The following is a 57671-nucleotide window of genomic DNA, read 5'->3' on the forward strand; positions in this document are numbered from 1 at the left end:
AATCACTCATGATAAGGGTAGCAATATGAAGAAACTGATCAAAGTTTTGCCGTTGGCACTCATTCTGGTTGCGGGCAGCGCGATGGCGGAGATTCCTAAGAACATTAAAATCGGCACCGATCCTACCTATGCGCCTTTTGAATCCAAAAATGCCAGCGGTGAACTGGTTGGGTTTGATATCGATCTGGCGAAAGAGCTGTGCAAACGTATTCAGGCTAACTGTACCTTTGTGGAAAGTGACTTTGACGCGCTAATTCCTTCCCTTAAAGCTAAAAAAATTGATGCCATCATCTCTTCTCTGTCCATCACCGAAAAACGCCAGCAGGAAATTGCCTTCACTGAGAAGCTGTATGCCGCCAACGCACGTCTGATTGCGAAGAAGGGCGCGAGCATCGAGCCAACGTTGGCGTCTCTGGGCGGCAAGCGTGTCGGCGTTTTGCAGGCATCAACGCAGGAGGCATTTGCTAACGCGAACTGGCAGCCAAAAGGCGTTGAGGTTGTGGCTTACCAAAACCAGGATCTGATTTATGCAGACCTGACCGCAGGCCGTATCGATGCCGCCTTTCAGGATGAAGTCGCCGGAAGCGAAGGTTTCCTGAAGCTTGATATGGGCAAAGACTACGCGTTTGCTGGCCCAGCGGTGAAAGATGACAAATTCTTCGGTGTGGGGACGGGGATGGGTCTGCGTAAAGCGGATACCGAGCTGAAAGCTGCGCTGGATAAAGCCTTTGAAGAGATACGTAAAGACGGTACCTACGATACCTTCGCGAAAAAATACTTCGATTTTGACGTCTACGGCGGCTAATTTCTCCTAACGATTCACACTCTGTAGCGGAATCGCAGGGCCATACGACATGGGACCGTTCCTCCCGTGTCGTATTCCTGCCGATGACGCACTGTGCCATTAACCGCTATTTCAACGGATATCATTGATGCTTTATGGCTATTCCCAGCTAATTCTGGATGGTGCCATCATGACGCTGGAGCTGGCAGCGAGTTCGCTCGTGCTGGCGCTGGCTATCGGCCTGATTGGTGCATCGGCGAAGCTGTCTTCCAACCGGCTGCTGGCAGGGTGTTTTTCCTGCTATACCACGCTGATTCGTGGCATTCCTGACCTGGTGCTGATGCTGCTGATTTTCTATGGCCTGCAAATCGTCTTAAACGGCGTGACGGAGTCGATGGGGATGGCGCAGATTGACATCGACCCTTTGACCGCCGGGATTATCACGCTGGGCTTTATTTACGGCGCCTATTTCACGGAAACCTTTCGAGGTGCCTATCTTGCTGTACCGCGTGGGCAAATCGAAGCGGCTGTGGCATTCGGTTTTTCTCCTATGAAGGTGTTCCGCCGTATTCTGTTTCCTTCCATGATGCGCTTTGCGCTGCCTGGCATTGGCAATAACTGGCAGGTGATCCTGAAAGCTACGGCGCTGGTGTCACTGCTTGGCCTGAATGATGTGATTAAGGCGACGCAACTGGCTGGAAAGGGCGCACATGAACCATTTTATTTTGCGCTGGTCGCTGGGGCGATGTACCTGATTTTTACCACCATTTCTAACGGCGTGTTGTGGTGGCTGGAAAGGCACTATTCGCAGGGAGTCAAGAAAGTAAACTATGAGTGAGATCCTGCAACAATATTGGCAGCCGCTCCTGTGGAGCGATGGTTACCGACTGACCGGGCTGGCGATGACGCTCTGGCTGCTCATTTCTTCGGTGGTCATCGGTGGACTGATGGCGCTGCCGCTGGCGATTGCCCGCGTGTCGCCGCGACGTCGGTTCAGCTTTCCTGTGTGGTTATTTACTTACGTGTTCCGCGGTACGCCGCTCTATGTGCAGCTTCTGGTGTTCTATTCCGGCGTGTATAGTCTGGAGATTGTGCGCGGCACCGATCTACTGAATGCCTTTTTTCGCAGCGGGCTAAACTGTGCCATCTTGGCGCTGGCGCTCAATACCTGTGCCTATACGACAGAGATTTTTGCCGGTGCCATCCGCGCGGTGCCGCATGGGGAAATTGAAGCGGCCAGAGCATACGGATTCTCCCGTTTTAAGCAGTATCGCTGCATTATTTTGCCGGGAGCGCTGCGTATTGCGCTGCCTGCCTACAGCAACGAAGTGATTCTGATGCTGCATTCGACGGCGCTGGCCTTCACCGTAACCGTACCGGATATTCTGAAGATTGCCCGAGATATCAACGCCGCAACCTACCAACCGTTTTATGCATTTGGTATTGCTGCGGTCATCTATCTGGCGATTTCATTTGTGTTAATCGGGCTGTTTAGAAGGGCGGAACGGCGCTGGTTACGTCATCTTTATACCCGTTCATCTCATTAAGCGCAGGAAAAAAGCATGTCGAATAACAAACTGATGGTGACGGAACTGCGTAAACGCTATGGCCAGCATGAGGTGCTTAAAGGGATCTCATTACAGGCGAAAGCGGGTGACGTTATTTCAATTATTGGCTCGTCAGGTTCGGGAAAAAGCACCTTACTGCGCTGTATTAATTTTCTGGAAAAACCCTGTGAAGGGGCGATTTACGTCAGCGATCAGGAAATTCGCATGGTGCGTGATACTGATGGACAGCTGAAGGTGTTTGATAAAAAACAGCTTCAAATGCTGCGCACACGCCTGACGATGGTGTTTCAGCATTTCAACCTGTGGAGCTTCATGACCGCGTTGGAAAACGTGATGGAAGCGCCGATTCAGGTATTAGGGCTCAGCAAAGCGGAAGCGCGCGAGCGGGCGGTGTTCTATCTGAACAAGGTCGGGATCACCGATTCTGCCCAGCAGAAATACCCGTCTGATCTCTCTGGTGGTCAGCAGCAGCGCGTGTCGATTGCGCGAGCGTTGGCGATGGAGCCGGAAGTGCTGCTGTTTGATGAGCCGACATCGGCACTCGATCCTGAACTGGTCGGCGAGGTATTACGTATCATGCAGCAGCTTGCTGAGGAAGGGAAAACGATGGTGGTGGTGACGCATGAAATGGAATTTGCCCGCCATGTCTCCAGCCACGTTATCTTTTTACATCAGGGCGTAATTGAAGAAGAAGGCCCACCGGATCAGCTTTTCGGGAGCCCGAAAAGTGCGCGTTTGCAGCAGTTTTTGTCTGGAGCATTGAAGTAGGTTTTGGGGCTGATGGTGATCAGCCCCATACGTTTCTCTCAGCACTGAGTCAGCTCGGTTTCTTGATGACGTCCTGTAGGGCTTCTTCTAACTCGAAGAAACGGAAACCAAAGCCTGCGGCTTCTAACCGCTGTGGGATGGCGCGTTGTCCGCCCAAGACCAGCGTCGAGGCTTCTCCCATCAGCAATTTGATCGCAAAAGCGGGCGCTCGCAGAAAACCGGGGCGATCCAGGACGTGTGCCAGCGTGGCGGAAAACTGCTCATTATGAACCGGATAAGGCGCAACCATATTGAAAGGGCCGCTCAATATCGGTTGGTCTAGCAAGTAAATGATACCGTTAACCATGTCATCAATATGAATCCACGGCATATATTGCTTGCCAGAGCCCATCGGGCCGCCAAGCCCGAACCGGAAAATCGGCAGCATTTTTGCCAGCGCGCCGCCCTGTGCTGAAAGCACGATGCCGGTGCGCAGCAGGCAGACTCGGGTTTGATCGCTTTCGGCGGACTGAGCCAGCGCTTCCCAGCGAGCGCACAGGTGATGGGTGAATTCATCAACCGGAGATTCATCTTCCGTAACCAGCGCTTCTCCTTGATCGCCATAATACCCGACAGCAGAACCAGAGATAAAAACGGCAGGTGGTTCACTGCTGGCTTTTATCAGCGTGGCGAGTTGTTCGGTGATGTTCCAGCGGCTCTTTGCCAGCAGCTGTTTTTGCTGTGGCGTCCAACGCTTGTCGGCGATAGGCTCGCCTGCCAGATTGATGACGCCATCAAAGTCGTTCAGTGAGGTGATATTATTCAGCGTTGACCAATATTCCACCTGATTGCCGAGAACGCCGCGGGCGCGTTCAGGATCGCGTGTCAGTACCGTAATGTGATGGGAAAGCAGCTGTAATCGTTGGATAAGATGGCGGCCAATAAGGCCGGTTCCGCCTGTTATGAGTAGTTGCATTGCCCCCCTCTCCCTATCTTTATGCCTTGTGATAACGCAGGGTCATAGAAACCGAATCGGCGTATCGCAGGGCAAACGGTTTATCTACTTCTACTTCAGCATAGGTGATCCATTCGTGCTCGCTGGCGATGTTGAGCACATCCTGTGTTAATTTTTCCAGCAAAGCGAAGCGGTTATCTTCTACGTGGCGAATAATGCTTTTGGTGATGGTGCGGTAGTTCAGCGCATCGGCGATATTCTCGCTATTGCGCGCCTGCTCTGCTGGGTAGTGAATCACAACGTTGATGATCACATCCTGCTTATTCGTAATTTCCTCTTCTTTGATACCGATGAAGGTACGCAAACGCAGATTTTTTATACGAATAACGGCGTCAGAATAGTGATGTGGCATTGCTCGGCCCTCGGTTGCTTCTGTGACTGCGATAACACCGCAGCGTCAGGGTATCGTTAACGACAATATGTTGATTACCATAGCAGAAGATACCCAAAGGCCGAATGAGATGATGCCAGAATTTTATTGATCGGCGAGCTGATAGGCCCGCTGCGTTGCCGGACGTTCGCTAATGCGCGTATACCACGCTTTTACCGCTGGATAATCATCAAGATCGACACGCTGGCGGGCATAAGAAACCACCCACGGGTAGGTTGCGATATCGGCGATGCTGTACTGCTCTCCCGCTAACCACGGATTGTCCTGCAGGTGTTTATCCAGCACGCGATACAGGCGCTGTGTCTCCTGCTGATAACGTTCAATGGCGTAAGGCACTGGCTGAGGCGCATAGTGGTTAAAATGGTGATTTTGTCCCAGCATGGGGCCGAAACCGGCGACCTGCCAGAACAACCACTGTAGCGTGGCCGTGCGTTCACGTAGTGATGAGCTCAATAGTACGCCGTGTTTTTCCGCCAGATAGAGCAAGATCGCGCCAGATTCAAACAGGCTGATAGGGGCGTTGCCTTCCGCTGGCTGCGTATCGACAATCGCGGGAATTTTGTTGTTAGGCGAAATAGCCAGAAACTCCGGCCTGAACTGTTCGCCTTTGCTGATATTCACGCGGTGGAGCTGGTAGGGGATATTCGCTTCTTCCAGAAACAGAGTGATTTTGTGTCCGTTAGGGGTTGGTGCGTAATACAGGTCAATCATGAATCAAGTCTCCGTTTTAATTCAGAAAAACATCATGGACTGTATGGCAGTTGATCGCTTCAGAGAGCGATGCGCTGTCAGAATAGCGTATTGGGGAACGGGTTCTTACCCTACCACTTCTACGGGTGAAAAATAAGCGATGGCGCACATCGTTGGGCGATCTTTACCGGAAGCGGTTGGTCAACTTTGGTAGACTACTTCAGGTGAAAGGTACGCGTCTTGTGGATATAAACGTTGTGGAGATGACGATGAAGTTGATGTTTGCGTCCGATATACACGGTTCTCTCAGCGCGACGGATCGCGTGCTGGCGATCTTTGAGCAGAGCCGTGCCGACTGGCTTATTTTGTTGGGTGATTTTCTCAATCATGGTCCGCGCAATCCGCTGCCGGAGCAATATCAGCCTGCGGAAGTGGCGACTCGGCTGAACGCCTATGCATCGCGCATCATCGCCGTACGCGGGAATTGCGATAGCGAGGTGGATCAGATGTTATTGACCTTCCCGATAACGGCACCGTGGCAACATGTGCTATTGCCGCAGAATCGTCTTTTCCTGACGCACGGTCATCTTTATCATCCAGATAATCTGCCGCCGTTACGCGTGGGGGATGTGTTGGTATATGGGCATACCCATATACCGGTTGCTGAGCGACGCGGAGAATATTATTTCTTCAATCCCGGCTCAGTAAGCTTGCCGAAAGGGGGATTCCCCGCGAGTTACGGCTTGCTTGAACAAGACACGCTGCGGGTTCTGCCATTACACGGCGGCGATCCTATTGCGCAGGTCGCGATTAGACACTAATTTAGCTATACCCTGTTTTTGACCTTGAATAATGCCGAGGTAGCAGGGAAGATTTACAGCAAAATCGATCATTTAAAACAGACGCGCGTAGCAACGTGCCAATACTAAAGGGTTTCAGAGGATGGCGGAACAAAGTCAGGCAGCAGGCACAGAGTGGGTTGATATCGTCAATGAAAACAACGAGGTAATTGCTCAGTCAAGTCGTCAGCAGATGCGTGCGCAGAGTCTTCGCCATCGTGCTACTTACATTGTTGTGCATGATGGAATGGGTAAAATTCTGGTGCAGCGCCGGACCAAGATCAAAGACTTCTACCCAGGCTGGCTTGATGCGACCGCAGGTGGTGTGGTGCAAAGTGGTGAGCAAATGCTGGAATCCGCACGTCGTGAAGCGGAAGAAGAACTTGGTATTGCTGGCGTGCCGTTCGCAGAACATGGCTTGTTCTATTATGAAGGCGAAAATTGCCGGGTGTGGGGCGGGCTGTTTAGCTGCGTCACCCACGGGCCGTTCGCGTTACAGGAAGAAGAAGTGGATGAGGTTAGCTGGTTGACGCCGCAAGAGATCACCGCGCGCTGCGATGAGTTTACGCCGGATTCCCTCAAAGCCCTGTCGCTGTGGCTGACGCGCTATAGCGATCAGGAATACGGCAAGCCGATTTCACGCAAACTGAATGAGGTGGTAGAAGCTGCTGAGACATCTGCTGTTCAGCATGACAATGTTGATGATGAGAACGGCAGCAACATTGCTCCATCGGAAACGGATTCGCAGAAATAATCCGCGCCTGCCTCGCCGCGACTTTCTCTTCGCGGCGTCTTTACCTGCTCTTCCAAATAAAAATGCCAGCCCGAAGGCTGGCATTTACGTCATCATGAAGATGATTAGAGCTGTGTAGCCTGAATGGCGGTCAGAGCGACGGTGTAAACGATGTCGTCTACCAGTGCGCCACGAGACAGGTCGTTAACCGGTTTGCGCATGCCTTGCAGCATTGGCCCGATGGAGATCAGGTCGGCAGAACGCTGTACCGCTTTGTACGTGGTGTTACCGGTGTTCAGGTCAGGGAAGATGAACACGGTAGCTTTACCCGCAACTGGTGAGTTCGGCGCTTTGGACTGTGCAACGTCAGCCATGATAGCGGCGTCGTATTGCAGTGGACCATCGATAACCAGATCAGGGCGTTTTTCCTGTGCCAGACGGGTTGCTTCACGCACTTTCTCAACATCGCTACCCGCGCCGGAGTTACCGGTGGAGTAAGAGATCATTGCAACGCGTGGGTCGATGCCGAATGCAGTGGCGGAATCAGCAGACTGGATAGCGATTTCAGCCAGTTGCTCTGCGGTTGGATCTGGGTTGATGGCGCAGTCGCCGTAAACCAGAACCTGCTCAGGCAGCAGCATGAAGAACACAGAAGACACCAGAGAGCTGCCCGGTGCAGTTTTGATCAGCTGCAACGGTGGACGGATGGTGTTAGCAGTGGTGTGAACGGCGCCAGACACCAGACCGTCAACTTCACCTTGTTCCAGCATCAGCGTACCCAGAACCACGTTGTCTTCGAGCTGTTCGCGCGCAACTACTTCGGTCATGCCCTTGCTCTTACGCAGTTCAACCAGACGCGCAACATAGCGCTCACGTACGACAATCGGATCGACGATTTCAATGCCTTTGCCCAGTTCTACGCCCTGAGCGGCAGCAACGCGTTGAATCTCTTCCGGGTTACCGATCAGCACACAGTGAGCGATACCGCGTTCAGCACAGATAGCGGCGGCTTTAACGGTACGCGGCTCATCACCCTCTGGCAGAACGATGCGTTTGCCTGCTTTACGTGCCAGTTCGGTAAGCTGATAGCGGAAAGCTGGCGGAGACAGACGACGTGAACGCTCAGACTCTGCGCTCAGAGAATCGATCCACTGGGTATCGATGTGGCGTGCAACGTATTCCTGCACTTTCTCAACACGTTGACGGTCATCAGCTGGTACTTCAAGGTTGAAGCTTTGCAGGCTGAGTGACGTCTGCCAGGTATTGGTGTTGACCATAAATACAGGCAGACCAGTCTGGAAGGCGCGCTCGCACAGCTTGGCGATGCTCGGATCCATTTCGTAGCCGCCAGTCAGCAGCAGGGCACCGATTTCCACACCGTTCATGGCAGCCAGACAGGCGGCAACCAGAACATCAGGACGATCGGCGGAGGTCACCAGCAGTGAACCCGGACGGAAATGCTCCAGCATATGAGGAATGCTGCGTGCGCAGAACGTGACAGACTTAACGCGACGCGTTTGAATGTCACCTTCGTTGATGATACGCGCATTCAGGTGCTTCGCCATATCGATCGCGCGTGTTGCGATCAGGTCAAAGCTCCATGGAATGCAGCCCAGCACCGGTAGCGGGCTGTTAGCGAACAGCTGCTTAGGATCGATGTTGGCAACGCTGGCTTTCGTGGAGTCATCAAAGATTTCAGACAGGTCAGGGCGAGTACGACCCTGCTCATCTACTGGCGCATTCAGTTTGTTGATGATTACGCCAGTGATGTTTTTGTTTTTGCTGCCGCCGAAGCTGGAACGAGCCAGTTCGATGCGGTCTTTCAGCTGTGCTGGAGAGTCGTTACCCAGCGCCAGTACGAAGACGATTTCTGCGTTCAGCGTTTTGGCGATTTCATAGTTCAATGCGTTAGCAAACTGGTGCTTACGGGTAGGAACCAGACCTTCAACCAGAACGACTTCGGCGTCTTTGGTATTTTCGTGATAGCGCGCGATGATTTCTTCCATCAGCACGTCTTGCTGGTTGGAACTCAGCAGGGCTTCAACGCGGCTCATCGCCAGCGGCTCTGCGGCGTTGATAGCGGAATTCGCACGAATAATGGTGGTCGTCTGATCTGGCGTATTGTCGCCACTGCGCGGCTGAGCGATAGGTTTGAACACGCTCAGGCGGACGCCTTTCTGTTCCATGGAACGGATGACACCCAGGCTGACGCTTGTCAGACCGACGCTGGTGCCAGTTGGGATCAACATGATTATACGGGACACGGCTGAACCTCTTTACGGTTGCTCGTTAGTCAAAAACAACACCGTCAGCCTTGGCTGACGGTGTTGGGAGTTACGTGTTTTACGCAGTCAGACGGTAAGCGTCTTCAGCGATGACCAATTCTTCATTGGTCGGGATAACCAGCGCTGGACGGGTGCCATCTTTAGCGATGTTGCCACCTTTACCGAAGCGTGCTGCCAGGTTGCGTTCGTGATCGACGTCAAAGCCCAGCAGACCCAGTTTTTTCAGCGACAGTTCACGAACCATTGCGGCGTTTTCACCGATACCACCGGTAAAGATCACGGCATCCAGACGACCTTCCATCAGGGCGCTGTAAGAACCGATGTACTTAGCCAGACGGTGGCAGTAAACGTCCATTGCACGTTTCGCGTCTGCTTTCGTCTCGTAGTTATCTTCAACGTAGCGGCAGTCGCTGGTGACTTCTGTCAGACCTTGCAGGCCGGATTCTTTAGTCAGCAATTTGTTGATGCTGGCTACGTCCATGCCCAGTGCGTCGTGCAGGTGGAAAATCACAGCCGGGTCGATATCGCCACAGCGCGTACCCATCACCAGACCTTCCAGCGGCGTCAGACCCATAGAGGTATCAACGCATTCGCCGTTGCGGATTGCCGTAACGGAACCACCGTTGCCCAGGTGACAAGTGATGACGTTCAGCTCTTCTACAGGTTTGTTCAGCACTTTAGCGGCTTCGCGAGAGACGAAGTAGTGGCTGGTGCCGTGGAAACCGTAGCGACGGATGTGGTTTTCTTTATACAGTTTGTACGGCAGTGCATAAAGGTAAGACTCTTCCGGCATGGTCTGATGGAATGCGGTGTCGAAGACAGCGACGTTTTTATCAGCCAGATGTGGGAAGGATTTCAGTGCTTCTTCGATACCGATCAAGTGCGCCGGGTTGTGCAGAGGTGCAAAAGGTACGGAATCTTTGATACCCTGAAGAACATCATCAGTGATGATCGCGGATTGGGTGAACTTCTCACCGCCGTGAACGATACGGTGACCGATAGCAACCAGTTGAGCAGACAGCTCTGGCTTCTGAGACAGAATGGTATTAACGATGAAGTTCAGCGCTTCGCTGTGAGCTGCACCGGCACCCAGTTCGGCGTCGTGTTTACCGCCGTCCATTTTCCATTTGATGCGGGCTTCAGGCAGGTTGAAACACTCGGCTAAACCAGACAGGTACTCTTCTCCGTTAATCGCATCGATGATGGCGAATTTCAGGGATGAACTACCGCAGTTAAGAACCAGTACTAACTTACTCGACATGGAAGTACCTACTTGTTATACATGGTTAAAAAAATGTCATACAGGGCATAGCGTATCGCATGCCGCCGCTGGCATTTATGATTAACATCATACCTTGGTGTGATACACCAGACACAATGGTGAAATAGGGTCGATACTATGACGTATGTTATATCGGGTAATCGTTACAACAATTAATCGCTATAACTCATCTTTACAACAACGTGACATCGACCTGATGTAAACCGCAGCTTTTAAAGCGATGAATAACCGCGTTATGGCCGTTGGCTGCGCTTGTGTCGCAAGGGAATTATACTCCTTGCGTGTAGTCATACTACTTTAGGTATACAGCGGCCAAAAGGCCGGTCTAGGATACCGATAGCGTAGAGTAAACACAAAATATATTTTAACCTTATCAACTTGAGTTGTTGATTTGTGCAAAAGTTTTATTTTTTATCTGTAAAGTTGAGGTGTGGCTATGGCGACGAAACCAGACAGTAGAATCAGTTGGCTACAGCTACTCCAACGTGGGCAGCATTACATGAAAACGTGGCCAGCAGAAAAGCAGCTGGCGCCAGTCTTTCCTGAAAACCGTGTAGCACGAGCGACACGGTTTGGCATCCGCATCATGCCGCCGCTGGCGGTGTTTACCTTAACGTGGCAGATTGCGCTCGGCGGCCAGCTCGGCCCGGCCATTGCCACCGCGCTGTTTGCCTGTAGCCTGCCGTTGCAAGGCCTTTGGTGGCTTGGCCGCCGTTCCGTGACGCCTTTACCGCCGACGCTGGCACAGTGGTTCCATGAGATTCGTCATAAGCTGCTAGAGTCAGGTCAGGCATTGGCCCCATTGGAAGAAGCGCCGACTTACCAATCATTGGCAGATGTGCTGAAGCGGGCATTTAGCCAGCTTGATAAAACCTTCCTTGATGATTTGTGATCGGCGTCAGGCTGTGTGAGGGTTGATAGCTATTTTGTTCTTTCCCCTGTTTCAAATCAAAGAAGCGGTGGCTACCGCTATCGTGACACGATTCAGTATGCGATTCTGCGGTTAATACCTATTTAGCGACATTGGCTTACACCAAAGAGGGTTCAGGAGAGCAACATGGAAATGACGAATGCCCAGAGATTGATCCTTTCAAACCAATACAAAATGATGACGATGCTCGATCCTGACAACGCCGAGCGCTATCGCCGGTTACAAACGATCATTGAGCGTGGTTATGGTTTGCAGATGCGCGAGCTGGATCGTGAATTTGGTGAACTGACCGAAGAAGTCTGCCGCACCATTATTAACATCATGGAAATGCACCACGCTCTTCAGGTGTCGTGGACCAATCTGAAAGATAAGCAGGATTTGGATGAACGACGTCTGACCTTTCTGGGCTTTGATGCCGCAACGGAAGCGCGCTACCTTGGTTTTGTACGCTTTATGGTACATGTCGAAGGTCGCTATCCCCACTTTGATGCAGGCACGCATGGGTTTAACGCGCAGACGAAGATGTGGGAAAAATACAACAGAATGCTGGCTGTCTGGCAATCCTGCCCGCGCCAGTATCACTTGAGTGCGGTGGAGATCGCACAGATCATCAACGCCTGATTAATGAATAAGGGGCTTTCTGTGGAGTGTAAAGGTTTTCTGTTCGACCTCGATGGTACGCTGGTCGATTCACTGCCGGCTGTAGAACGTGCGTGGATTAACTGGGCAAAAGATCACGGTATTGAACCACAGGAAGTGCTGGATTTTATTCATGGCAAGCAGGCAATCACGTCCCTGCGCCACTTTCTTCAAGGGCAGAGCGAAGAAACGATTCAACAGGAGTTCGATGCGCTGGAGAAAACCGAGGCCTCTGATACGCAGGGTATCGTAGCTATGCCAGGGGCGAAGGCGCTGTTGGAGCGTTTGGATGCACTGGATATTCCCTGGGCGATTGTGACGTCCGGCACGGTGCCGATTGCCAGCGCACGTCATCATCGCGGAGAGCTACCTGCTCCTCGTGCCTTTATTACGGCGGAGCAGGTTGCCAAAGGTAAGCCTCACCCCGATGCCTACTTACTTGGCGCACAGCAGCTAGGGCTGAAACCGGAAGAGTGTGTTGTCGTTGAAGATGCTCCAGCGGGCGTGGTGTCGGGGCTGGCCGCGGGCTGTAAAGTCATTGCGGTGAAGGCGCCAGCGGATACGCCAAAGCTGGATCAGGTCGATCTGATCCTTGATTCGTTGGAGCAGATAGAAATAGAACCCTTACCGAACGGTGCTAAGGTGCTTCTGCGCCAGTAGGCGTCTGTAACATAATGACAAAACTGTGACTAAATATGATCAAACCTCGCATCCGCGAGGTTTTTTTATGGCAGACTATACCCGTTATACTTCAAGCTGCCTGTGCGTTGGCTCCCCTTTTCAGGGTATGCGAACCCACACCTCTCAACATGCATTTTTCCGTCAGGGGAACCGTTTTGAATAGCGAACTTCTCTGGGTTTTATCCCTGTTGCTGATCGCCATTGTGTTGTTTACCACCAATAAATTACGCATGGACGTCGTAGCGCTGTTGGTCATCATCGCGTTTGTTCTGAGCGGCACGCTGACGCTATCTGAAGCGCTGGTCGGGTTCAGCGATCCGAATGTGATATTGATTGCTGCCCTGTTTGTGATTGGTGAGGGGTTGGTTCGTACCGGTGTGGCTTATCAGGTCGGTGATTGGCTGGTTCGTGTGGCGGGCAGCGGTGAGATGAAAATGCTGATCTTACTGATGGTCACCGTTGCGCTGCTAGGTGCTTTCATGAGTTCTACTGGCGTTGTCGCGATTTTTATTCCCGTGGTGCTGAGCGTTTCCGCACGGATGAAGATTTCCCCCGGGAGGCTAATGATGCCGCTGAGTTTCGCCGGGTTGATTAGCGGCATGATGACGCTGGTGGCGACGCCGCCGAATATGGTGGTGAGCAGTGAACTGATGCGCGAAGGGGTGGCAGGTTTTGGGTTCTTTAGCGTGACGCCGATAGGGATAGTGGTATTGCTGCTGGGCGTGGCGTATATGATGGTGGCGCGCTACTGGCTTGGCGGCGCTGAGACAGCGACAGCAAAAGAGATGTGGAAGAGAAGAACGTTCCGCGATCTGATTCGTGATTATCGGCTGACGGGCAGGGCGCGCCGGCTGGCGATTCGTCCGGGATCGCCTTTTATCGGCCACCGTCTGGATGATTTACGCCTGCGTCAGCGCTTCGGGGCGAACGTGGTGGGGATTGAACGCTGGCGTAAGTTTCGCCGCGTGATGATCAGCGTAGCGGGCAATACCGAACTTCGCCTGAACGATGTTCTGCTGATCGACATGTCTGCATCGGAAGTGGATTTACGTGAATTTTGTACCGCGCAACGGCTTGAACCCATGGTGCTGCGCGGTGAATATTTTTCTGAGCAGGCGCGTGATGTGGGGATGGCGGAAGTCTCGTTGATCCCTGATTCCGAACTGTTGGGGAAAACGCTGTACGATGTCGGCTTCCGAAGCCGCTATGGTCTAAGTGTTGTGGGGATCCGCCGGGCAGGTGAAGCGATGGAAGGTATCCTCGCCGATGAACCGCTCCAGCTCGGCGATATTCTGCTGGTGATGGGCGACTGGCGCATGATCCGGCAGTTACACACGCAGAAAAACGACTTCCTTTTGCTTAATCTTCCCGCCGAGGTTGATGACGTCGCACCCGCGGTGAGTCAGGCTCCACATGCGCTGTTTTGTCTGGCGTTGATGGTGGCGATGATGTTGACGGATGAAATACCGAATGCGGTTGCCGCGTTGATCGCCTGTTTGCTGATGGGTAAATTCCGCTGTATTGACATGGAAAGCGCCTACCGGGCGATTCACTGGCCGAGCATTATTCTTATCGTCGGGATGATGCCGTTTGCGCTGGCGTTGCAGCAAACCGGCGGTGTTACGCTGATCGTCAAAGGGCTGATGGATGTTGCCGGGGACGCAGGGCCGCATGTGATGCTAGTATGTTTGTTTGTGCTGTGTGCCGTCATTGGCCTGTTTATTTCCAACACGGCGACGGCGGTGTTGATGGCGCCCATTGCGATCGCCGCAGCGAAGCAGATGGGCGTGTCACCGTATCCCTTTGCGATGATCATCGCGATTGCGGCATCCGCCGCGTTTATGACACCGGTCTCGTCACCGGTGAATACGCTGGTACTGGGGCCGGGCGGTTATAAATTCGGGGACTTTGTACGCGTTGGCGTCCCCTTTACCGTTCTGGTGATGCTGGTCAGCGTGGTAATGGTGCCATGGCTGTATCCGTTCTGACGACCTCTGACCGTTATAGCGGATGCGCGTTATAACGGAGAGTCTTGGCTGATTTCGTCGAGCGACAGGCTAAAGCTGGGAACGAAGACCGTCATGAAATAGTCCATTTCCGGGCTGTGGCGCAGCTGCAATGTTTTTTCCAACCGCGCTTTGGCCAGCGTGAACTCTGCATTTCCTGCGGATAATTCTTCCAGACACTTCAGGTAGGCGCATAGCGCGTCGGCCTGCTTAACGATGGCGCGTTCTTCTTCACTGGTGTAGCTGTCGTCCAGCAGCATCCGATAATCCTGCTGGAGTTCTTCCGGTAACATCTCAACCAGTTTCTGCTGCGCAATCTTCTCTATTTTCTTGTACTCATGCGCGATCTGCGCGTTGTAGTACTTGATTGGCGTCGGCATGTCGCCGGTCAGCACCTCGCTGGCATCGTGATACATCGCCAGAAGTGCGATGCGTTCTGCGTTCAGGTTACCCTCGAATTTTCGGTTTTTGATGACCGCCAGCGCGTGCGCGGCAAACGCAACCTGAAGGCTGTGCTCGGAGACGTTTTCCGTGCGCACATTACGCATGAGCGGCCAGCGGCTGATGAGTTTTAGACGAGATAAGTGGGCGAAAAAGTGGCTCTGATTCATGGCGATCTCTCAGACAACAGCACGGTGAAATAGCGATATCGTGGGCGTCTATTGTGAGGACTTGCCGGAGATTATGCAAACGAAGGTCAGGTTTTCGCCGGGCGATGATTGCCCGGCGAAGACAGGTACAACAATTGGGTCGGGTTACTGGTGATAGTGCCCCAAGAAACGCCCTAATTTGTGGATTGCCATATCCAGCTCATCGATACGCGGCAGCGTGACGATGCGAACATGGTCTGGGTAAGGCCAGTTAAATGCGGTTCCCTGAACCAGCAACACTTTTTCCTGTAGCAGGAGATCCAGCACCAGTTTTTGGTCGTCATGGATATTAAAGCGTTTGGCATCAATGCGTGGGAACATATACAGCGCGCCGCGCGGTTTTACGCACGATACGCCGGGAATCTGATTGATCAGTTCCCAGGAACGGTTGCGCTGCTCGTACAGGCGTCCGCCGGGCTGAATAAATTCGCTGATGCTCTGATAGCCGCCCAGCGCAGTCTGAATCGCATGCTGCATTGGCACGTTAGCGCACAGACGCATGGAAGCCAGCATTTCCAGCCCTTCAATATAGCCTTTGGCGTGTTTTTTCGGACCGTTCAGTACCATCCAGCCTTGACGGAAACCTGCTACACGGTACGTTTTGGACAGGCCGTTGAATGTGACCGTCAGCAGGTCCGGCGCGAGTGCGGCAATCGAGTGATGCTGTGCATCGTCATACAGAATTTTGTCGTAAATTTCGTCAGCGAAGATGATCAGGTTATGTTCGCGTGCAATCGCCACGATATCCAGCAGCAACTCTTTACTGTAGACCGCGCCCGTTGGATTGTTCGGGTTGATAATGACAATACCGCGAGTATTGGACGTGATCTTTTTACGGATATCATCCAGGTCGGGGAACCAATCGGAGGACTCATCGCAGAGGTAGTGAACGGCGTTGCCGTTAGACAGAGAAACGGCTGCGGTCCAAAGTGGGTAGTCCGGCGCAGGAACCAGCATTTCATCGCCTGGGTTAAGCAGTGCCTGCATGGATTGCACGATGAGCTCGGACACACCGTTACCAATATAGACGTCTTCAACCGTAATATCGCGCATACCCCGCGCCTGATAATGCTGAACGATGGCTTTACGGGCGGAATAGAGGCCTTTGGAATCACAGTAGCCCTGTGCCGTGGGCAGGTTACGGATGACATCGACCAGAATCTCGTCCGGTGCCTCGAAGCCAAAAGGGGCTGGGTTACCAATATTCAGCTTAAGGACTTTATTACCTTCTTCTTCAAGCCGTTTGGCTTCCTTTAAGACTGGGCCACGGATGTCATAGCATACGTTCTCCAGTTTCTTGGATTTTTCAATCGGAGACATAAATAGTACGAACCTTCTGCAGAGAGCGCATATTCCCATACGGAATAGCATAACCTGCTTAATGTACTCCTCCTGTAGTACCTTTTGAAGAATGATTATCGCTTTTGCTGCAAATGGTTGCGCATCTGCACTATATGGTTGTGTACTCGTTGGATGGTGCGATATGGTAGGGGTGCGGACGACTATTCATGCCGCACTTTTTTAGCGCCAGAATAGGGTGACAGGGAAGGCTCGTTTATTTAAATGTGAAGCGTATTTATTTCGCAGGATGAAATAAAGAGAAAGTGTCGTTGTTATTGAATGAAGGATTAAGACTGGTGAGCCATTTAATTAGTGATGTCTTACCAATGGAAAGGCGATAGGGGTAACGAAATATAAGTATTTTTTTGCCCTTATCGTGCGTCTGCGATAGTGTCTTTAAATGTATCGGTCATTACCTGTACATGTAATAAAACACCAGGAATATTTTGTTAAAATTAAAATAGATAAGTGAAAAATCGTATGACCAGTGTAAATCGACCAGTACTTAATCTCGATCTTGATTTACTGAGGACGTTTGTTGCCGTTGCAGATTTAAATACATTTGCAGCGGCGGCGACCGCAGTCAATCGGACTCAATCGGCTGTCAGCCAGCAGATGCAGCGGCTGGAGCAACTCATCGGAAAGGAGCTTTTTGCCCGGCACGGGCGTAATAAATTGCTGACCGAACACGGCATCCAGTTTTTGGGTTATGCCAGAAAAATATTACAATTCAATGATGAAGCCTGTATTTCATTAATGTACAGCGATATTCAGGGAACGCTGACCATCGGGGCGTCTGACGATACGGCAGACACTATCCTTCCTTATATTTTGCACCGGGTGACATCGGTATTTCCTAAGCTCTCCGTCAATGTCAGCGTAAAACGCAGCGCTGAAATGATGGACATGCTGAATCAAGGGAAAATAGATCTGGTCATTACCACAATGAACGGTGTGGTGTTTCCTCATGTGTTATTACGGAGTTCTCCGACGCTATGGTATTGCGCGGCGGATTATCAGTTCCGATCGCAAGAACCGGTACCCTTGGTTGTTTTGGATGAGCCAAGCCCTTTCCGTTCCTTGGCGACGCAGCAGCTGACGGCCGCAGGGATTCCCTGGAGAATCGCCTACGTGGCTTCAACGCTATCTGCTGTGCGAGCCGCGGTGAAGGCTGGCATGGGTATCACCGTGCGCTCGGTGGAAATGATGAGCCCGGAACTGCGAGTGTTGGGCGAAGAGGAAGGGTTGCCGAGATTGCCTGAAACACGTTATTTCCTCTGCCAGAACCCTAACCAGGAGAACGAACTGGCGACGGCAATTTTCAATGTGATTGAATCAGGGAAGCCCTCTCACATTACGCCAGTCAGCATGCTAGCAAATAGCACGAATGAAGCGTTGTCTTCCGATCCGTCGCTGAAGGACGCGATCTAATCGTAATGGGTAGTTAACTATCATTCGGGGAGAGTAAGGATGCACCCCGAATGATGATGATTTATGACTAAGGTGTTAAACCCGCATCGGTAGAGCCCCATTGCTCTGATTTCTTCAGTCCGACCCCTCTTTGCATTTTCCATTTCACATCAACAGGCTAGGCGCAGCGAGATTCACGGTTATCTCTGATTTATAAAACGCCGGTTCTATTTTTTTAAAATTATGTTATAGAAAATGACGTCCAGTCTTGTCCAGCATCATCTTGATTTTTTTACTAACTAAATTGGTAAAAATGTGTGCTGGATCAAAAAATACCCCTAATAACCACATGGGGGAACAGGCATTTTCTGTGAAAATGGTATAGTGACCAAGTGAATTTGCTTCCTGTGTTGCTGCTCGCTGGTTAACCGACAAAGGGACTGACTCGATTTAGCTATGGGTGAGGACACAAAATGTTAACAAAACAGCGTGCATGTAAAGTAATGTACTGTTATTTTTAGTAAGGTTGAAAAAAAGGTTACAAATTTAGGGGCTCAACCATACCAAGCAAGGCTTACCTGATACGTTTCCGTGCTTTTTTGTGGTTATTAATCCTTCCTTTTAATCGATGTGGCGCATTAACTGCCGATAATAGAGCAGGGATGTTACCCGCCACTTTTGATGAGTAAGCAAAGAGAATGTCAACAACTACTGAAATCCTCGCCCATCATTGGGCATTTGGGCTATTCCTTATCATTGCCGTAGGCCTTTGCGTCTTCATGCTGACCGGTGGATTCTTGCTGGGGGGGAGAGCCAGAGCCAGAGCTAAAAACGTACCTTATGAATCCGGGATCGACTCAGTGGGTTCAGCGCGGTTACGCCTGTCTGCTAAATTTTATCTTGTCGCTATGTTCTTCGTTATCTTCGACGTTGAAGCCCTCTATCTCTACGCTTGGGCTGTGTCTATCAAAGAAAGCGGCTGGATTGGCTTCATTGAAGCAACCATTTTCATTTTGGTGCTGTTGGCTGGTTTGATTTATCTGGTACGCGTTGGGGCACTTGACTGGACCCCGGTACGTTCCAAGAGACAAGTCGTTAAATCAGACATCATCAACACTACCAACACTCATCCGCAGTAACAGCGAGGCATTTTAAGATGGACTATACGCTCACCCGCATAGAGCCGGACGGTGAGAATGACCGTTATCCCCTGCAACGTCAGGAGATCGTTTCCGACCCTCTGGAGCAACATGTTCACCGCAGTGTCTACATGGGCAAACTGGAACATGCTTTACACGATACGGTGAACTGGGGGCGTCAGAACTCCCTGTGGCCGTACAACTTCGGCCTTTCCTGTTGCTACGTAGAAATGGTGACGTCATTTACGGCGGTTCATGACGTGGCGCGTTTTGGTGCTGAGGTTCTGCGTGCATCGCCACGTCAGGCCGACTTCATGGTCGTAGCGGGAACCTGTTTTACCAAAATGGCCCCCGTTATTCAGCGTCTGTACGAGCAAATGCTTGAGCCTAAATGGGTTATCTCCATGGGCGCCTGTGCTAACTCCGGTGGTATGTACGATATCTATTCCGTCGTTCAGGGCGTAGATAAATTCCTGCCTGTTGATGTGTATATTCCAGGCTGCCCTCCGCGTCCTGAAGCCTACATGCAAGCGCTGTTGCTGCTGAAAGAATCCATTGGTAAAGAACGCCGCCCTCTGTCATGGGTGGTAGGTGAACAGGGCGTTTACCGTGCCAATATGCAATCTGAGCGTGAACGCAAACGCGGCGAGCGAATCGCTGTGACCAACCTGCGCTCGCCTGATGAGATTTGACCTGTAGATGATAAACCCGGTGACCGTGTAATACCCCGATAATAGTGTGCGGTCATTATCAGATGCAGAAATAGCACATTTAATGTGGTGACATATTTATGACAGATTTAACGACACACGATCTCGCTCAGCCAGGCTGGCAAACCCGCGATCACCTTGACGATCCGGTCGTTGGCGAGCTGTGTAACCGTTTTGGACCAGATGCATTTACTGTACAAGCAACCCGCACAGGTATTCCCGTCGTGTGGGTCAAACGTGAGCAATTACTGGACGTTGTCGCATTCCTGAAAAAACAGCCAAAGCCTTATGTTATGCTGTTTGACCTGCACGGTATGGATGAGCGTTTGCGCACCCACCGTGAAGGCCTACCTGCCGCCGACTACTCCGTCTTTTATCACATCATTTCCATCGAGCGTAACCGCGACATCATGCTGAAAGTCGCGTTGGCCGAGAGCGATCTGCACGTACCGACCGTGACCAAACTGTTCCCGAATGCCAACTGGTATGAGCGTGAGACGTGGGAAATGTTTGGTATTACGTTTAACGGCCACCCGCACCTGACGCGCATCATGATGCCGCATACGTGGGAAGGGCACCCGTTGCGTAAAGATTATCCAGCGCGTGCGACCGAATTCGATCCTTTCGTGCTGACCAAGCAGAAAGAAGATCTGGAAATGGAATCGCTGACGTTCAAACCGGAAGAATGGGGAATGAAGCGCGGCACCGAAAATGAGGACTTCATGTTCCTCAACCTCGGTCCAAACCACCCGTCTTCACACGGTGCTTTCCGTATTATCCTGCAGTTGGATGGCGAAGAAATCGTCGACTGCGTGCCTGACGTGGGTTACCACCATCGTGGCGCGGAGAAAATGGGCGAACGCCAGTCCTGGCACAGCTACATTCCTTATACCGACCGTATTGAATACCTCGGCGGCTGCGTTAACGAAATGCCGTACGTGCTTGCCGTAGAAAAACTGGCGGGCATTGAGGTACCTGATCGCGTCAAAACGATTCGCGTGATGTTGTCTGAGCTGTTCCGCATTAATAGCCACCTGCTGTATATCAGTACCTATATTCAGGACGTCGGTGCGATGACACCGGTGTTCTTTGCGTTTACTGACCGCCAGAAAATTTACGATTTGGTTGAAGCGATTACCGGCTTCCGTATGCACCCTGCCTGGTTCCGCATCGGCGGGGTGGCGCACGATCTGCCACGTGGTTGGGAGCGTCTGCTGCGTGAATTCCTCGACTGGATGCCGAGCCGCCTGGATACCTATGTTAAGGCTGCACTGCAGAACACCATCCTGAAAGGTCGTACTCAGGGCGTTGCCGCTTACAATGCGAAAGAAGCGTTGGATTGGGGCGTAACCGGTGCGGGTCTGCGTGCGACAGGTATTGGTTTTGACGTGCGCAAATGGCGTCCGTATTCCGGCTATGAAAACTTCGACTTTGAAGTGCCTGTCGGTGACGGCATCAGCGATTGCTATAGCCGTGTGATGCTGAAGGTTGAAGAGCTGCGCCAAAGCCTGCGTATTCTGGATCAGTGCCTCAAGAACATGCCGGAAGGGCCGTTCAAAGCGGATCACCCGCTGACGACGCCGCCGCCAAAAGAGCGCACATTGCAGCATATCGATACGCTGATTAACCACTTCCTTCAGGTTTCCTGGGGGCCGGTTATGCCTGCCAATGAATCATTCCAGATGGTTGAGGCAACAAAGGGCATCAACAGCTATTACCTGACCAGTGACGGCGGCACGATGAGCTACCGTACCCGTATTCGCACGCCGAGCTATGCGCATCTGCAACAGATTCCTTCTGTTATTCGCGGATGTCTGGTATCCGATCTGATCGTTTACCTCGGCAGTATTGATTTCGTTATGTCAGATGTGGACCGCTAATTATGCCTGATCACAATATTTCTGAACGCAACATTTCTGATAACAACGTTTTTGTGTTGAGCGACGCCGAGCGTGACGCGATTGAACACGAAAAACATCATTATGAAGATGCGCGCGCGGCGTCCATTGAAGCACTGAAAATTGTGCAGAAAGAACGCGGCTGGGTACCGGATGGTGCGATCAACGCGATTGCCGATGTGCTGGGCATTCCAGCCAGTGACGTGGAAGGCGTAGCGACATTCTATAGCCAAATTTATCGTCAGCCGGTTGGGCGCCACATCATTCGCTATTGCGACAGTGTCGTGTGCCACATCAATGGCTATCAGGGCGTACAGGCTGCGCTTGAGCGTAAGCTCAGCATCAAACCGGGACAGACAACGTTCGATGGACGCTTCACGCTGTTGCCGACCTGCTGCCTGGGGAACTGTGACAAGGGGCCGTCAATGATGATTGACGACGATACCCATAGCCATGTGACGCCGGAAGGAATTGAATCGTTATTGGAGCAGTATCAATGAGTAAAAACATTGTTCTGACTGCTGAGCAGCATCCTCTGACCTGGCGTTTACGCGCAGACAAACAGCCAGTATGGCTGGATGAATATCGCAGCAAAAACGGCTATGTCGCGGCGCAAAAAGCGTTAACCGGCATGGCGCAGGATGAAGTGGTCTCACTGGTTAAAGACGCTGGCCTGAAAGGGCGTGGCGGAGCGGGCTTTTCGACAGGCTTGAAGTGGAGCCTGATGCCGAAAGACGAAAGTATGAACATCCGCTACCTGTTGTGTAACGCGGATGAGATGGAGCCAGGGACTTATAAAGACCGCCTGCTGATGGAGCAAGAGCCCCATCTGCTGGTTGAAGGTATGTTGATCAGCGCGTTTGCGCTGAAAGCCTACCGCGGCTACATCTTCCTGCGTGGTGAATACATCGAAGCTGCTGTCCACCTGCGTCGGGCAATCGAAGAAGCGAAAGCCGCTGGCCTGCTGGGCAAGAATATTCTGGGTAGCGGGTTTGATTTCGAGCTGTTCGTGCACACGGGCGCAGGGCGTTATATCTGCGGTGAAGAAACGGCACTGATTAACTCGCTGGAAGGCCGTCGTGCCAACCCACGTTCGAAGCCGCCATTCCCGGCGTCTGCGGGTGTTTGGGGTAAACCGACCTGCGTCAACAACGTGGAAACGCTGTGTAACGTACCGGCGATTATCGAACATGGTGCGGCGTGGTATCAGGGCTTGTCTGCGGGTAAAAGTAAAGATGCCGGCACGAAACTGATGGGCTTCTCTGGTCGCGTCAAGAATCCTGGCCTGTGGGAACTGCCGTTTGGCACCACGGCGCGTGAAATTCTGGAAGACTACGCGGGCGGTATGCGCGATGGTCTGAAACTGAAAGCCTGGCAACCGGGCGGCGCAGGGACGGATTTCCTGACGGAAAACCATCTCGATCTGCCGATGGATTTTGAGCACATTGCGAAAGCCGGTAGCCGTATGGGTACGGCGCTGGCGATGGCTGTCGATCACGAAATCAATATGGTTTCGCTGACGCGCAATCTGGAAGAGTTCTTCGCCCGTGAATCCTGTGGCTGGTGTACGCCGTGCCGCGATGGTTTGCCGTGGAGCGTGAAGATTCTGCGTGCGCTGGAAAATGGTGAAGGCCAGCCTGGCGATATCGAAACGCTGGAACAGCTTTGCCGTTTCCTCGGACCGGGTAACACCTTCTGTGCGCATGCGCCGGGTGCGGTCGAGCCGCTGCAAAGTGCCATCAAGTATTTCCGGGAAGAATTCGAAGCGGGTATCTCTAAACAGTATTTAGGCAACGTCAAAGCGATTGGCGGTATTCAGCCTAACCTGTTGAAAGAGCGCTGGTAAGTTATCGCTCAACATGTGCGAGATGCAGTGAATGTATCCGCAGGGTGGCGCAAATAAGCCACCCTCAATAAACCCAATAGATTTCAGGACGCAGGTAGCCAACGCATTTGCGATTTGAAAGATGAGGGTATACAGAATTTTTGATTAGCGCTCGTGGCAACACGGGCCATTATGGAAGCATGCTGACTATGGCTACTATTCATGTAGACGGCAAAGAGTATGAAGTAAACGGAGCAGACAACCTTCTGGAAGCTTGCCTGACTCTGGGACTTGATATTCCTTACTTTTGCTGGCACCCCGCGCTCGGGAGCGTCGGATCCTGCCGCCTCTGTGCGGTAAAACAGTATCAAAACGCGGAAGACACCCGCGGTCGTCTGGTGATGTCTTGTATGACACCAGCAACCGAAGGAACGTTCATCGCGATTGAAGATGAAGAAGCGAAACTATTCCGTAAGACGATAGTTGAGTTTCTGATGACCAACCACCCGCACGATTGCCCGGTGTGTGAGGAAGGCGGTAACTGTCATTTGCAGGATATGACGGTCATGACGGGGCAGAACTTCCGTCGTTATCGCTTCACCAAGCGTACTCACCGCAATCAGGATCTCGGCCCATTCATTTCTCATGAAATGAACCGCTGTATCGCGTGTTATCGCTGCGTGCGTTACTACAAAGACTATGCGGATGGCAAAGATCTCGGCGTTTACGGCGCGCATGACAACGTCTATTTCGGTCGCCCGGAAGATGGCACGCTGGAAAGCGAATTCTCCGGTAACCTGGTTGAAGTGTGTCCTACCGGTGTCTTCACCGATAAAACGCACTCCGAGCGCTATAACCGTAAATGGGATATGCAGTTTGCACCGAGCGTCTGCCAACAGTGCAGCATCGGTTGTAATACCAGCCCCGGTGAACGTTATGGCGAACTGCGTCGTATCGAAAACCGTTTTAACGGTAGCGTAAACCACTATTTCCTGTGTGACCGCGGCCGTTTTGGCTACGGCTATGTTAATCAGAAAGACCGTCCAAACCAGCCGCTGCAACGTCGCGGTGATGATTGGATCGCGCTGAATGCCGATCAGGCTCTGCAAGGTGCGGCGGATGTGCTGCGTCAAGCGAAGAAAACGATCGGTATCGGTTCGCCGCGTGCCAGCATCGAAAGCAACTTCGCTTTGCGTGAGCTGGTAGGGGCAGAGAACTTCTACACTGGTATTGCGCAGGAAGAACAAAATCGTCTGCAACTGATCCTGAAAGTGCTGCGCGAAAGTGGTGTGAGAACGCCAGCGCTGCGTGAGATCGAAGGCTACGATGCGGTTCTGATTCTGGGTGAAGACTTGACGCAGACGGGAGCGCGTATCGCACTGGCCGTTCGTCAAGCCGTTAAAGGCAAAGCCCGTGAAATGGCAGCAGCGCAGAAAGTGGCTGACTGGCAGATCGCGGCGATCATGAACATTGGTCAACACGCCAAGCACCCACTCTTTGTCACTAACGTAGACAGCACTCGTCTGGACGACATCGCAGCATGGAACTACCGTGCGCCAGTTGCCGATCAGGCGCGTCTTGGTTTTGCTATTGCACACGGTCTGGATAGCAGTGCTCCAGCGGTTACCGATCTGGCTGCGGGTCTTGACCAGAAAGTCGATATCATCGTACAGGCGCTGGCCGGTGCGAAAAAACCGCTCATCATTTCCGGCACCAATGCTGGCAGCGAAGACGTGATCGCCGCGGCGGCAAACGTTGCTAAAGCGCTAAAGAATCGTGGTTCTGACGTCGGTATTACCTTTGTTGCACCTGCTGCGAATAGCATCGGGCTGTCAATCATGGGTGGCGGTTCGCTGGATGATGCGCTGGCGCAGTTGGAAAACGGCGAAGCCGACAGCGTGGTTGTGCTGGAGAACGATCTCTACCGCCATGCTCCAATTGCTCGCGTTGATGCTGCGCTGGAAAAAGCGGAAAACCTGATTGTGGTTGACCACCAGCGTACTCGCATCATGGACAAGGCCAACATCATTCTGTCCGCTGCCAGCTTCGCTGAAAGCGACGGTACGCTGATTAATCAGGAAGGCCGCGCGCAGCGTTTCTTCCAGGTTTATGATCCAACGTACTACAACGACAAAGTCGTAATGCTGGAAAGCTGGCGCTGGCTGCACTCGCTGTATATCACTTACAACAGCCGTCAGGTTGACTGGACGCAGTTGGATAATGTGATTGATGCGTGTGTTGCGGCACTGCCACAGCTGGCGGCGATCAAAGATGCTGCGCCGGACGCCTCGTTCCGTATTCGTGGTCAGAAACTGTCGCGTTCACCGATTCGTTCCAGTGGCCGTACTGCGATGCGTGCCAATATCAGCGTGCATGAACCGCGCCAGCCCGTCGATAAAGACACCATGTTCGCCTTCTCAATGGAAGGGAACAACAGTCCGACAGCCAATCGTCAGCAGATTCCGTTTGCCTGGGCACCAGGCTGGAACTCACCGCAAGCCTGGAACAAATTCCAGGATGAAGTGGGCGGACATTTGCGTCATGGCGATCCCGGTGTGCGTATGATCGAAGCCGGAGAAGGTTCACTGGCATATTTCGACAACATCCCTGCGGCTTTCGTCCCACAAGCGGGTCAATGGCGCGTTGCGCCGTATTATCACTTGTTTGGCAGTGATGAAATGTCACAGCGTTCCGACGTGATTCAGCAGCGTATGCCAGAGCCTTACGTGATGGTAAACCCGGCTGATGCGGCAACGCTGGGTGTGAACGCCGGTACATTGCTGGAGCTGACCTGTGCAGGACAAACGCTACGTCTGCCACTGCGCTTAAGTGCGGAATTGAGTCAGGGACAGGTTGGTTTACCGCTGGGCTTGCCGGGTATTGCACCGGTGCTGGCGGGTGCAACCGTTGAAAATCTGCGGGAGGCCGCACAATGAGTTGGTTAACACCGGAATTAACCGAGATTCTGATCACCGTCGGAAAAGCGATCGTGATTCTGCTGGTTGTGGTGACCTGTGGCGCATTCATGAGTATGGGTGAACGTCGACTGCTCGGTCTCTTCCAGGGACGTTATGGACCAAACCGGGTAGGTTGGGGCGGTTCATTACAGCTTGTCGCTGACATGATCAAAATGTTCTTCAAAGAAGACTGGGTGCCGAACTTTACCGATAAGGTGATCTTCACGTTGGCACCGATGATCGCGTTCACGTCAATGCTGATTGCCTTTGCGATTGTGCCGATCACGCCAACCTGGGGTGTCGCCGATCTGAACATCGGGATCCTGTTCTTCCTGATGATGGCGGGTTTAGCAGTTTACGCAGTGCTGTTTGCCGGTTGGGCGAGTAACAACAAATACTCGCTGCTGGGGGCGGTACGTGCTTCTGCGCAGACCGTGAGCTACGAAGTGTTCATCGGCCTGTCGCTGATGGGCGTTGTTGCTCAGGCGGGCTCGTTCAACATGCGTGACATCGTCGATTCTCAGGAACACCTGTGGAACGTTATCCCGCAGTTCTTCGGCTTTATTACATTTGCCATTGCAGGCGTGGCGGTGTGTCACCGTCACCCGTTTGACCAGCCTGAAGCTGAACAGGAAATTGCCGATGGTTACCACATTGAATATTCCGGTATGAAATTCGGTCTGTTCTTTGTCGGGGAATACATCGGGATCGTTACGGTTTCTGCGCTGATGGTGACGCTGTTCTTCGGCGGCTGGCATGGTCCAATCCTACCTCCATTTGTCTGGTTTGCGCTGAAAACGGGCTTTTTCATGATGATGTTCATCCTGATTCGTGCTTCGTTACCCCGTCCGCGTTATGACCAGGTGATGTCTTTCGGTTGGAAAGTCTGTCTGCCGATAACGCTTTTGAATCTGCTGGCGACAGCGGCCGTCATTTTGTACAACGCTTAAGAAGGGGTGAATAAACCATGACATTGAAAGACTTAGTGGTTGGTTTCGGCACCCAGATACGCAGTATCTGTATGGTGGGTTCGAATGCTTTCAAGAAGCGCGAAACCAGAATGTATCCCGAAGAGCCTGTGAATCCACCGCCGCGTTACCGTGGTCGTATCGTGCTGACGCGCGATCCTGATGGTGAAGAGCGTTGCGTTGCCTGCAACCTGTGTGCGGTGGCCTGTCCGGTTGGCTGTATCTCGTTGCAGAAAGCGGAAACCAAAGATGGTCGCTGGTATCCCGAGTTCTTCCGCGTCAACTTCTCACGCTGCATTTTCTGTGGCTTCTGCGAAGAGGCGTGCCCGACAACCGCTATCCAGCTGACGCCGGATTTCGAAATGGGCGATTACAAACGTCAGGATCTGGTGTACGAGAAAGAAGATCTGCTGATATCGGGGCCGGGTAAATATCCGGAATACAATTTCTACCGGATGGCTGGTATGGCAATCGATGGGAAAGACAAAGGCGAAGCGGAAAACGAAGCCAAACCTATTGATGTCAAAGGCCTGTTGCCCTAAGGAGCTAGCATGGAATTCGCTTTTTATACCACAGGTTTGATTGCGATATTGGCGACATTGCGCGTCATTACGCATACCAACCCTGTGCATGCACTGTTGTATATGGTCACCTCGCTTATGGCGATTGCGGGCGTCTTTTTCTCGCTCGGGGCTAATTTTGCCGGTGCGCTGAGTATCATCGTCTATGCGGGCGCCATCATGGTGCTGTTTGTGTTCGTCGTCATGATGCTCAACCTCGGCAACTCCGTGGAAGAACAAGAGCGGAATTGGCTGAAACCCAGCGCTTGGGTTGGGCCTGGCATTCTCTCTCTGGCGCTGCTGGTCATTGTCGTCAATGCAATCCTCAGCTTGAAAGAGCAGGGCATCACTGGCACGCCTGTTGAGGCGAAAGCCGTGGGTATCAGCCTGTTTGGGCCTTATGTTCTGGCCGTTGAATTAGCGTCAATGCTGTTGCTGGCGGGATTGGTTGTCGCTTTCCACATTGGTCGTGAAGATAAACGTGGTGACGTTGTCAGTAAAGAAGGCGCGAACCAGGACGTTGAGAAGAAAATAACGGGGGAACGCGCATGATTCCGTTACAACATGGGTTGATTTTAGCCGCTATCCTGTTTGTTCTAGGGCTGACTGGTCTGTTAATTCGTCGTAACCTGCTGTTTATGTTGATTAGTCTTGAAATTATGATCAACGCTGCCGCGCTGGCATTTGTCGTCGCGGGAAGTTACTGGCAGCAGCCGGATGGTCAGGTGATGTACATTCTGGCGATTACGCTGGCAGCGGCTGAGGCCAGTATTGGTCTGGCGCTGTTGTTACAGATGTATCGTCGTCGTCAGACCCTGAATATTGATACAGTCAGTGAGATGCGCGGATGAACTTACTCTATTTAACAATACTCTTCCCGCTGCTCGGCTTTCTGTTGCTGGCATTTTCCCGCGGTCGCTGGTCGGAAAATACGTCCGCGACCGTCGGTGTTGGCTCGATTGGTCTGGCAGCGTTGGTTACCTCTTGGGTTGTGGTCGATTTCATGGGCCAACAGCACGGCGGCGTCACCTTCTTTAATCAGCATTTGTGGACATGGATGGCCGTGGGTAATTTCGACATCAGCGTAACGCTGACGCTCGATGGTCTTGCGGTGACGATGCTGTCCGTGGTTACGGGCGTCGGCTTCTTTATTCACCTGTTTGCTTCCTGGTACATGCGTGGGGAAGAGGGATATTCTCGTTTCTTCGCCTACACCAACCTGTTTATCGCGAGTATGGTCGTTCTGGTACTGGCAGATAACCTGTTGCTGATGTATCTCGGTTGGGAAGGGGTGGGGCTGTGCAGTTACCTGCTGATCGGTTTCTACTACACCAATCCGAAGAACGGCGCGGCGGCAATGAAGGCTTTCATCGTTACGCGTGTAGGTGACGTCTTCCTGGCTTTTGCTCTGTTCATCCTTTACAAAGAATTGGGTACGCTCAACTTCCGCGAGCTGATGGTATTAGCACCGCAGAAATTGGCTGAAGGTTCACCGGAAATCACCTGGGCTACGCTGATGTTACTGGGTGGTGCGGTCGGTAAATCTGCACAGCTGCCGCTGCAAACCTGGCTGGCGGATGCGATGGCTGGCCCAACGCCGGTCTCTGCACTGATCCACGCCGCTACGATGGTTACCGCAGGTGTTTACCTGATTGCACGTACCAATGGCCTGTTCCTGATGGCGCCGGATGTCCTGCATCTGGTGGGTATTGTGGGTGCGGTAACGCTGGTGCTGGCGGGGTTTGCCGCTCTGGTGCAAACCGACATCAAACGCGTGCTGGCCTATTCCACCATGAGCCAGATTGGCTACATGTTCCTGGCGCTGGGCGTTCAGGCATGGGATGCCGCGATTTTCCATCTGATGACGCATGCGTTCTTTAAAGCGCTGCTGTTCCTCTCTTCTGGTTCGGTCATTCTGGCCTGCCACCACGAGCAGAACATCTTCAAGATGGGCGGCCTGCGTAAAACGATTCCGCTGGTTTATGTCTGCTTCCTGGTTGGGGGCGCGGCGCTGGCTGCACTGCCGCTGGTTACCGCAGGCTTCTTCAGTAAAGACGAGATTCTGGCTGGCGCATGGGCCAATGGTCACATCAATCTGATGGTGGCTGGATTGGTCGGTGCCTTCATGACCTCGCTGTATACGTTCCGTATGATTTTCATCGTGTTCCACGGTGAAGAGAAAACCAAAGCGCATGCAGGAAAAGGCATTTCTCACCACTTACCGCTGGTTGTGCTGATGGTTCTGTCCACCTTTATTGGTGCGATGATTGTTCCGCCGTTGCACGGTGTGTTGCCGGCGACGACTGAGCTTGAACACGGCCAGTTGATGACGCTGGAAATTACCTCTGGCGTGGTGGCGATTGCCGGTATTCTGCTTGCTGCTGTGCTGTGGCTGGGTAAACGTCAGGCGGTGAGCAGCATCGCGAAGAGTGCTCCGGGTCGTTTCTTCTCGACCTGGTGGTTCCACGCGTGGGGCTTCGACTGGTTGTACGACCATGTCTTTGTTAAACCGTATCTGGCTATCGCGAAGCTGTTGCAGCGTGATCCGTTAAATGGGCTGATGACCATCCCGGCTACGATTACCCGTTGGGGTAACCGTGGGCTGGCACTCAGTGCGAATGGTCAATTGCGCTGGTACGTTGCTTCTATGGGCTTTGGTGCCGTGCTGGTGCTGGCCTTGTTGCTGCTGGTGTAACGCGGCATCCGGTAACGTATGAAAGGCAGGGCATTCCGCAGAGAGGGATGCCCGCCACGGCAAGTTTTCAGATTTCTTTAATTTAGGGACACAAAACGCCATGCTACTACCTTGGCTAATTCTTCTCCCCTTTATCGGCGGTCTGCTGTGCTGGCAGTTAGAGCGTTTTGGTACGAAAGTACCGCGCTGGATAGCGTTGATTGCAATGGGGCTGACACTCGCACTGTCTCTGCAACTGTGGTTGCAAGGCGGTTACTCACTGACCGCGCCGACAGGCGTGCCACAATGGCAATCCGAGTTTTATGTGCCGTGGATCCCGCGCTTCGGCATCGGTATCCATCTTGCATTGGACGGCCTGTCGCTGCTGATGGTGGTGCTGACGGGGTTGCTGGGCGTGTTGGCAATCCTCTGTTCCTGGAATGAAATTCAGCGCTATCAGGGCTTCTTCCACCTGAACCTGCTGTGGATTCTGGGCGGCGTTATCGGTGTGTTCCTTGCCATCGACATGTTCCTGTTCTTCTTCTTCTGGGAAATGATGCTGGTACCAATGTACTTCCTGATTGCACTGTGGGGGCATAAAGGCTCTGACGGTAAAACCAGAATTACGGCGGCGACCAAGTTCTTCATTTATACCCAGGCAAGTGGCCTGATCATGTTGATTGCGATTCTGGCGCTGGTCTTTGTGCATCACAATGCCACCGGTGTCTGGACGTTCAACTATGAAGACCTGCTGAAGACGCCGATGTCGTATGGTGTTGAATATCTGCTGATGCTGGGCTTCTTCATCGCGTTTGCTGTAAAAATGCCTGTTGTGCCGTTGCACGGCTGGCTGCCGGATGCACACAGCCAGGCGCCAACCGCAGGTTCTGTTGACCTGGCGGGGATCCTGTTGAAAACGGCGGCCTACGGTCTGCTGCGTTTCAGCCTGCCGCTGTTCCCGAACGCCTCCCATGCCTTTGCACCGATTGCCATGTGGTTGGGTGTGATTGGTATCTTCTACGGTGCCTGGTTGGCGTTTAAACAGACTGACATCAAACGCCTGATCGCTTACACCTCGGTGTCCCACATGGGCTTCGTCATGATTGCCATCTATTCCGGTAATCAACTGGCTTATCAGGGCGCAGTGATTCAGATGATTGCGCACGGCCTGTCCGCTGCCGGTCTGTTTATTCTGTGCGGTCAACTGTACGAGCGTCTGCATACTCGTGACATGCGTGAAATGGGCGGCCTGTGGGCGCGTTTGAAATATCTGCCAGCGCTGTCTCTGTTCTTTGCTGTCGCGACGCTGGGGATGCCAGGAACGGGCAACTTTGTTGGCGAATTCATGATTCTGTTCGGCAGCTATCAGGTTGTGCCGGTGATTACGGTGATCTCAACCTTCGGTCTGGTATTTGCGTCAGTCTACTCACTGATCATGATGCAGCGTGCTTACTACGGCGCGCCTAAATCTGATGAGCCATTGAAGAGTATGTCGATCCGCGAATTGTCTATCGTGATGCTGTTGGTGGTATTACTGGTGTTGTTAGGGGTTTACCCGCAACCGATTCTGGATACCTCCAGTGCCGCGATGTCAAATATCCAGCAGTGGTTTATGTCGTCTGCTCCAGATTCAATTATTTCAACAACAAGGCCGTAATTCGCCATGACAATAACTCTTCAACAACTAATTGCGCTATCGCCGCTGTTGATCGTCGGATTGACGGTAGTGGTTGTGATGCTGTGCATTGCGTGGCGACGCAACCATTTTGTCAACGCAACCATGACGGTTATCGGCCTGAATATTGCGTTGCTGTCACTGTACTTTGTCGGCCAGGCTGGCCCAACGGACGTGACGCCGCTGCTGCGTGTTGATGGCTTCTCAATGTTCTATACCGGGCTGGTTCTGCTTGCGAGTCTGGCAACCAGTACGTTTGCCTATCCGTGGCTGCAAGGCTACCCAGACAATCGCGATGAGTTCTACCTGCTGGTTCTGATTGCTGCGTTGGGTGGAATCCTGCTGTCAAGCGCCAACCATCTGGCGTCGTTGTTCATCGGGATTGAACTGCTTTCTCTTCCGCTGTTTGGTCTGGTGGGGTATGCCTTCCGTCAGAAACGTTCGCTGGAAGCCAGTATTAAATACATGCTGCTGTCGGCGGCGGCGTCTTCCTTCCTGCTGTTTGGTATGGCGCTGATTTATGCTGAATCGGGCGATATGAGTTTTGCCAGCCTCGGTAAGAGCCTGAGCGATCATCAAATCCATGAACCACTGCTGCTGGCTGGTCTGGGCATGATGATTGTCGGTCTGGGCTTCAAGCTGTCTCTGGTGCCGTTCCAGCTGTGGACGCCTGATGTGTATCAAGGGGCGCCTGCGCCAGTCTCTACCTTCCTGGCTACGGCTGGTAAAATTGCGGTTTTCGGTGCAGTAATGCGTTTGTTCCTGTACGCACCGATGGCTGACAGCGAGTCTGTCAGAATCGTGCTGGGCGTTATCGCGTTCGCATCGATCCTGTTCGGTAACGTGATGGCGGTATCGCAAACCAATATCAAACGTCTGCTTGGTTACTCCTCCATCGCGCATCTGGGTTATTTGTTGGTTGCACTTATCGCGGTTCAGAGCCATCAGCTGGCGTTGGAAACTGTCGGCGTGTATCTGGTGGGTTACCTGTTCAGCAGCTTGGGCGCATTCGGTGTGGTTAGCCTGATGTCCAGCCCGTACCGTGGCCCGGATGCCGATTCGCTGTTCTCTTACCGTGGTTTGTTCTGGCATAAACCGATCCTGTCCGCGGTGATGACGGTGATGATGCTGTCGCTGGCGGGGATCCCGATGACGCTGGGCTTCTTCGGTAAATTCTATGTGCTGGCTGTCGGTGTTAATGCTGAACTGTGGTGGTTGACTGGTGCGGTCGTGCTGGGTAGCGCCATTGGTTTGTACTATTACCTGCGCGTGATGGTGAGCCTGTACCTGACAGCGCCTCAACAGCTACAGCGTGATACGCCAAACAATTGGGCCTTAACTGCGGGCGGCGTGGTGGTACTGATCTCCTCCATCGCAGTGCTGTTCTTCGGTTTGTATCCGCAGCCGCTTATCTCTCTGGTACAGTTGGCGCAGCCAATGCTGTAACCTCCGACAAGAGTCGGGTTGAATGACGAAACGCCGTTGATGAGAATCAACGGCGTTTTTTTATCAGCAAAATCACCACGTTCTCGCATGGTAGTGAGAGCAGGCAAAATACGTTTTAGGAATGATCTGGTCTGCTGAAGCCGTAGATGTCAGGAAAAATTGTCTATAGTTAAGAAGGCAACGATTTATAACTATGACTTTTCATAACAGAAGGAAGCACTTTATGGCGGCAACTAAAAAACAGCCTGAAGAAATTCGTGTTGATGATGATTTAAAACTTCTGTCTGAAACGCTGGATGAAGTACTGCGCTATACGGGCGATCAGGCAGACCAAGCCTATGTTGATTTGAAGAAGGGAGCGGAAAAAGCGCTGCTGGAAGTTAAAGCCCGCATTGGCGTAACGGACAGCTATTATGCGCGTGCAAAACAGGTGGCCGATAAAGCCGATATTTATGTGCATGACAAACCTTGGCACGGTATCGGTATTGGTGCCACCGTCGGCCTGGTGCTGGGATTGCTGCTGGCTAAGCGCTAGTTTCTGCCATCATGTAGCGGGATTCCCCGCTACATCCTCCGAAATCCTCTATTCCTGAATCTTATCCTCTTTCTCCTGCATGCCTTGTACCCAATATATGGCTTCAAACGGACGTAGCTCCAGTATTGCGGGTTGAGGTTGAGCATCCGAGTAATTGCTGAATAACAGTCGCCAGCGGCGACCGTGGATATCAATGGGAGGCTGCCAGCGCAGAGGCTGTTTACTGAGGTTTGCCAGCACCAGAAGCCGTTGTTCTTCCCAGATACGCTGATAGCACCAGATGCTGGGATGGTCTGGCAGCAAATCCTGATAGTCTCCGTATGTCAGTAGTGGTAGCGCTTTACGCATAGCGATAAGCTGTTGATAGGTGTAGAAAACGGACGCCTTATCTGACAATGCTTGCTTTGCGTTGACGTGGGCAAAGTTTTGACACGGTGCTATCCACGGTGTGCCGGTCGTAAATCCGGCATGGTTACTGGCATCCCATTGCATCGGTGTACGGCCGTTATCGCGTGATTTGCTGGCGAGGATTGCCAAGGTTTGTGCATCTGGCTGACCCCGCTCGCGCTGTTCAGCAAATTGATTCAGGCTTTCAATATCCCGGTATTGTTCAATCTGCGTATAGCCGGGATTGGTCATCCCCAGTTCTTCGCCCTGATAGATATAGGGCGTGCCCTGCATGCCGTGAAGCACCATCGCCAGCATTTTGGCGGATTGCACGCGGAATTCGCCTTCATCGCCAAAACGCGACACGATGCGCGGCTGATCGTGGTTACACCAGAACAGCGCATTCCAGGCATGGTTGTGCATACCCTGCTGCCAGTGAGTAAAAATCTGCTTGAGCTGGATGAAATCAGGTTCTGCCAGCGTCCATTTTTCCCCATTGGGATAATCGACTTTCAAATGGTGAAAATTGAACGTCATGGAGAGTTCACTACCGTCCAACGCGGCGTAGCGACGGCAGTGTTCCAGCGAGGTCGATGACATCTCGCCGACGGTCATTAAACCGTGGGGCTGAAAAACATCCCGGCTGAATTCCTGCAAGTAATCATGAATCAATGGACCATCGGTGTAGAAACGGCGTCCATCACCCTGAGCGTCTGACGGGAAATTCTGTTGCTTAGAGACCAAATTGATCACATCCAGCCGCAGTCCGTCTACACCTTTGTCCGCCCAAAATTCACAGACCTGCTTTAATTCATCCCGTACACGTGGGTGTTCCCAATTCAGGTCAGCCTGTTCAGTGGCGAAAAGGTGCAGGTAATACTGTTTGCTTTCCGCGTGCCACTGCCAGGCTGGGCCGCCAAATTTTGAACGCCAGTTATTGGGTAGCGCACCGTCATTGCCATCACGCCAGATGTAAAAATGTCGGTAGGGGCTACGGCGATCCTGTGCGTTCAGGAACCAGTGGTGCTGCGTAGAGGTGTGGTTGAACACCATATCCATGACGACACGAATACGACGGCGATGCGCTTCTTCAATCAACGTTTCCATATCGGCCATCGTGCCGTAGGTTGGATCGATGGCGCAGTAATCGGCGACGTCATAACCGTTATCAACCTGAGGGGAAAGATAAACCGGAGTTAGCCAGATTGCATCAACGCCCAGCTGTTGCAGGTAATCGAGTCGGGCTGTGATGCCGGCGATGTCGCCAATGCCATTTCCGGTACTGTCCTGAAAGCTCTTCGGGTAGATTTGATAAATTACGCCGTTTTGCCACCAGGGAAGCGAGGTAGTCATGAACAATCCTCCTAATCTATGCGGGGTCCAGCGTGCCATTACGGCTCTTACGTTTATAGACCAGCGCCGTCAATACAATCGGAATGATGACGGCAACCAGCGTGGCGAGAGCAAAGATTCCCCAAAACTGTGGCTTGATGGAGAGAATGCCCGGCAATCCACCGACACCGATGCCATTTGCTGTTACGCCGTACAGGCCGCAAATGAGCGCGGCGGCGGCGGAGCCGATCATGGCGCACAGCATCGGAAAGCGGTATTTCAGGTTGATGCCATACATGGCTGGTTCGGTCACGCCAAGAAAGGCGGAAATGGCGGCGGGAACTGAAACTTCGCGTTCGTTGGCTTTTCGGCTGACGAGAATCACTCCAACGACGGCTGCTGCCTGAGCAATGTTGGACAGCGCGATGAGTGGCCAGACTGGCGTACCGCCCATACTCTGGATCATCTGCATATCAATCGCTAACGTTGTCTGGTGCACGCCCGTGATGACCAACGGTGCATAAAGGAACCCAAACAGCGCGGCGCCAATCGGAGCAAAGCTGCCCGTCATGACGGCTTTCACGGCCCAGGCGACGCCATCGCCAATCATACGACCAAAGGGGCCAATCAAGGTATGCGCCAGGAAAACGGCCAGAATCAGTGAGGTTACAGGCACAACCACCAGATAGAGGTAATCCGGCACGATTTTCTTCAGCCGAGTTTCAATCAGCGCCAGCGACATCCCGGCGAGGACGGAAGGGATAACCTGTGCCTGATAGCCTATTTTCTCAATCGTGAACCAGCCAAAATTCCATACCTCGGGCGTTTGCTGCCCGATGAGGTAGGCGTTCATTAACTGCGGCGAGACCAGCGTGATACCGAGTACGATGCCGAGGATGGGCGTGCCGCCCATTTTACGTACGGTTGACCAGCAGACCGCAACGGGGAGATAGAAGAAGATGGCTTCGCCCAGCAGCCAGAGGAAATCGTAGATGGTTTGCCAGGTCGGGTAGATTTGTACCAGCGTTTGCCCGTCGCGCATCGGGATATCGCCGATCACGTTACGCGCCCCAAGGATCAAGCCTCCGCTAATGAGCGCAGGAAGCAGCGGGAAAAAGATCTCGGCAAAATGTGAAATGCTGCGCTCAAACCAGCTCATATTCTGGCGGGCGGCGACTTTGGCCTCTTCCTTATTGATTTCGCCTTTGCCCGTCGTGGCGAGCAGCGCTTTGTAATACTCGTCGACGTCGGTGCCAATCACGACTTGAAACTGTCCTGCGTTGGTAAAGCACCCTTTGACAATACGCATTTCTTCAATGTTTTTGGGATGAGCTTTGGACGAATCATGCAAGACGAAGCGGAGACGGGTAATACAGTGCGTGACAGCCGCGATGTTTTCGCGTCCGCCAACCAGTTCGATCAGACGGTCAATATCCTGTTGCTTAACTTTACTCATAGTCATGTCCTTTTTATACCCGTCATACTTCAAGCTGCCTGTGCGTTGGCTGCTCTTACTCACCCCAGTCACTTACCTGTGTAAGCTCCTGGGGATTCGCTCGGTTGCCGCCTTCATGCAACTCGAATTATTTAGGGTATATCTTTTAGCGCAGACGTCAGGGACGCGAAGCAAGTACAGCTACAGAAAAGCATAGTCTGTTAACGATGATTGTGCTGTGAAAGGAGAACGCATTGGGCTGTTTTTAAAAGAGAATGTTCAGGCATGCGGTGTGCCGCACAGATCTGTGACGTACGGGTAGACAAAAAAGAAAGAGAGATGAATAGGATGTGGGAGCAGGAGAAAAACAAAAGCCGCCTATAGGAGGCGGCTTTAGAGATTGTTTATATCACAATCAGAACGGGCTGATGATTGACCCAATACGTTCACAGTAGCTGACATAAACATCTCCCATTCTTTTAAAGAATTTGCTGATTCTACGAAACATAGTCATTATCAGACTCCTCTAACGGGTTAATTAAGTGTGATGTTCATCACGTTTTTAATGGTAGCGGAGATGAAATTGGATTTCAACATTTTTGTGATGTTAGTCACAAAAATATAACGAGTTGGCAAATAGCGTGCGCCGTAGAGCGAAACGAACCTGATACGCGCCAATAGCGCTGCGCATCAGGTGAGGGAATGCAAGATGAGGCCGTGTCAGGTGGGGTAGTGATAAATATTATGATCGAACCATTGCTCACCAATCCGCTCTGCATCTTTCTCCAGGTGATGAAAACGGAAGCCGAGCCGTTGAGCAACGGCGTTGCTGCGTGTGTTGGCGGTTGAGGCTTTGATGACGCAGCGATCAACGAGATTGGCATCGGCATAGGCTGTTATCAGCGTGCTGACGGCCTGAGAAATGATGCCTTTCCCTTCAAATGCTTCGGCGAGCCAGTAGCCGATGACGCCTTCTTTATCCTGAATCGTATTGAAGGAGACGATGCCAGCCAGCGCGTCGTCCCAGCGGATAAGATACACGGCAGAGGTTTTGTCAAAGAACGCCTTTCTGTTGTCGCCAATGGTTTCACGCGTGTCATCGACACTCGTGACGGAATCTGGCCAGGGTAACGTTCGCCGCAGACGGGCTTTTTCCTGCTGAATCAGGCTGAAGAGCGCATCGGCATCGCATTCTTCCTGTATCGTTAGGCGCAGATGGGGCTGATGACGTAGCTCATACAGTTTGTCTGCAAATAACGGATCTACAACCGGCGTTTCCATAAAATCCCTCCCTTACCCTTGCAAAGTACCGTCAACGATCGTGACGCTGTGCCCGCCGATCCAGGGTTCGTCGTTCAGGTAAGTGACGGTAATCCGGCCATCGCAGTGCAGCATCGTGCCCTGTCGTGCCAGGTAACTGAGTGGCGCGGTGACGTTATTGGTCGAGTGCTGCTGGCGAAGCAGCGCTGCCAGACAGGCGTTGGCACTGCCGGTAACCGGATCTTCTTTGAGATGGCCACGTTCAATATAGAATGCGCGAACTTCATAATCGGCTGGCGTCGCGTTATCGTGCGGGCCGTAGATGGCGATGCCGTTAGTCTGGCTGAGGTTTTGCACGGCTGAGAGCGCGTCTGCATCGGGTGTGATGTTCAGACAGGTGTCAGCGCTGTCGACGCGAATCACTAGCCAGCGAATGCCCATGTGTACTGCGGTGGGCGGGTAGCGGTTATCGATAGCAGCATTATCAGAACCAGTAATGCCAAGCGTTTTTTCCAGCAGTGGCATATGCTCGTCACCGAACGGAACCATGGTGGCCTGCGGTGCGTGAAAAGCCAGACTGCCATCGTCATGAATATTGATCGGAACTAAGCCAACGCCGCACTGTTGCACTAACTGACCTGGGGATTTCGGGCGCAATCCTTCTTCCAGCAGGGCATGTGCGGTGCCTAGCGTCGGGTGTCCGGCAAAGGGCATTTCCGATTCTGGCGTAAAAATGCGCACGTGGTAATCCGCCAGAGGATCGGTAGCTGGCAGGACAAACGTGGTTTCTGACAGGTTTGTCCAACGCGCGATATTCTGCATTTGCGCATCGGTTAACCCATTTGCTTCCAGAATGACGGCAAGCGGATTGCCCTTGAAAGGCTGTTGGGTAAAAACGTCGACCTGTTTGAAACGACGTACTATCGGCATCGCATTTCTCTCCTGTATGCGCTATCGCTTAAATATTACTCAAAACTAACCGCGATCCTATCGCGCGCTTGTGGCATAATGCGCGCCAAATCACATTCCGACTCGAGTATAAGTGCTGTGTTAAGTACCAACAATATCACCATGCAGTTCGGCAGCAAGCCGTTGTTTGAAAACATTTCCGTTAAATTTGGCGGCGGCAACCGTTACGGTTTGATTGGCGCAAATGGCTGCGGTAAATCCACATTCATGAAGATTCTCGGTGGCGATCTGGTGCCGAGTGGCGGTAACGTCTTCCTCGATCCTAATGAGCGCCTGGGTAAACTGCGTCAGGATCAGTTCGCTTTTGAAAAATACAGCGTGCTGGATACCGTCATCATGGGCCACGGGGAACTGTGGGCGGTAAAAGAAGAGCGCGATCGTATCTACTCATTGGCTGAAATGAGTGAAGAGGACGGCTACAAAGTTGCCGATCTGGAAGTGCAATACGGTGAGATGGATGGCTACAGCGCAGAATCTCGTGCCGGCGAACTGTTACTGGGCGTTGGGATTCCGGTTGAGCAACACTATGGTTTGATGAGTGAGATTGCTCCCGGCTGGAAATTACGTGTCCTGCTGGCGCAGGCGCTGTTTGCCGATCCCGATATCCTGCTGCTCGACGAACCGACCAACAACCTGGATATCGATACGATCCGCTGGCTGGAGCAGGTGCTGAACGAGCGTAACAGCACCATGATCATCATTTCGCATGACCGTCACTTCCTGAACATGGTTTGTACGCACATGGCGGATCTGGACTACGGCGAACTGCGTATTTATCCCGGTAACTACGATGAATACATGACGGCTGCGACGCAGGCTCGCGAGCGTTTACTGGCCGATAACGCCAAGAAGAAAGCGCAAATTTCCGAACTGCAATCGTTCGTCAGTCGCTTTAGCGCCAACGCCTCTAAATCCAAACAGGCAACATCACGTGCGCGCCAGATTGATAAAATCCAGCTGGATGAAGTGAAAGCGTCCAGCCGCCAAAACCCGTTTATCCGGTTTGATCAGGATAAGAAACTGTTCCGTAATGCGCTGGAAGTGGAAGCGTTGAGCAAAGGTTTTGATAACGGCCCGCTGTTTAGCAAGCTGGGTCTGATGATCGAAGTCGGTGAGAAAGTGGCGATCCTGGGTACCAACGGTATTGGTAAATCGACGCTGTTGAAAACGCTGGTCGGCGATCTTCAGCCAGATAGCGGCACCGTGAAGTGGTCAGAAAATGCCAAAATTGGCTACTACGCGCAGGATCACGAATACGAATTCGATGAGACGCTGACGGTGTTTGACTGGATGAGCCAGTGGAAGCAGGAAAAAGATGACGAGCAGGCGGTACGCAGCGTGCTGGGTCGTTTGCTGTTCAGCCAGGATGATATCAAGAAGAAAGTGAAGGTGTTATCCGGTGGTGAAAAAGGCCGCATGCTATTTGGTAAGCTGATGATGCAACGTCCGAATATTCTGGTGATGGATGAACCGACCAACCACCTGGATATGGAATCCATTGAATCGCTGAACATGGCGCTAGAGATGTACGAAGGGACGCTGCTGTTCGTTTCTCATGACCGTGAGTTCGTTAGCTCGTTGGCGACCCGTATTCTGGAAATTACGCCAAATAAAGTGAACGATTTCACCGGCAACTATGAAGATTACCTGCGCAGTCAGGGGATTCAGTAAGCGTTGTATTACGGCCTCATTATTGAGGCCGTTAATCCCCGTCATACTTCAAGCTGCATGTGCGTTGGCAATACTCGGCTCATCACTGAGCCTCGCCCTGAAGGGCCGCCGCAAGCGGCGTTCAAATCGGCTAAGCCGACTTGTCCTCGTTCACCTCAGTCACTTACTGATGTAAGCTCCTGAGGATTCACTGTGTCGCCGCCTTCCTGCAACTCGAATTATCTAGGGGATATATTCGTTTAGTCAGGATAGAAGCCGCGATTCAGCGCTTCAACCGCTTCGACGACGCGCGGCCCCATTCCCAGTAAAATCGCCTGATCGAGTGCGATAATACGTTGGTTTTTCCAGGCTGCGGTTTGCGTCAGTCCCGGTACTGCCGCCAGCGCTTCCACACCGTTTTCCACACTTTGTCTGGTCACCACCACCACCTCTGGATTTGCCGCAATCATCGCCTCGCCGCCGTAAATACGATACTGGCTATGCGTAGCAACATTTTCCCCGCCTGCTAGCGCGATCAGGCTATCCACCACGGTATTTTTCCCCGCGACCTGCGCCGCGCTGCTGCCGACACTCAGCAAAAACACGACGCTGACGCGATTCTTTCGCGTCGCCAGCCGCTCTGATACTGCATTGAGCTGCTGGGAGAGACGCGTGGCCAGATGTTCGGCAGCCTCAGAGCGATTGAGCAGCGTGCCAGCCTGACGAATATTGCTAAACAGCTGCGCTGGCGTACTGGGCGTGCGGATAAAACGCGCGACCGTTACGCCCGCCTGCTCAAGCTGGTTAAGCACCTGCGGCGGGTTGGCATCCTGCCAGGTCATCAATAACGTGGGGTGCAGTGACAAAATACCTTCGCTCGTCAACTGCTGCCAGTTGCTGACCTTCGGTAGCGTTGCCGTTTGTGGCGGGTAGGTGGTGGTCTGATCGACGCCCACTACCGTATTGCCTGCGCCAAGTGCATAAACGATTTCCACCAGCGAGCCGCCGGCAATCACCACGCGCGGTTCTGCCGCGCAGGTGAAGGAAGACAGCCCAAAGAGCATTAACGCGATAAACGCCTTCATCATCCTCATTCTCAGAAGGAGAATGCCGCGCCAATCGCGGTGCTGAAGCCGGATGCGGGAATACTTTCATGCGCTGTGGTGTAGCGCTTGTCCAACAGATTGTTCAGCGCCAGCGTGACCTGATACTGATTCTCGCTGCCGAAGGTGCTGGTGAACTCCAGATTGGCCGTTGCCCAGCCGCTGTGCTGGACAGCGGTATCTGCCGTTTCATCCTTCGCGCGTGAAGCCGCCCGGAGGTAGAGATCCGATTCCAGCTCCATGCGCTCGAACAGCGTGATGTTTTTGACCCCGACGCGGCCAGTCAAGGTGGGTTCCCCGGTACGATAGGTGCTGCGAGTCGGCAATTCCAGCTCACGGCGGATGATGTTGCCGTTAACGTAAGGCGACAGCGTCCAGCCGAGGTATTCCGCATACATCTCCATCCCGTACGTGGTTGCACGGTTGGCGTTGGCGTAATAGCGGCTGCTGCTGTCCGTGCTGCCGGAGCAGGCGGCGTTACCGGCGCAGTTAAGCGTGGTGATGTAGTCTCTGGCGCGCGAGTGGTAGACCGCGCTGTCCAGCAGCCAGCTGTCGTCTTTATAGCGCATGCCGACTTCATAATTGTCTGACTTTTCCGCTTTTAGATTGGCGTTGCCGTAAGTGGTGCTCCCACCCGCTGCGGTGTCGTAAAACTTATGCGTCAGGGTAGGGTAGACATATCCTTGTGCAAAGGATGCACGCAGTTGGATATTGTCGAAGCCGGAATAGCGCAGGCTGCTGGCGGTGACTAAGGTGCTGTCATTTTCCTTCGCGGCGGCAGATGTACTGTTGTTCGGCATCACCATGCCGTTCATTCTCACCGTACCTGTTTTCTGGCCACCGTAGGAGAGTGACTCCACCCAGTATTGGCGAGCACCCAGCGTCCACGTCCAGTCCGGTGTTATTTTCCATTCGTCCTGTGCGAACAGCGCCCAGCTATTTTGCCGCCAGTGGTTATTGGATACCGAGCTGGGGTTAACCGACAGAGACGGTGTGCCCATCGGCGACAATGATCCCGTTACCCGGACATCGGAGAACGCGTTTTGCTTCACCACATCGGAGAGCCATTGTCCCCCGGCAATCAGCGTATGATCGGTGAATGGCGTGATATCTGCCTGTAAGGTCAATCCCCGACTGGTCTGCTTGTCGTCGGTTCCCGTGCTCATTGCCATTTTGCCCTGGTAAAGCGCCATGCTGTTATAGCGCAGCGGATTACCACTCTGCGACAGGTTGTTACGGAATTCGCGTTTGATATTTTGCTGGTAGGCATCCAGATGCAGGTTTTTCAGCACCTCGCCACCGATCTGCCAGTCATAAAACAGGCCGACCTTCTTTCTTTCCAGTTCAGGAATACGCACGCTGAAGCTGTCGTATTCAGTCGAATCGGTGTAGGTCTGCGTGCTGAGCTTGAAGCTGTCTAGCGACAGGCCGAATTTATGATCGCCAAGACGATAGCCGAGCCAGGCGGACTGCCCGCTGTTACGGAAGTGGGTATCCGGCAGTCTGCCATCCGGTGTGCTGCGGTTGCCCTGATCGCTATAGCTGCCGCTGAGGCGGTAATCAAAATTACCGATAGAGCCGTAGGCTAAACCCGACTCCTGCCAGCCTGCGGTCGCGCTGTCATAAACGGCTTTGATTTTCCCGCTCAGCGGCTTGTCTCCGCCCTTGCGGGTAATAAAATTGATAACGCCGCCGATAGCCTGTGAACCATATAATACCGAATGTGGGCCTTTCACCACTTCGATGCGTTCGATATAAGAAGGATCAATTAATAATCCGAGGCTGTAATTAGGGCCGGCGCGTTGATAAGTAACTTCCTGTCCATCAATTAACACTAATACGCGTGAGGCTTCTTCGCCGCGAATACGTATTTGTTTACGACCGGCCAATGCGGTATCGGTAATATCGACGCCGGGAATATCACGCAGCGCTTCGGCAATAGAATCGCCGGTATATTTACCCAGCTTTTCATTATCGATAACCTGCATCGTTACCGGACTTTCCCATAAATTCTGTTCCGTTCTCCCTGCACTAATAACGGTTATTTCATCGCTGTTTGTGGTCGAATGATTTGTAGATGAATCGTTTGTGGCTGCATTAATTGCGCCGCTGTAAATAGCAGGCAGCATAAAGATAGCCCAGCGAGAGGTCTTTTTATTCATGGCTTTTTCTCTGAAAAGTTAATGATTCTCATTTACGTTATCATTTGAGCGAGGGCGGCGATAATTAAATTTGAATGAATATTAAAAAATGTGACTGTAATCTCATTTGTTATTAAATAAGGACTTGCAATATTTTATCGGTTGTTAAATTAACGAATTTTAATGTGGTGGTTTTTGTTTTCATTTATTTAACATTTAAAAGCGGAGCAAGGGATTAATGTTCTGAAAATAATGGAAAATAACCCTGTTTATTTACACCTGAGATTTTAAACAAAATAAGCAACTCGGTTAATTTAAAGAGAAAATGACACGAAAAGAATAATCCGCCTCCTTTCGGCCTGCCGGGCAGGTTGCCAAATAAAAATAATTATCATTTAATTTATTTTATTGATTATTTGGGGGCCGTTAATGAACATCGATTTGACGCCGTATTATGCCGAGCCCGGTGAGCAGCCTTTTAGCGCCCGACGTATGGCAATGCCTTGGCGCAACCATGTGCCACTTTCACCAGAACAGATTCCGGCCGGTTGGCAGGCGCTGAAACAGCAAATCGTGCCTGCGCGTAAACGTCTGCTCTATTTGCATATTCCTTTCTGCGCGACGCATTGCACGTTCTGTGGTTTTTACCAGAACAAACTGCGTGATGACAGCACGGCGACCTATACCCGCTACCTGTTGCAGGAACTGGCGATGGAGGCGGATAGCCCACTGCACCAGTCTGCGCCCATTCATGCGGTGTACTTTGGCGGTGGCACGCCAACGGCGCTGGCAGCCGATGAGTTGTCGCAAATTATTCGTGCGATCCGCACCTCACTACCGCTGGCGCCAGACTGTGAAATCACAGTTGAAGGGCGGGCGATGGATTTTGATGATGAGCGGATCGATGCCTGTCTGGATGCGGGAGCGAACCGCTTCTCCATCGGGATTCAGACGTTTGATACCCGCATTCGTCAGCGTATGGCGCGTACATCGGATAAACAGCAGTCAATCCGCTTCCTGGAACGCCTGTGCGAGCGAGACAGAGCCGCAGTGGTGTGCGATCTGATGTTTGGCCTGCCGGAACAAACGCCGGAAATCTGGCGAGAAGATCTGGCCATCGTCAGCGATTTACCATTAGATGGCGTCGATCTGTATGCGCTCAATCTGTTACCGACAACGCCGCTGGCGAAAGCCGCCGAAAACCAGCGTGTCGCATTGCCTGATGTGGTTGCGCGACGTGATTTCTATCGGACTGGCGCAGCGTTTCTGGCTGACGCTGGCTGGCACCAGCTCAGCAATAGCCACTGGGCGCGCACCACGCGTGAACGCAATTTGTACAACCTGTTTATTAAACAAGGCGCGGACTGTCTGGCTATGGGGAGCGGGGCGGGCGGCAATATAAACGGGCAAGCCTACATGATGGAACGCAGTCTGGAACGCTATTACCAGCAGATCGATCAGGGGCAAAAACCAATCATGATGATGACGCCAGCCAGTCCGACCGGGCCGTGGCAGCATCAGCTTCAGGCGGGGATTGAAGTGGGCCGCATCAAACTGCCTCAGTTGACCCAACATGCCCGTGAACTTCAGCCGTTACTTAGCCAGTGGCATCAGGCCGGGCTGACCTGTGACGATTCCACCTGTCTGCGCCTGACCAACGATGGTCGCTTCTGGGCAAACAACCTGATGCAGGCATTACAACAAATTATCCCTCAGCTTAATGCCGAAGAGCATGCGCACTAACCGGAGACGCAACCATGACCATGACACTGAATGAATTACTGGCAACCAACCCTGATGGCACATTGGAAGAGATTGCCGGAAAGTACAATACCTCGCTGTTTGCCGTCGTTGAGGCTTTGCCTGCGGCGCAGCGTACGCTGGCGACGGGCGATCGTTTCGATCAGGTGTGGGACACAATAGCGACCTGGGGTGAAGTGACGCTCATTAGCCATACGGCGGACGCAATTCTGGAATTCAAGAGTGAGCTGCCAACCGGTACGCATCGTCATGGTTACTTTAATTTGCGCGGCAAAAATGGCCTGAGTGGACACATCCGCGCGACGAGCTGTCAGCATATTGCGTTTATCGAGCGTAAGTTCATGGGGATGGACACCGCGTCCGTGGTGTTCTTTAATGCCAGCGGTGCGGCGATGTTTAAAATCTTCCTTGGACGAGACAGCCACCGCCAATTGCTGAGCGCTCAGGTTGAGGCGTTCCGCACGTTGGCGAGTGAATTACAACCGGAGCAGGTATGACGTGGTTACTTTTCGGCGCGGGCAATGGGGTCGGCGCCTGTTTATTACAGCGTGCTATTGAGTGCGAGCAGACGGTCGTACTCGTCTTGCGCAATCCTGAACAGGCTAAACACTGGCGTGAGCAGGGGATGACGGTAGTGGAAGGCGATGCCTGCGATCCAGAAACGGTCGCAGAAGCCTGTCGTGTGGCAGGCCCTTCTGCCATTGTGGTATCGACAATGGGCGGCGGTACGGTAAATTATCAGGGGCACCGGACGGTGATCGATGGCGCAGAACAGGCGGGCATCAAACGTATGCTGCTGGTGACGTCGCTGGGCTGTGGTGATAGCTGGCCGCTGCTGTCGCCACGCGCCAGAGCCGCGTTTGGCTTCGCGGTACGTGAGAAGTCGCTGGCAGAAAGCTGGTTGCAAAGCAGTTCGTTGGATCATTGTATTGTGCGTCCTGGCGGTCTGCTGGACGTGGTGGCGACGCACAATGCGCAACTGACGCAAGGCGCGGCGACGTTGGGACTGGTGTCCCGCTGGGATGTGGCGCTGGCGGTTGATCAACTGCTGCAACAGCCTGTGTTTGGCAATCAGATCTATAATCTGATTGATCCCGATCTCACCATGCCTGCCATTCCGTAATCCCTACTGCGCCGTAATCTAATGCTGTCGGGATACTCTCTCCCGGCAGCAGACAAACTGTTATAGTCAATCTGTCGAAAACTGTATCTGTTATCTCTTATATGGCTATGTTCTAATCGACGCCAGCAGTGTTGTATTCCTTAAGCATGATGGTGACGACGATGGACGAAGTAAAACGCCTTCTTACCGAAGAGATCGAATGCATTAACCGGGAAGAAAAACGCGACAATAAAATACGTTTCAGCCGTAAATTCATGCAGTCTCACCCTTATTTGTTTGCCGCGATGCTGGTGAGCTACGTGCCGGTCGCGCTCATCCTCTTTTATGCCTCTTATTTTGGTTTACCGTATCTGATCGGTTTTACCGTTTTCCTGCTGGTGATGACGCTGGCACTTTCGATGGATATTAATCCAACCTATCGCTTTGAAGACATTGATACCCTGGATTTACGTGTGTGCTATAACGGCGAGTGGTTTACGATCCGCCACGTATCGCAGGACACGCTGGATCAGCTGCTACGCAATGAGCAAGTGCCGCCCGCGGTGAAAGCGGGGATAGAGAAAATTCAGCGGACGAAAGGCGACGTAGATTTTTATGACGTTTTCTCTCTGGCCTATCGTCAACAGCCTTCTGCCTGAACGATATAAAACAGCCTTCCTGTATACCCTAAATAATTTGAGTTTCAGGGCAAAACGTTAACGTTTTGAACAACGCGAAGCGTTAATCCTTTAGGGCGAGGCATACACAAGTGTGCCGAGCCGCGTAGCCAACGTATAGGCAACTTGAAGTATGATGGGTATAAAATAACGGCTATTTATATTCCCTCTATTTATCATCACAATAAGAAACTTTTATTATTCCTTTTTTTCTTGCGGATCGCTTATCCGACAAAGGTAAATCCTTACCAAACCAAATGTTATAGAAATTTTATTTTCTTATTAAGAAAGTGCAATATGATTGTGACCCTTTAAAAAGCATCTACGCTATTAAGTGGGGTGGAAACGATATATCCAGCATATTTATGCGGTTTCTCGACCCACATTCTCGCTTTTCTAAAACACTAACGTAATGCATTCCTTTCTCCATCATCGTGTTAGATGTGGGGTAAATGATGTGAAGATAAGGTTTGCTCGTATTGATGGAATTTTCTATGGCAAAACCATTTGTGTCCAGGTTGCAGGGTATCTGGCTGCTGATCTTGGGGTTAATCGTAACGGCGATAGGCGCTTTCTTCGCCTATTATGGCGCCAAACTGATTGGTTTGGGGGGGAGCGCCTATTTTCTGGTCTCCGGTTTAGTACTGTTGATTTCCGGGGTACTTCTCTGGCGTAAAAGCGTCTTAGGCGCTTATTTGTACGGTGCCGTATTGTTAGGAACCGTTATTTGGGCATTGTGGGATGTAGGCCTGGATTTTTGGCCTCTGGTATCGCGTTTGCTTACGCTGGCAGGGATCGCCATTCTGGTTGCACTGTCATTGCCTCTCTTGCGTAATTCAGCGGGCAAGCAGACGAGTTGGCGCACCGCAGGGCTTTCTGCGGGCGTGCTGGCGCTGGCCTTTGTTGCCACAGTTGGCGGGATGTTTGTTCCCCATGCGCCAGTACCGTCTTCCGGTGCTCAACTGCCGCTCGTCCCTGTGAAACCGGGTGAAGAGCAGCGTGACTGGAGCAATTACGGTAACACTTCTGGTGCGTCGCGTTTTGTCGCCTTGGATCAGGTCACGCGTGATAACGTGAAAGATCTCCAGGTCGCCTGGACGTACCGTACTGGTGATGTGCCGCAAAGTCCGGGCGGCGGCGGTGCTGAAGATCAGCAGACTCCGCTGCAAGTGGGTAACCGTTTATTCCTGTGTACGCCGCATAACAACATCATTGCTGTGGATGCCACAAGTGGCGAACAGCTGTGGAAAACGGAAATCGGCGCGCACCAGAAAAAGTGGATGCGCTGTCGTGGTCTTGCCTATTTTGATGCCACACAGCCGCTAGTGCAGCCCGATCTTCCAGGATCTACACCGGTTGCTCAGGTTTCAGTACCTGCAGGCGCGGTTTGCCAGCGTCGTATCCTGATGAATAGCGTGACGCCAGAGCTGATCGCCGTGGATGCGGACACCGGGGCATTTTGCCCAGATTTTGGCACAAATGGCCGGGTGGATCTCAGCGATCACATGGGTAAAGGTAGCGACAAAGGGCAATATTATCCGACGTCAGCGCCCACATTGGCAGGGACGACTATCGTCATTGGCGGCAGGGTCGCGGATAACGTCAGTATCGATATGCCCGGCGGTGTCGTTCGCGGGTTTGACGTGATTACCGGGAAATTACGCTGGGCATTTGATCCTGGCAATCCGCAGGAGACGACAGAACCAGCACAAGGTCAGAACTATACGCGTTCGACGCCTAACGTGTGGGCGCCGATGTCCTACGATCCGCAGTCAAATACGGTGTTCATGCCGACGGGAAGTGCCGCCATCGATTTATGGGGCGTCAAACGTAGCGATCTGGATCGTAAATTTGGTGCGTCAATGGTGGCGGTGGATGCCTCCACGGGGCAGGTCAAATGGGTCTATCAGACGGTTCACGATGACCTGTGGGACTTTGATGTGCCGATGCAGCCTTCTTTCGTTAATTTCCCCAGCGAAAATGGCAAAAACGTACCCGCGTTAGTGTTCGGTACCAAAGCCGGTCAACTGTTCGTTCTCGATCGTGCGACCGGTAAACCGTTGACTAAAGTTGAAGAGAGAAAGGTTGAGCAGGGAGAAATCCCGAACGAAGTCTATTCGCCAACTCAGCCTGTTTCCGTTGGTATGCCGCAGATTGGTGCAGATGTCCTCAAAGAGTCTGATATGTGGGGAGCGACGCCGTTTGACCAGTTGCTCTGCCGCGTCCACTTCAAATCTAAACGTTACAATGGGCTGTTTACCCCGCCGGGTCACGATCCGTCACTTAACCTACCTGGCTCTTTAGGTGGCATGAACTGGGGCGGATTATCTACCGATCCGGTGAATAACTACCTGTTTGTCAACGATATGAGAGTGGGGCTTGAGGTTCAACTCGTACCGACATCGGCAGAGGATAAAGGTAAGAAAAGTGATGGTAACGAAGCGGCCAGCATTGATCGTCCGGTACCGCTGGATGGCACGCCGTATTCGGTTAATGCGAAAGTTCGATTCATGTCGCCTATTGAAATTCCTTGCCAGAAACCGCCTTTTGGCACGCTGACGGCAGTGGATTTAAAAACGCAGAAAATCGCCTGGCAGGTTCCCGTTGGTACAGTGAAAGATACGGGGCCTTTCGGTATTAAGATGGGATTACCTATTCCGATCGGTATGCCGACGATTGGCGGCACGCTCGCGACTCAGGGCGGTCTGGTATTCATCGCCTCAACGCAGGATTACTATCTGCGTGCCTTTGATAGCGCGACCGGTAAAGAAGTATGGAAAGCCCGACTGCCAGTAGGAAGTCAGGCTACACCTATCAGCTACAAGTCTCCGGTTGATGGCAAGCAGTACGTCGTTATCTCGGCTGGTGGTGCACGTAACTCACCGGACCGTGGTGACTATGTGATTGCCTATCGGTTACCGTGATACCAAAGGAGCGGTATCGCCGTTGAAGCGGTAGAGATGAAAGGCCACCTGTCATTGAGGTGGCCTTTTACTATCCAGCATATGACTTGGATAGGAATCGTATTACGTTAGTGCTACGTTCGTAGGAGATGCTGCGCGTCGTGTTCTTGTTGTTTTTTGACGGGTGGTTTTTCAGCCGAATGATTTTTCAAACTTGTGATTTTTGAATACGGGCAGAACAGGACGATGAGCGAAAAGGTATTGCTGGTGATTCAGTTGGGCCAACCGCCGGAAGGTATTGCCTCTCAGGTTGGGCAACAGGGGAAATGGTTTAGCGATGCAGTACAGGGGAATTCGCAACCGATACAAGTGGTGCGTCCCGATCGTGGCGAGTCGCTCCCACCGTTTGATACGCTGGCGGCGGTGATTATTTCCGGCTCGTGGTCGATGGTCACGGATCGGCTGGACTGGAGCGAATACACCGCGGGTTGGTTGCGCGAGGCGTACTACGCGGAGGTTCCGCTGCTGGGCGTGTGCTATGGGCATCAATTGCTGGCCGATGCGCTGGGTGGCAAAGTAGGGGATAACCCGAACGGCAAGGAAGTCGGTGTTCAGGTTGTGACAACGAATGAAGCCGCAGCACAAGACCCATTACTGCGTGATTATCCGCAGCAGTTCGGCGCTTACCTGACCCATCAGCAATCCGTGCTGGAAGCGCCCGAAGGTGCACAGGTGCTGGCGAGCTCAGAGATGGACGGCTGCCAGATTATCCGCTACAGCGAGAAAGTGTTGACCGTGCAGTTCCACCCTGAATTCAGCACGGACATCATGCTGACGTGTCTGCGCCATAATGAAACGGCGCTGCGACAGGGCGGTTGGGATGTCGACCGAATGATGGACATTCCACAGGAACCGGTCTGGGCGCGTAAGATCCTGCTGGATTTTGTACAACGCTACGCGGCGAAATAGTCCTCGAACAACGCGATGTTCTCGATAAAGTATCCTTCTCGAACGTCACTCGTCGGTGGTGTTCGAGCCAAAAATAATGACAGCTTCATCCACCGAAACCGTAGCGCTATGGCAAAGTTTGAACAGCTCGCTCACCAGATTCGTGAGCAACTTCAGGAAGGGATTTGGCAGCCGGGTGACAAACTGCCCTCGCTGCGGGAGAAATCACTGCATTCGGGTATGAGCCTGATGACTGTACTGCACGCCTATCAACTGCTGGAAAGCCAGGGGGTGATTGTGTCGCGTCCGCAGTCGGGTTATTACGCGGCGCCACAACTGTCCGCATTACCCGCAGACAGCCTGCATTCGCCCGTGGGGCAGGAACGCGTTCAGCTTACCGAAGACGTTGACGTCAATGCGTTCATTTTTGACGTGCTTCAGGCTAGTAAAGATCCCGCGGTGATGCCGTTTGGTTCGGCGTTTCCCGACCCGCAGCTTTTTCCACAACGCCAGTTGACGCGCTCGTTGGCCTCGGTAGCGCGTCATATGCAGCCGCAAAGTGCACTGGATAATTTACCGCCGGGTAATGAGAGCCTGAGGAAGAATATCGCCCAGCGCTATGCCTTGCAGGGGATCGCCGTCTCGCCCGATGAGATTGTGATTACGGCGGGCGCGATGGAATCCCTGAACCTCAGCCTTCAGGTGCTGACGGAACCGGGTGACTATGTGGTGATCGAATCTCCGGCGTTTTACGGCGCGCTACAGGCGATTGAACGTCTTAAGCTCAAGGCGATTGCGATTGCAACCGATCCGCAGCAGGGCATCGATCTTGATGCGTTGCAGCAGGCGCTGAACGACTACCCGATCAAAGCCTGCTGGCTGATGACCAATTTTCATAACCCACTCGGCTGCACCTTGTCCTGGGAGAAGAAGCAGCAACTGGTGGCGATGCTGGAAAAACACGGTGTCGGGCTGGTAGAAGATGACGTCTACAGCGAGCTTTATGCTGGCCTGCAACGTCCGCTGCCCGCGAAGGCGTTGGATAAAAAAGGGACGATTCTGCACTGTTCCTCGTTTTCTAAAAATCTGGTAGCCGGGTTTCGTGTCGGCTGGGTAGCCGCAGGGCGTTATGCGGGAAGCATTCAGCGTTTGCAGTTGATGAGTACATTATCAACTAGCGCACCGATGCAGCTGGCGATTGCCGATTATCTGGCGACCAGCAGCTATGATAGCCATCTGCGCCGTCTGCGGCGGGCGCTGGAGCAGCGCAAAAACGCGGCGTTACAGTCGCTGCGTCGGCATCTTCCGGGCGACGTGCGTATTAATCATTCCCAAGGCGGTTATTTTCTCTGGCTGGAATTGCCTGAGGGAGTCAGCAGCACGGAGCTATACCGTCGTGCGCTGGCGCGGGGTGTCAGTATTGCGCCGGGAAAAATGTTTACGACTGGCGATAAATACGATCGCTACTTTCGTTTCAACGCCTCTTATGCGTGGGACGATCGCTGTGAACAAAGCGTGATCGTATTGGCAGCGCTGATCCGAACCCAGATAGGTGAACGCCCGCCCCGATCACCCCTTTAGAGGTGTGGAGATGCGTGCCGTTTTTCTGCTACTGTTCCGTCATCGTGGAAGGCGACGGCATCGATAGTGAAAAACAGCCATAACCTTGCCGGAAATCAGGAAGTCATCAGGCACGGTGCGTATAATCTCTGCTAAAGGTGAGCTATACCCGCTATCTTTCGGACCGCGCTGGCGGCCTTCCTGCACCCCGAAACCTATCGGATAGACAACGTAAACAACAGGAAAACCTACCCTGATGAGTATTCGCATTGTTCCTCAGGAACAGTTAGAACAGAATGGAAAATCGACGCCGGAAGGGCATATCCCTCCACTGCTTTTCGCCAACCTAAAAAGCCTGTACAGCAGCCGCGCGGAGCGTCTGCGCCAGTTAGCTGCGGCTCACCCGCTGGGGGATTATCTCACCTTTGCCGCAGGCGTGGTGGAAGCGCAACAAAAGGTGCTGCACGATCATCCGTTGCAGCTTGATCTGAGTAACGTGCTGACTCAGTCTGGTGAACGCCCACCGCTCGATATCGCGGTATTCCCACGCGATAGGCACTGGCTCACGCTGCTGCGCGCGCTGATTGAAGAATTAAAGCCGGATGCCAGTGGGCAGGTATTATCCACGCTGGAGAATCTGGAAAAAGCCTCGGAGCAGGAGCTGGAAGAGCAGGCAACGGCGCTGCTGCAACATGAGTTTCATGCTGAAAACAATGATAAAGCCCCGTTCATCTGGGCGGCGCTGTCGCTGTTCTGGGCACAGATGGCAAGTCTGCTGCCCGGTAAAGCGCGCGCAGTACCCGGCGAACATCGTCAGTTCTGCCCGGTGTGCGGCAGTATTCCTGTATCGGGTGTGGTGCAGTTAGGCACGTCCAGCGGCTTGCGTTATCTGCACTGCAATCTGTGCGAAAGTGAATGGCACATGGTGCGGGTGAAATGCAGCAACTGTGAAGAGTCGAGCGATCTCAATTACTGGTCGCTGGATAGCGAAAATTCCGCAATCAAAGCAGAAAGCTGTGGTCACTGCGGTACGTATCTGAAGCTGCTATATCAGGAAAAAGATCACCGTGTGGAAGCCGTCGCCGACGATCTGGCTTCGCTGGTGCTGGATGTGAAAATGGAGGAAGAAGGCTTTTCTCGCAGTAGCATCAACCCCTTCCTGTTCCCGGAAAGTTCGATCGAATAACCCATCTCATCGGTGAAGCGCGTTTGGGCTTCACCGTCTTTCTTTTCAGAAAAAAGTACAGAAAATCGGGGTCTACCACACGCCGCTGAAATGCAGCAGCAAGACCAGTGCGGTGAGCACTATTGACGACGATGTGAGCACGATCAATCCCTGACTGGCGCGCGATAGCACCGATTGGCAACAGGCATTAAAACGGTAGCGCAGAATCGCCAGCACCGACATCAGCGCGGCAACGAACAAGAGCAGAATGGCGCAGGCAAACACCGCACGGCTGTCATCCACTATGCTCAGACGAAAACACAGCAGGCTATTGATCAACATGACAAACAGCGTCCGTGACCAGGCCATGCCAGTTCGCTGCGGCTGTAATCCCGGATCGCGTGTCGTTTCCATGTGTTACCCGAATAGAATCATGGCGGCGAGTGCGATGGCGATGAGAGTGATAAACAGCGTCACGATCAGCAGCATTGGCGTATATGGCATATCGCTTTCCTGCCGCATGGCTTTTTCATTGCTGACCCAGCGACGATACGCCAGACCGCCTAGCAGTGCCGCGCTGACCACCAGCAACAGCGACAGCCCCTGACGCACCAGCGGATCGATGTGCACGGTAAATTGGTCGATACCCACCGCTCCCGCGAGAAACGCCAGGGCGGTGCGGATCCATGCCAGAAAGGTGCGTTCATTCGCTAATGAGAAACGGTAGTCCGGGGTTTTCCCCTGGCTCCACCACGGCGTTTTGTCCTGTCTGGGTGTTGTCATGTCGTCGTCTGATTTCAGGTTGAAGAGGGTATCCGATGTGGGCATAGCCTCTGCATTCTAACGCCCCGGGCTGATTTCGTCTGCCCTGGTGACGATATTTGCCCTGAATGATGAAGCGCCGATAGGGCGCTTCGTTTTCTCATGACGCGTCTTTTCCCGCTTCATGGTTCTCTACCGCTAATGCGGTGACCAGCGCGAACGCGCAGGCCAGCAGCGTGCCGAGTATCCAGGCGAAATACCACATCTTCTTTCTCCTCAAGTCCTTAGTAAACGGAATGCTTATTTTCTTCGATGTAGCGGGCATCGACCCGGCCAAACATTTTGTAATAACACCAGCTGGTATAAAGCAGGATGGTGGGGACAAAAATACAGGCCAGAATGGTCATCACCTGAAGCGTCAGTTGACTGGACGTGGCATCCCAGATGGTCAGGCTGACGTTGGGATCAAAGCTGGAAGGCATAATGAATGGGAACAGCGTAATCCCTGCCGTCAGAATCACGCAGACAATCGTCAATGACGAGGTCAGAAAACCCCAACCGCAGCGATTCAGGCGTGAGAAGAGCACGGTTAGCCACGGTAGAATCACGCCCAGCGCGGGGATCGCCCACAGTGTAGGATACGCCGTAAAGTTGGCTAACCAGGCACCGGCCTGCTGCGCCACTTCTTTGTGCAGCGGATTAGACGGGGCCGCTTTATCCATTACTGAGGTAATCACGTAGCCGTCGATGCCGGTTTGCACCCAGAAGCCGGCCAGTAAGAAGGTGAGGCTCATCAGTGCACAGGAAAACAGTACAGTTTTTTGCGCGCGGCGCTGAAGTGCATCGGTGGTGCGCATTTGCAGGTAAATCGCGCCGTGTGCGACGATCATGGCGACGCTTACCACGCCCGCCAGCAGCCCAAACGGGTTCAACAGGCCAAAGAATCCGCCGTGGTAGGTGAGGCGCAAATACATATCGACGCTCAGCGGCACGCCCTGCAACAGGTTCCCGAGTGCGATGCCGAACACCAGCGTGGGGACGAAGCTGCCGATGAAAATGCCCCAGTCCCACATATTGCGCCAGCGGCGGTTTTCCAGCTTGGAGCGATAATCAAAGCCAACCGGGCGGAAGAACAGAGCGGCCAGCACCAGGATCATCGCAAAATAGAAACCGGAAAAGGCGGCGGCATAAACCATCGGCCAGGCGGCGAACAGCGCACCCGCGCCGGTGATGAGCCAGACCTGATTGCCGTCCCAGTGTGGAGCGATCACGTTGATCATCACCCGTCGCTCGGTATCGTTCTTGCCCAGCAGGCGCAGCAGAATGCCTACGCCCATATCAAAGCCGTCGGTGATGGCGAAGCCGATGAACAACAGGCCAATCAATCCCCACCAAATCAGGCGTAATGTTTCATAATCCAGCATTATTATGGCTCCCGTTAAGGTTTTGCAGGTGTTGCGAGGGACGATGCGGTCGGTTGTTCAAAGTGGTAGCGGCCGGTTTTCAGGCTGCTTGGCCCCAGTCGGGCGAATTTGAACATCAGATACATTTCCGCAATCAGAAACAGCGTATACAGTCCGCAAATCAGCCCCATCGACAGCAGAATGTCGTGTGCCTCCAGTGAAGAATTGGCAACGGCGGTAGGCAGAACCTCGCCGACTGCCCACGGCTGACGGCCGTACTCGGCGACGAACCAGCCGGATTCAATCGCGATCCAGGGCAGGGGAATCCCGTACAGCGCGGCGCGGTGTAGCCATTTACGCTGTCCCATGCGGCCACGTATCACGCTCCAGAATGACAGAGCAAAAATGCCAAGCATCAGCACGCCGCAGCCCACCATCAGGCGAAACGCGACATACAGCGGCGCGACACGCGGGATTGAGTCTTTGGTTGCCTGCTGAATCTGGTTTTCGCTGGCGTTGGCGACGTCATCGGTATAACGCTTAAGCAGAAGGCCGTAGCCAAGATCGTGCTTGGCAGCCTCAAATTGGGCACGAACGGCGGGATCGGTGTTGCCCGAACGCAGTTCCTCCAGCAAACCATAGGCTGTCATGCCGTTACGAATGCGAATCTCATGTTGCGCCATCAGGTCTTTAATGCCGACGACGGGTTTGTCGAGCGAGCGAGTGGCGATGAG

At 52.8% G+C, this 57671-nt stretch carries 52 protein-coding genes (1 of these 52 running past the window's edge); 34 read left to right on the forward strand and 18 right to left on the reverse strand.

The genetic code is table 11. The features are described from left to right. Positions 1-25: 25 nt before the first annotated feature. The 4 genes from I2D83_RS07460 (at position 26) to hisP (ending at position 3120) form a co-directional block, all read left to right on the forward strand. Positions 26-805, forward strand: coding sequence for a lysine/arginine/ornithine ABC transporter substrate-binding protein (locus I2D83_RS07460; RefSeq protein ID WP_205947809.1), 780 nt, complete (start codon positions 26-28; stop codon positions 803-805). 127 nt (positions 806-932) lie between these two features. Next, positions 933-1622 carry a histidine ABC transporter permease HisQ gene (locus I2D83_RS07465; protein ID WP_180777638.1) on the forward strand — a complete coding sequence of 230 codons (690 nt, stop codon included), beginning with the start codon at positions 933-935 and terminating at the stop codon, positions 1620-1622. Then, positions 1615-2331: an ABC transporter permease gene (locus I2D83_RS07470; protein ID WP_015840980.1), complete on the forward strand. Its 717-nt coding sequence runs from the start codon at positions 1615-1617 to the stop codon at positions 2329-2331. The genes I2D83_RS07465 and I2D83_RS07470 overlap by 8 nt, the downstream gene beginning before the upstream one ends. Before the next feature lie 15 nt (positions 2332-2346). Beyond that, entirely contained in the window at positions 2347-3120 is a 774-nt protein-coding gene (gene hisP / locus I2D83_RS07475; protein WP_015840979.1) for a histidine ABC transporter ATP-binding protein HisP, read from the forward strand. A gap of 49 nt (positions 3121-3169) precedes the next feature. Here hisP and I2D83_RS07480 read toward each other — a convergent pair whose 3' ends face one another. The 3 genes from I2D83_RS07480 to yfcG all read right to left on the reverse strand — a co-directional run bounded on the left by I2D83_RS07480 (position 3170) and on the right by yfcG (position 5216). Beyond that, entirely contained in the window at positions 3170-4075 is a 906-nt protein-coding gene (locus I2D83_RS07480) for a TIGR01777 family oxidoreductase (RefSeq protein ID WP_205947810.1), read from the reverse strand. A 19-nt stretch (positions 4076-4094) separates the two neighbouring features. Then, positions 4095-4466, reverse strand: a complete 372-nt coding sequence (gene folX, locus I2D83_RS07485) for a dihydroneopterin triphosphate 2'-epimerase (protein ID WP_015840977.1) — start codon at positions 4464-4466, stop codon at positions 4095-4097. A 123-nt stretch (positions 4467-4589) separates the two neighbouring features. Then, a complete protein-coding gene (yfcG, locus tag I2D83_RS07490; protein WP_015840976.1) occupies positions 4590-5216 on the reverse strand; it encodes a GSH-dependent disulfide bond oxidoreductase in 627 nt (208 codons plus the stop codon). Positions 5217-5464: 248 nt separating this feature from the next. Here yfcG and yfcE point away from each other — a divergent pair, with 248 nt between their 5' ends. Both yfcE and yfcD read left to right on the forward strand, forming a co-directional pair. Next, entirely contained in the window at positions 5465-6016 is a 552-nt protein-coding gene (gene yfcE, locus I2D83_RS07495) for a phosphodiesterase (protein WP_181829002.1), read from the forward strand. 121 nt (positions 6017-6137) lie between these two features. Further along, positions 6138-6788, forward strand: a complete 651-nt coding sequence (gene yfcD / locus I2D83_RS07500) for an NUDIX hydrolase YfcD (RefSeq protein ID WP_194430484.1) — start codon at positions 6138-6140, stop codon at positions 6786-6788. A 104-nt stretch (positions 6789-6892) separates the two neighbouring features. On the opposite strand, the gene pta is transcribed toward yfcD, so the two are convergent. Together pta and ackA are read right to left on the reverse strand one after the other, a co-directional pair. Next, the gene (gene pta, locus I2D83_RS07505) at positions 6893-9031 is read right to left on the reverse strand and encodes a phosphate acetyltransferase (RefSeq protein ID WP_015840973.1); all 2139 of its coding nucleotides are present in this window, start codon (positions 9029-9031) and stop codon (positions 6893-6895) included. A 79-nt stretch (positions 9032-9110) separates the two neighbouring features. After that, positions 9111-10313 carry an acetate kinase gene (gene ackA, locus I2D83_RS07510; protein ID WP_015840972.1) on the reverse strand — a complete coding sequence of 401 codons (1203 nt, stop codon included), beginning with the start codon at positions 10311-10313 and terminating at the stop codon, positions 9111-9113. 457 nt (positions 10314-10770) lie between these two features. On the opposite strand from ackA, the gene yfbV reads away from it, so the two are divergent. The 4 genes from yfbV to I2D83_RS07530 all read left to right on the forward strand — a co-directional run bounded on the left by yfbV (position 10771) and on the right by I2D83_RS07530 (position 14573). Beyond that, complete coding sequence (gene yfbV, locus I2D83_RS07515; protein WP_010278929.1) at positions 10771-11226, forward strand: terminus macrodomain insulation protein YfbV; 456 nt, start codon at positions 10771-10773, stop codon at positions 11224-11226. Positions 11227-11391: 165 nt separating this feature from the next. Further along, positions 11392-11886, forward strand: coding sequence for a YfbU family protein (locus tag I2D83_RS07520; RefSeq protein ID WP_010295396.1), 495 nt, complete (start codon positions 11392-11394; stop codon positions 11884-11886). 21 nt (positions 11887-11907) lie between these two features. Further along, positions 11908-12564 (forward strand): sugar phosphatase, encoded by a 657-nt coding sequence (locus tag I2D83_RS07525; protein ID WP_205947811.1) that lies wholly within the window; start codon positions 11908-11910, stop codon positions 12562-12564. Between the two features lie 176 nt (positions 12565-12740). After that, entirely contained in the window at positions 12741-14573 is a 1833-nt protein-coding gene (locus I2D83_RS07530) for an SLC13 family permease (protein WP_043881801.1), read from the forward strand. Positions 14574-14602: 29 nt separating this feature from the next. On the opposite strand, the gene yfbR is transcribed toward I2D83_RS07530, so the two are convergent. Together yfbR and I2D83_RS07540 are read right to left on the reverse strand one after the other, a co-directional pair. Next, complete coding sequence (gene yfbR / locus I2D83_RS07535; protein WP_205947812.1) at positions 14603-15202, reverse strand: 5'-deoxynucleotidase; 600 nt, start codon at positions 15200-15202, stop codon at positions 14603-14605. A gap of 144 nt (positions 15203-15346) precedes the next feature. Continuing rightward, positions 15347-16561, reverse strand: coding sequence for a pyridoxal phosphate-dependent aminotransferase (locus tag I2D83_RS07540; protein WP_205947813.1), 1215 nt, complete (start codon positions 16559-16561; stop codon positions 15347-15349). A 501-nt stretch (positions 16562-17062) separates the two neighbouring features. Here I2D83_RS07540 and lrhA point away from each other — a divergent pair. The 15 genes from lrhA (at position 17063) to elaB (ending at position 34379) form a co-directional block, all read left to right on the forward strand. Then, entirely contained in the window at positions 17063-18013 is a 951-nt protein-coding gene (lrhA, locus tag I2D83_RS07545; RefSeq protein WP_015840968.1) for a transcriptional regulator LrhA, read from the forward strand. Positions 18014-18690: 677 nt separating this feature from the next. Continuing rightward, positions 18691-19131 carry an NADH-quinone oxidoreductase subunit A gene (locus I2D83_RS07550; RefSeq protein ID WP_015840967.1) on the forward strand — a complete coding sequence of 147 codons (441 nt, stop codon included), beginning with the start codon at positions 18691-18693 and terminating at the stop codon, positions 19129-19131. A 17-nt stretch (positions 19132-19148) separates the two neighbouring features. Beyond that, positions 19149-19823 carry a NuoB/complex I 20 kDa subunit family protein gene (locus I2D83_RS07555; RefSeq protein ID WP_005969846.1) on the forward strand — a complete coding sequence of 225 codons (675 nt, stop codon included), beginning with the start codon at positions 19149-19151 and terminating at the stop codon, positions 19821-19823. Between the two features lie 98 nt (positions 19824-19921). Further along, a complete protein-coding gene (gene nuoC / locus I2D83_RS07560; RefSeq protein ID WP_015840966.1) occupies positions 19922-21721 on the forward strand; it encodes an NADH-quinone oxidoreductase subunit C/D in 1800 nt (599 codons plus the stop codon). Positions 21722-21723: 2 nt separating this feature from the next. After that, positions 21724-22239, forward strand: a complete 516-nt coding sequence (gene nuoE / locus I2D83_RS07565) for an NADH-quinone oxidoreductase subunit NuoE (RefSeq protein WP_015840965.1) — start codon at positions 21724-21726, stop codon at positions 22237-22239. Beyond that, complete coding sequence (nuoF, locus tag I2D83_RS07570; protein ID WP_180777642.1) at positions 22236-23585, forward strand: NADH-quinone oxidoreductase subunit NuoF; 1350 nt, start codon at positions 22236-22238, stop codon at positions 23583-23585. Before nuoE ends, nuoF begins: the two co-directional genes overlap by 4 nt. Before the next feature lie 188 nt (positions 23586-23773). Then, positions 23774-26500 (forward strand): NADH-quinone oxidoreductase subunit NuoG, encoded by a 2727-nt coding sequence (nuoG, locus tag I2D83_RS07575; protein WP_205947814.1) that lies wholly within the window; start codon positions 23774-23776, stop codon positions 26498-26500. Beyond that, positions 26497-27471, forward strand: a complete 975-nt coding sequence (gene nuoH, locus I2D83_RS07580) for an NADH-quinone oxidoreductase subunit NuoH (protein WP_015840962.1) — start codon at positions 26497-26499, stop codon at positions 27469-27471. Before nuoG ends, nuoH begins: the two co-directional genes overlap by 4 nt. 17 nt (positions 27472-27488) lie before the next feature. Beyond that, the gene (gene nuoI, locus I2D83_RS07585; RefSeq protein WP_015840961.1) at positions 27489-28031 is read left to right on the forward strand and encodes an NADH-quinone oxidoreductase subunit NuoI; all 543 of its coding nucleotides are present in this window, start codon (positions 27489-27491) and stop codon (positions 28029-28031) included. Positions 28032-28040: 9 nt separating this feature from the next. Continuing rightward, positions 28041-28601, forward strand: coding sequence for an NADH-quinone oxidoreductase subunit J (gene nuoJ, locus I2D83_RS07590; RefSeq protein WP_015840960.1), 561 nt, complete (start codon positions 28041-28043; stop codon positions 28599-28601). Beyond that, complete coding sequence (nuoK, locus tag I2D83_RS07595; RefSeq protein ID WP_005969835.1) at positions 28598-28900, forward strand: NADH-quinone oxidoreductase subunit NuoK; 303 nt, start codon at positions 28598-28600, stop codon at positions 28898-28900. The genes nuoJ and nuoK overlap by 4 nt, the downstream gene beginning before the upstream one ends. Further along, entirely contained in the window at positions 28897-30744 is a 1848-nt protein-coding gene (gene nuoL / locus I2D83_RS07600) for an NADH-quinone oxidoreductase subunit L (RefSeq protein WP_205947815.1), read from the forward strand. Before nuoK ends, nuoL begins: the two co-directional genes overlap by 4 nt. A gap of 100 nt (positions 30745-30844) precedes the next feature. Beyond that, positions 30845-32380, forward strand: coding sequence for an NADH-quinone oxidoreductase subunit M (gene nuoM, locus I2D83_RS07605; RefSeq protein WP_015840958.1), 1536 nt, complete (start codon positions 30845-30847; stop codon positions 32378-32380). Between the two features lie 6 nt (positions 32381-32386). Further along, positions 32387-33844: an NADH-quinone oxidoreductase subunit NuoN gene (nuoN, locus tag I2D83_RS07610; RefSeq protein ID WP_180777643.1), complete on the forward strand. Its 1458-nt coding sequence runs from the start codon at positions 32387-32389 to the stop codon at positions 33842-33844. Positions 33845-34067: 223 nt separating this feature from the next. Next, complete coding sequence (gene elaB / locus I2D83_RS07615; protein WP_015840956.1) at positions 34068-34379, forward strand: stress response protein ElaB; 312 nt, start codon at positions 34068-34070, stop codon at positions 34377-34379. A gap of 48 nt (positions 34380-34427) precedes the next feature. Here elaB and treC read toward each other — a convergent pair whose 3' ends face one another. From treC to I2D83_RS07635, 4 genes are all read right to left on the reverse strand, one after another. After that, entirely contained in the window at positions 34428-36119 is a 1692-nt protein-coding gene (gene treC, locus I2D83_RS07620) for an alpha,alpha-phosphotrehalase (RefSeq protein WP_205947816.1), read from the reverse strand. A gap of 16 nt (positions 36120-36135) precedes the next feature. Continuing rightward, entirely contained in the window at positions 36136-37554 is a 1419-nt protein-coding gene (gene treB / locus I2D83_RS07625) for a PTS trehalose transporter subunit IIBC (protein ID WP_205947817.1), read from the reverse strand. Between the two features lie 699 nt (positions 37555-38253). Continuing rightward, a complete protein-coding gene (locus I2D83_RS07630) occupies positions 38254-38814 on the reverse strand; it encodes a GNAT family N-acetyltransferase (protein WP_205947818.1) in 561 nt (186 codons plus the stop codon). Positions 38815-38826: 12 nt separating this feature from the next. Next, entirely contained in the window at positions 38827-39723 is an 897-nt protein-coding gene (locus tag I2D83_RS07635; RefSeq protein WP_181828997.1) for a PhzF family phenazine biosynthesis protein, read from the reverse strand. 117 nt (positions 39724-39840) lie between these two features. On the opposite strand from I2D83_RS07635, the gene I2D83_RS07640 reads away from it, so the two are divergent. Continuing rightward, a complete protein-coding gene (locus I2D83_RS07640) occupies positions 39841-41433 on the forward strand; it encodes an ABC-F family ATPase (protein ID WP_015840950.1) in 1593 nt (530 codons plus the stop codon). A gap of 239 nt (positions 41434-41672) precedes the next feature. Here the strand turns inward: I2D83_RS07640 and I2D83_RS07645 are convergent, their stop codons facing one another. Together I2D83_RS07645 and I2D83_RS07650 are read right to left on the reverse strand one after the other, a co-directional pair. Further along, positions 41673-42497 (reverse strand): heme/hemin ABC transporter substrate-binding protein, encoded by an 825-nt coding sequence (locus tag I2D83_RS07645; protein WP_205948151.1) that lies wholly within the window; start codon positions 42495-42497, stop codon positions 41673-41675. A gap of 11 nt (positions 42498-42508) precedes the next feature. Further along, entirely contained in the window at positions 42509-44677 is a 2169-nt protein-coding gene (locus I2D83_RS07650) for a TonB-dependent receptor plug domain-containing protein (RefSeq protein WP_205947819.1), read from the reverse strand. Positions 44678-45085: 408 nt separating this feature from the next. On the opposite strand from I2D83_RS07650, the gene hutW reads away from it, so the two are divergent. The 8 genes from hutW (at position 45086) to fdhE (ending at position 54793) form a co-directional block, all read left to right on the forward strand. Further along, positions 45086-46399: a heme anaerobic degradation radical SAM methyltransferase ChuW/HutW gene (gene hutW, locus I2D83_RS07655; protein ID WP_205947820.1), complete on the forward strand. Its 1314-nt coding sequence runs from the start codon at positions 45086-45088 to the stop codon at positions 46397-46399. A 14-nt stretch (positions 46400-46413) separates the two neighbouring features. Further along, a complete protein-coding gene (gene hutX, locus I2D83_RS07660) occupies positions 46414-46914 on the forward strand; it encodes a heme utilization cystosolic carrier protein HutX (protein ID WP_015840946.1) in 501 nt (166 codons plus the stop codon). Continuing rightward, positions 46911-47540 carry an SDR family oxidoreductase gene (locus I2D83_RS07665; protein WP_181828993.1) on the forward strand — a complete coding sequence of 210 codons (630 nt, stop codon included), beginning with the start codon at positions 46911-46913 and terminating at the stop codon, positions 47538-47540. Before hutX ends, I2D83_RS07665 begins: the two co-directional genes overlap by 4 nt. A 161-nt stretch (positions 47541-47701) precedes the next feature. Next, positions 47702-48178 (forward strand): YlaC family protein, encoded by a 477-nt coding sequence (locus tag I2D83_RS07670; protein ID WP_241007286.1) that lies wholly within the window; start codon positions 47702-47704, stop codon positions 48176-48178. Between the two features lie 512 nt (positions 48179-48690). Beyond that, complete coding sequence (locus I2D83_RS07675; protein ID WP_194430465.1) at positions 48691-51120, forward strand: membrane-bound PQQ-dependent dehydrogenase, glucose/quinate/shikimate family; 2430 nt, start codon at positions 48691-48693, stop codon at positions 51118-51120. 225 nt (positions 51121-51345) lie between these two features. Beyond that, positions 51346-52068, forward strand: coding sequence for a glutamine amidotransferase (locus tag I2D83_RS07680; protein ID WP_205947821.1), 723 nt, complete (start codon positions 51346-51348; stop codon positions 52066-52068). 108 nt (positions 52069-52176) lie between these two features. Beyond that, on the forward strand, positions 52177-53628 hold the full coding sequence (locus I2D83_RS07685) for an aminotransferase-like domain-containing protein (protein WP_205947822.1): 1452 nt from the start codon (positions 52177-52179) through the stop codon (positions 53626-53628). 235 nt (positions 53629-53863) lie between these two features. Next, positions 53864-54793, forward strand: coding sequence for a formate dehydrogenase accessory protein FdhE (gene fdhE / locus I2D83_RS07690; RefSeq protein ID WP_205947823.1), 930 nt, complete (start codon positions 53864-53866; stop codon positions 54791-54793). Positions 54794-54865: 72 nt separating this feature from the next. On the opposite strand, the gene I2D83_RS07695 is transcribed toward fdhE, so the two are convergent. The 5 genes from I2D83_RS07695 to cydA all read right to left on the reverse strand — a co-directional run. After that, positions 54866-55186 (reverse strand): DUF202 domain-containing protein, encoded by a 321-nt coding sequence (locus tag I2D83_RS07695; protein WP_205947824.1) that lies wholly within the window; start codon positions 55184-55186, stop codon positions 54866-54868. Between the two features lie 3 nt (positions 55187-55189). Continuing rightward, positions 55190-55555, reverse strand: a complete 366-nt coding sequence (locus tag I2D83_RS07700; RefSeq protein ID WP_043881955.1) for a YidH family protein — start codon at positions 55553-55555, stop codon at positions 55190-55192. A gap of 139 nt (positions 55556-55694) precedes the next feature. Beyond that, on the reverse strand, positions 55695-55799 hold the full coding sequence (gene cydX, locus I2D83_RS07705; RefSeq protein ID WP_010278781.1) for a cytochrome bd-I oxidase subunit CydX: 105 nt from the start codon (positions 55797-55799) through the stop codon (positions 55695-55697). A gap of 19 nt (positions 55800-55818) precedes the next feature. Continuing rightward, positions 55819-56958, reverse strand: coding sequence for a cytochrome d ubiquinol oxidase subunit II (gene cydB, locus I2D83_RS07710; protein ID WP_205947825.1), 1140 nt, complete (start codon positions 56956-56958; stop codon positions 55819-55821). A gap of 14 nt (positions 56959-56972) precedes the next feature. Then, positions 56973-57671, reverse strand: the 3' end of a protein-coding gene (cydA, locus tag I2D83_RS07715) for a cytochrome ubiquinol oxidase subunit I (RefSeq protein ID WP_205947826.1). 879 nt of this gene lie beyond the right edge of the window; 699 of the gene's 1578 nt are visible here — the last part of the coding sequence; the start codon falls outside the window, past its right edge — the gene reads right to left on this strand; it ends in the stop codon at positions 56973-56975.

This window comes from Pectobacterium aroidearum (assembly GCF_015689195.1).
GTDB lineage: Bacteria > Pseudomonadota > Gammaproteobacteria > Enterobacterales > Enterobacteriaceae > Pectobacterium > Pectobacterium aroidearum.

Excerpts from the sequence above, each read along its gene's own strand:
- nuoM (WP_015840958.1), top strand. The coding sequence starts at position 30,845 with ATGCTACTACCTTGGCTAATTCTTCTCCCCTTTATCGGCGGTCTGCTG.
- hutW (WP_205947820.1), top strand. The coding sequence starts at position 45,086 with ATGAACATCGATTTGACGCCGTATTATGCCGAGCCCGGTGAGCAGCCT.
- cydB (WP_205947825.1), bottom strand. The coding sequence starts at position 56,958 with ATGCTGGATTATGAAACATTACGCCTGATTTGGTGGGGATTGATTGGC.
- nuoJ (WP_015840960.1), top strand. The coding sequence starts at position 28,041 with ATGGAATTCGCTTTTTATACCACAGGTTTGATTGCGATATTGGCGACA.
- I2D83_RS07635 (WP_181828997.1), bottom strand. The coding sequence starts at position 39,723 with ATGCCGATAGTACGTCGTTTCAAACAGGTCGACGTTTTTACCCAACAG.
- hisP (WP_015840979.1), top strand. The coding sequence starts at position 2,347 with ATGTCGAATAACAAACTGATGGTGACGGAACTGCGTAAACGCTATGGC.
- I2D83_RS07650 (WP_205947819.1), bottom strand. The coding sequence starts at position 44,677 with ATGAATAAAAAGACCTCTCGCTGGGCTATCTTTATGCTGCCTGCTATT.
- lrhA (WP_015840968.1), top strand. The coding sequence starts at position 17,063 with ATGACCAGTGTAAATCGACCAGTACTTAATCTCGATCTTGATTTACTG.
- I2D83_RS07460 (WP_205947809.1), top strand. The coding sequence starts at position 26 with ATGAAGAAACTGATCAAAGTTTTGCCGTTGGCACTCATTCTGGTTGCG.
- nuoI (WP_015840961.1), top strand. The coding sequence starts at position 27,489 with ATGACATTGAAAGACTTAGTGGTTGGTTTCGGCACCCAGATACGCAGT.
- I2D83_RS07465 (WP_180777638.1), top strand. The coding sequence starts at position 933 with ATGCTTTATGGCTATTCCCAGCTAATTCTGGATGGTGCCATCATGACG.
- I2D83_RS07540 (WP_205947813.1), bottom strand. The coding sequence starts at position 16,561 with ATGTCTCCGATTGAAAAATCCAAGAAACTGGAGAACGTATGCTATGAC.
- nuoG (WP_205947814.1), top strand. The coding sequence starts at position 23,774 with ATGGCTACTATTCATGTAGACGGCAAAGAGTATGAAGTAAACGGAGCA.
- nuoE (WP_015840965.1), top strand. The coding sequence starts at position 21,724 with ATGCCTGATCACAATATTTCTGAACGCAACATTTCTGATAACAACGTT.
- nuoK (WP_005969835.1), top strand. The coding sequence starts at position 28,598 with ATGATTCCGTTACAACATGGGTTGATTTTAGCCGCTATCCTGTTTGTT.
- I2D83_RS07630 (WP_205947818.1), bottom strand. The coding sequence starts at position 38,814 with ATGGAAACGCCGGTTGTAGATCCGTTATTTGCAGACAAACTGTATGAG.
- hutX (WP_015840946.1), top strand. The coding sequence starts at position 46,414 with ATGACCATGACACTGAATGAATTACTGGCAACCAACCCTGATGGCACA.
- nuoN (WP_180777643.1), top strand. The coding sequence starts at position 32,387 with ATGACAATAACTCTTCAACAACTAATTGCGCTATCGCCGCTGTTGATC.
- nuoL (WP_205947815.1), top strand. The coding sequence starts at position 28,897 with ATGAACTTACTCTATTTAACAATACTCTTCCCGCTGCTCGGCTTTCTG.
- I2D83_RS07675 (WP_194430465.1), top strand. The coding sequence starts at position 48,691 with ATGGCAAAACCATTTGTGTCCAGGTTGCAGGGTATCTGGCTGCTGATC.
- I2D83_RS07645 (WP_205948151.1), bottom strand. The coding sequence starts at position 42,497 with ATGAAGGCGTTTATCGCGTTAATGCTCTTTGGGCTGTCTTCCTTCACC.
- I2D83_RS07695 (WP_205947824.1), bottom strand. The coding sequence starts at position 55,186 with ATGGAAACGACACGCGATCCGGGATTACAGCCGCAGCGAACTGGCATG.
- ackA (WP_015840972.1), bottom strand. The coding sequence starts at position 10,313 with ATGTCGAGTAAGTTAGTACTGGTTCTTAACTGCGGTAGTTCATCCCTG.
- cydX (WP_010278781.1), bottom strand. The coding sequence starts at position 55,799 with ATGTGGTATTTCGCCTGGATACTCGGCACGCTGCTGGCCTGCGCGTTC.
- I2D83_RS07685 (WP_205947822.1), top strand. The coding sequence starts at position 52,177 with ATGGCAAAGTTTGAACAGCTCGCTCACCAGATTCGTGAGCAACTTCAG.
- I2D83_RS07670 (WP_241007286.1), top strand. The coding sequence starts at position 47,702 with ATGGACGAAGTAAAACGCCTTCTTACCGAAGAGATCGAATGCATTAAC.
- I2D83_RS07480 (WP_205947810.1), bottom strand. The coding sequence starts at position 4,075 with ATGCAACTACTCATAACAGGCGGAACCGGCCTTATTGGCCGCCATCTT.
- I2D83_RS07520 (WP_010295396.1), top strand. The coding sequence starts at position 11,392 with ATGGAAATGACGAATGCCCAGAGATTGATCCTTTCAAACCAATACAAA.
- I2D83_RS07470 (WP_015840980.1), top strand. The coding sequence starts at position 1,615 with ATGAGTGAGATCCTGCAACAATATTGGCAGCCGCTCCTGTGGAGCGAT.
- folX (WP_015840977.1), bottom strand. The coding sequence starts at position 4,466 with ATGCCACATCACTATTCTGACGCCGTTATTCGTATAAAAAATCTGCGT.
- I2D83_RS07665 (WP_181828993.1), top strand. The coding sequence starts at position 46,911 with ATGACGTGGTTACTTTTCGGCGCGGGCAATGGGGTCGGCGCCTGTTTA.
- yfcG (WP_015840976.1), bottom strand. The coding sequence starts at position 5,216 with ATGATTGACCTGTATTACGCACCAACCCCTAACGGACACAAAATCACT.
- yfbV (WP_010278929.1), top strand. The coding sequence starts at position 10,771 with ATGGCGACGAAACCAGACAGTAGAATCAGTTGGCTACAGCTACTCCAA.
- nuoC (WP_015840966.1), top strand. The coding sequence starts at position 19,922 with ATGACAGATTTAACGACACACGATCTCGCTCAGCCAGGCTGGCAAACC.
- I2D83_RS07700 (WP_043881955.1), bottom strand. The coding sequence starts at position 55,555 with ATGACAACACCCAGACAGGACAAAACGCCGTGGTGGAGCCAGGGGAAA.
- treB (WP_205947817.1), bottom strand. The coding sequence starts at position 37,554 with ATGAGTAAAGTTAAGCAACAGGATATTGACCGTCTGATCGAACTGGTT.
- fdhE (WP_205947823.1), top strand. The coding sequence starts at position 53,864 with ATGAGTATTCGCATTGTTCCTCAGGAACAGTTAGAACAGAATGGAAAA.
- yfbR (WP_205947812.1), bottom strand. The coding sequence starts at position 15,202 with ATGAATCAGAGCCACTTTTTCGCCCACTTATCTCGTCTAAAACTCATC.
- I2D83_RS07555 (WP_005969846.1), top strand. The coding sequence starts at position 19,149 with ATGGACTATACGCTCACCCGCATAGAGCCGGACGGTGAGAATGACCGT.
- I2D83_RS07680 (WP_205947821.1), top strand. The coding sequence starts at position 51,346 with ATGAGCGAAAAGGTATTGCTGGTGATTCAGTTGGGCCAACCGCCGGAA.
- nuoH (WP_015840962.1), top strand. The coding sequence starts at position 26,497 with ATGAGTTGGTTAACACCGGAATTAACCGAGATTCTGATCACCGTCGGA.
- yfcE (WP_181829002.1), top strand. The coding sequence starts at position 5,465 with ATGAAGTTGATGTTTGCGTCCGATATACACGGTTCTCTCAGCGCGACG.
- nuoF (WP_180777642.1), top strand. The coding sequence starts at position 22,236 with ATGAGTAAAAACATTGTTCTGACTGCTGAGCAGCATCCTCTGACCTGG.
- elaB (WP_015840956.1), top strand. The coding sequence starts at position 34,068 with ATGGCGGCAACTAAAAAACAGCCTGAAGAAATTCGTGTTGATGATGAT.
- yfcD (WP_194430484.1), top strand. The coding sequence starts at position 6,138 with ATGGCGGAACAAAGTCAGGCAGCAGGCACAGAGTGGGTTGATATCGTC.
- treC (WP_205947816.1), bottom strand. The coding sequence starts at position 36,119 with ATGACTACCTCGCTTCCCTGGTGGCAAAACGGCGTAATTTATCAAATC.
- I2D83_RS07550 (WP_015840967.1), top strand. The coding sequence starts at position 18,691 with ATGTCAACAACTACTGAAATCCTCGCCCATCATTGGGCATTTGGGCTA.